This is a genomic window from Burkholderia stagnalis (assembly GCF_902830275.1).
GTDB lineage: Bacteria > Pseudomonadota > Gammaproteobacteria > Burkholderiales > Burkholderiaceae > Burkholderia > Burkholderia stagnalis.
In genome coordinates, this window is the sequence record NZ_CADESW010000004.1 from 1 (window position 1) to 57,671 (window position 57,671).

The following is a 57,671-nucleotide window of genomic DNA, read 5'->3' on the forward strand; positions in this document are numbered from 1 at the left end:
GTGTCACCAGTGCACCTGGATACATGGCCGGCTCCGTGGTCCCGCAAGGAACCGGCCAGCATACCGAGGTCAAAACACGACATTTCTAAATGGCTAGAACACGACATTTCTAAAAAGCTACTACAGCTTTTCTGGTGATAATTCACGTTATGTAAACTCATGTGGAACGTCCACCCAACCATCCAAATCCAACACAAGCCCTCGTCGCCGCGTGCCGACATCACCGACACGCGGCCTCCCCAATTACGCTTGCGAAATCCGCCGCAAGCGCTCGACCGCCGATTCCGTACCAGCAGGCGACGCACCCGCAGCAATACGACGAGCCTCTTCAACCGCAGCTTGCTGGTCGAGCGGCTTTTGCCCAATGGCAGCCACCGTTTGCGCGGCATCCGCTGCAACGCGCGCCTGTGCGGCCGCCGCTTGCAACGCGCCGAGCCCGGTCGAAGCCGACCCGGTGCTCGCACGCAACCGGTTCAATTCCTCCTGCTGCTGTTGCATCAATTGCGCACGCTCGCGATCGGCCTGGGCCTGCGCGAGATCCGCCATCGCCGCGCGCGCTCGCGCGTCGAACTCGTTCACCTGGGTTTCGACGGTCGTCAGGATTTCCTGCAGCGTGTCGACGAGCTGCTGCGCACCGTCCGCCTCGGCCTGACGTCGCGGCAGCTCCTGCTGGCGGCGCTCGAGGTCGTTGGTGAACTGCGTCAGCGTGACCTCGTTGATTTCCTGCTTTTCGAACTTGGCGATCAGCACGACCGACGCCTTCACGTCGCCGTCGATGCTGGCCTTCAATTCCGCCGCCGCCTTCTGCGCGGCGCCGTTCTTCTGCTTGGCCTCGGCCAGCTTGACCGCCACTTCATGCAGCTTCGCTTGAAGGTTGTCGCGGTCGACTTGCGTCGCCGTTTCCGGATCGAATGCGGCGATCTGCTGCGCGAGGCGGTCGCCCACGGTACCAACGTGTTTCGCGAGAAGCGACGAAACGAGTTTCCAGCCAGACATGGTGTGCTCCTTGGTAAATCTTGCGTTGCGAGTTGCGAGTGGATCGAGGCGGCTTCGCCCCTCAGAAAACCTTGACGCGCAGCGGATCGATGGCAAGACCGGCGAAATAGTCGACCCAGACAGCCTCCGCCGGGCGCCCGTCCATCGTTTCGACATGCTCGAAATCGATCCACAAGCGCTCGATCGGGCCGCTTTCCTGCGCCGGGCCGGCCGGCAGGCGCCGCACGTATTGCATGAACGAATGCGTCTTCTCGACGCCCTTCTCGCCGATGCCGTCGTCCAGCCGACGCTCCCGGGCCGTCCACGGCCGGACGTAGTCGCCGCCCGGCGCATCGCGCTCGAACCCGAGCGTCTCGTTGCCGCCAAGCAGCGCATCGACGCGCGCCGGATTCCCTGCGAGGTGCGCGATCTGGGCAAGCTCGTCGCGGTCCATGTCGTAGCGGTCCTGGCCGAGGCCGTAGCCGTTGCCGAGGAAGGCGTCCTGCTCCTCGGCCGTCACCGGATATTCGCGGTACAGGAACTGGTAGTACGCGACTTCGCGCACATCCTGCGGAGCGTCATTGCCCGTCATGATCTGCAGGAACGCGCCCTGCCCGTTCCGATCCGTGCCCGTATCCGTGTACAGCCGGAAGATCGACAGATCCGCATCGGCGTCGATATGCAGGCGACTGACCGCAACGATCGGCATCTGCACAGCCGGCGGCACGACGAGAAGCGACCCTTCGAGCAATGCAAAATCGGCCAGCACCAGCTCGATCATGCCGCCGATACGCGCGCCCAACGGCAGCCCCGTGTCGACCCGCTCCGGTTGATCTGCCTGCGTGCGCGCAAACTCGTCGAGGCGTTTTGCGCCAATACGGCGAGCGAGTTCAAGAATTCCCATGTTCGTTCTCAGAGGCGGTAGTTGGTGCGGGACGCATAGCGTGCCTTCCTGTCCGACCACGCGCGGCGCACCCACGCGAGCAGCTTGAAGACGAGCCAACCGGCCAGCAAGAATCCGCCGATCAGCACGACCGTACCCACGACCCAATGCTTGTTTTCCTTTTTCGGTTGTTTCGCCGTCGTTGCAGGCGGCGAATCGACAGCCGCCGCCCGGGATTCGGATGCGGCGGTGTCGGTATCCGGCGTAGCATCGTCGCTGACGCGCCGATACCCCGGCGCATCGGTTGAGTCGGCCGCGCGCGCCGTCGGCTGCTGGACAACGACCGTTTCGCGCGGCTGGCTGCTGCGCCCGAGCATATAGCCGAGCAGGAGGCCGCTATTGCCACTGGATTGCTGTACCACCACCGGCGGCGGTGGCGCGCTGGGCGCGGGTGAACGGTACGACGGCGGTGGCGGCACGTTGGGAGCGGGCGCACTGTACGACGGTGGCGTATCGCTGCGCGTCCCATACGATCGCGTATAGCCGGAAGTGCCGCGGTCGAGCGAACTGCCGCTCGCGTTGCTGCTACTGCCACTGGTACTGCCGCTGTCACCGCTGCTGCTACGCGACGACTCGCTCGAATTCAGCGTCGCGGCTGCGTCCCGGCTCGACTGAGCGGCATACAGCGCCCCGCCGAGCGCAGTCGCGGCAATCACTTTTTTGGAACCCGAGCTGCTGAACCCAGACTTCTTCGACGTGCCGGACAGGCTGGACGTACCAGCCGACGAACGCGTCGAAGCGTCATCGGAAGCGCTCTTGTAACTCGACGAGCCGTACGAGCGGCTGGCGCTTGGACTTGAGCCGAAGGAAGAACGGCTGGAGCCCGAGTCGGCACTCAAGCCAAAGGAGGAACGGCCGGAGCTGGAACCGGAGCTCAAGCCGAAGGAGGAGCGACTGGAGCTGGAACTGGAGCTCGAGCTGTACGAAGAACGGCTGGAGCTCGAACTCGAACTGGCCGATGAACGGCTGGAGCCGGAACTCGAGCTGGATGACGAGCGGCTGGAGCTGAAGCCGGAACTCTTGGCAAAGGCGACCGGCGCCGCGCAGCCCGTAGCGAGCGCGAATGCGACCAGCGTCGCGGCGACCTGGAGGCGTGTGGCCTTCATGTTGTTGACGTCCTTGTTGTTCAAGATAGATCTGCGCGGGCCGGCCGCCGGCCTCTCAGTTGCCGTTCCAGCCCGTTTCATGCGTTGGTTTTCGTGTCGTCCCTGCGCCATTCGGGCGCGAGTGCCGTGCGATACGCGAGCCGAGAAATTCCCCCCCTTTCGCCGCGCGCACAATCGTAGCAAGTCTGAGGAAAGCTTGCGCGAGCATTTCCACGAAATCGACTTGCGTGACGCATTCCGTCGGCATTTTTTGCCGGCACGCTCGCTGCCTCAAGTCTTTCCCGGTTTTGGGAAACGTTTGCCCGGAACGGTTGACTGCCCTGCTCCAGCCTCTGGACTACGCAAGCCGGCCCGAGTTGACGTCGCAGCCGCGCACGATCCGCCGCCGGCGCCTAGCGGAAATCCCCGTTCACCGCATACGAGCGGAATGCCTGGAGCCGCTGGGCGTTGGTCGGTGCGCCGGGGCCCGATAGTCCGGTCGCGATCCGGTAAAACACGGCTTTCAGCCCGGTGCTCGAATCGATGACCGTCTGGCACGGCGTGTCCTTGATCTGCATCTGCTTGTTTGCGTTGAGGTAATAGTTGTTGATGTCGCACGGCTGCAGTTCGCTCCAGAGCATTTCGACGCTGCCCGGATAGGCACGCAGCAAGCGCGCTTCCGGGTGACCGACGGTCTGGTTGCCGTGCAGCAGCTGCAGGGATCCGTCGTTCAGCCGTGCAACCGCGATATTGTCCCTGCCGCTCGTGACCATGCCCGGATGGCTCTTCAGGAAGTCGACCACCTTGGCCCGCACCTGCGCCTCGACGAGCGGATCCGTGTGCCCGAAATAGCGCGGAACACGCCGGGTCGGCACGCCCGCCAGGCCGAGCGGATCGACCCAGCCGAGCGGGTTCCTGCCGTATCGGTACGGATGGTCGCCGCCGCTCAGGCGGATCGGGTCGATCGAGATGTACCGGGCCGTGTCCGGATCGTAATAGCGATGCCGGTTGTAGAAGAGCCCGGTTTCACGGTCTTCGTATTGGCCGAGAAAGCGCAGCGGTTGTTCGACCCCGGGCGTCGACGCCGGGCGATCGAGCGCCCCCCACGACGCGTAGGCTGCCCGCCACGGCGTGCCGTGCCCGATCGCGTCGCCGCGAATCGGCATGCCGTTCGGGTCCGTGGACAACCAATGAATCGTCGGCCGTGGCGGCGGCATCGGCGCATTGGCGCCGTCGGGCGGCAGCGTAGCACGCAGCCACGCCAGCGGATGCGAGGTTCCGGGATAGCACACCCATTCCTGATGCTCGGCAACGCCGTGCGCCATGGCGGCGGCGCCGTCCCCGGGACGTTCGGAGCGGTCCGCAAGTGGCGCACCGTCGAGCGCGCGCGCCAGCAGCAGGTCGAACTGCGGATCGCGCCGGGTGAGCGCGCCGATCAGCACATCGCCGTCCCAGAAGAACCGCGTCGTGCTGACCGGCGCGCGCGCGTCGGCGCCGCCGGCGCCCGGCCGCAACTGCGTGACCTTCTTCGTGCGCCGACGCAGCGCGTCGTATGAATAGCGCGTCCAGACCTGCAGCGCGCCGCCTTGCGCGCCATCGGCCCGCGCCGGCCGCACGACGCACGTTTCGACCAGCAGGCCGTCACCGTCCCAACGCAGCGTCATGTCGTGCCCGGCATCCTGCTTGCGCACGAGATTGCCGATCCGGTCGAACGCATGGTACGCGTCGTCGCACGCGCCCTCCCGGCACCACGCATCGACGCGCAGCCCGCTTCCGAACGCGTCTCGCGTGGCGTTGCCTTCGCGTATGCGCGTCGCCAGCAAATCGCCGGCCCGGTCGCCGGCAAACCGCCGCAGCCGGCCGGCCGCATCGAGATGTTCCGTCAGCCGGCCGACCGGATCGTATCGGAAGCGGTCTTCGCCGCCGCCCGTATCGCCCGTATCGCCCGTGTCACGCCTGGCGATCATGTCGCCGTTCGCGTCGTACGCATAGTCGCGGGCGAACCGCGGCCCCGCATCGTCCAGCAGCGTCTGGCGCGCAAAGAGCCGGTCGGCCGTATACGACAGCTCGCGGCGCAACGCGTCGCCGAAGCGCTCGGTCCGGATGCGTCCGAGCGCATCGCGCTCGAACACGATCGGCGGCGCATCGTCGATCGTGATCGCCGCGATCCGGTCGAGCGCATCGTATGCGTAGCGCGTCGTGCGTTCGATCGTCGTGGCGGCGTCGCGCAAGCGGGTCGTTCGTGCGATGCGATTGCCGTCGAGGTCGTACACGTTCGCGATCTCGACATCGTCGCCGCCGCGCTCCGCGACGACGCGGCCGGCCGCGTCATACTCGCGTTCGATCCGGCCGTCCGGATTTTCCGCGACGATCAGGTTGCCGCTCCGATCGTACGAGAACGTCTCGGTACGCATGCCGTCGGGCTGCCGCGGATCCGGCACGCGCCTGCGCACGATACGGCCGAGCGCATCCGTTGCGTAGGCGATCGCCTGCCCGTTCGGATCGATGCTGCGCAGCAGCTGGCCACCCGCGCCGTACTCATGGCGCCGCGACTGGCCCCAGTAATCGACCTCTTCGACGATCCGGCCCAATGCGTCGCGCGTCAGGCGATACAGTTCGCCGCGCTCGTTGACCACGCCGATCAGTTGCGCTTCGTTGTCGTAGCGGTATTCGATCACGTTGCCGTCCGGCGTCAGTCGCTTGACGACCTGCCCCAGCGCGGAATACTCGAAGCGCGTGACCTGACCGCCCGGATCGCGATAGCGCAGCAGGTTGCCGTCGGTGTCATAGCTGAACAGGGCTTCGCGCTCCCCCGGCTCGATGGCGCGCGTCAGGTTGCCGTTGCGGTCGTATTCGTAATGGCTCGCCTGCGCCAGCGCGTCGACCACCCGGATCACGTTGGCGCGCGCATCGTGCGTGTACCGGGCGCAGTGGCCGAGCGCATCGGTCACGGCCGCGAGATTGCCGTCGCGATCGTAGTCGAAGCGCGTCACCGCGCCGCGCGGCCCGGTATGCGCGATGAGCTGGCCGTGCCGGTCGTATGCGTAGCGCTCGGTGGAGTGCGTGGGCGTCGACTGCGCGAGCAGCCTGCCGCGATCGTCCCACGCGTAACGCCACTGCCGGTCGCCCGGCGCAGTGACGCACACCGGGCGATGCTGCGTGTCGTACGCCACCTGCACGGCGCTTCCGTCGGGCAGCGTCTGCGCGAGCAGGTTGCCCCAGGGGTCATAGGCCCAGGTGGTGGTGCGGCCCGCGGGATCGGTTTCCGCGCACGTGCGCCCCTGGGCGTCGTACCGGTAAGTCGTCACGCCGCCCAGCGGATCGATGCGCGCCACCGGCATCCCGCGCGCGTCGGACTGGAGGATCGTCGCGTGCTGCAGCGAATCGACGATCCGCGTCTCGCGATGCGCGACATCGTAGGCAAAGTGGTAATCGAACAGGCCGTTGTCGCCCCACGCGCGCTCGACGCGCCACACGCCGTCGTCGTGCTGCCGGTGGCTGTAGTGGAACGCGATCCCCCGCGCGCTCGTGTGGCGCACCATCCGGTGACCGTCGTCGTACGCGAAGCGGCGCGGCAGGCCCATCGCATCGAGCACGGCAACCAGATTCCCGCTCCGGTCGTGCGCGTAGCCGACGAGCGGATGGGCGCGGCCGTCGGCATCGATCAGCGTCAATTGGCCCAGCAGATGCGCACGGGCTTCGCCCGGCCCGACCGCGTCCGCGTCCGCGTCGCATGCGATCGCGCGTCCGGTCGGCGCGTCCTCCTTCATCTCGACCACGCGCACCAGGCCGCGATCCGGGCCGCGCTCGAATACCCACGCATTGCCGCTCAGGTCCGCCATCCGCTCGACGGGCAACGTCAAGGCCGCACCGTCCGCCAGCGGGTCGACGGCGTGTTGCCGATGCGCCGGCCATACAAACACATATTCGATCCCTGCTTGCGTACGCAGGACCAGCAGGCCGCGCTGCCGATACAGCGCATGCCCGTGCTGCCAGTCATATCGGCGCGCCGGCCAGCCGTCCTCGTCGGGTATCGCATCGAAAGCCGTCGCGAGATCGGGCAAATGCGCGACCGCGCCCACCGCGCGCCCGTTTCGCACCAGGTCGAGCCGGATATCGGCCGGCGTCTGCCACGCAGCCCCCACGGCGCCGTGCCGCGCCGCGTGGCCCGCATAACTGCGCACCCACACGAGCGGCAGGCGGCCCGCAACCGTAAAGTCGTGCTGCTGCACGATCACCTCGCCCGTGATCGCGTCCACCGGCTCCGCATGCAGCACCTTGCATCTCAGGAACCCCGATTTCAAATGCAGCTTGTCCGCCAGCGCCCTCGCCCACTTCGCCCCCTGGAACGCCTTGAACAACCCCTTCGCGGCCGCGGCCATGTTCATGACCGGCGGCCCGCCGACGAGCACCGGCCGGCCGGCCGGGATCGGCAGCATCACCGAACTCGGCATCGACGGATAGCTCCGCTCGGTATGCGCGCCATTGTGCGGCGGCGGTTCCAGGCCCACCGACCAGCAACTCATTGCCGGCAGCGCCATGAACGACATCGGATCGTTGTTCGCGAGCACCGTCCTGCTGCCCATGTACGATTCGGCGTCGTCCGACGGCAGCGGATCCTCCGGCGGCGGTGGCGCGAACGCTTCTCCGAGCGGGAAGTGCAGGCCCGGAACGTGAAACGAATGCGTGCCGGCGGTGGCCCGCAGCAGGCCGTTCACGAAGATCGGCCGGCCGGCGCTGCCGCCCGCCCCGACGCTGGCGCCGAGCGCATCGCCGATACGGCGCTTGAGCGACGTGGCCTCGCCCTGGAGCTTCAGCGCTTGCGCGACGATCGGGTCGTCGTTCAGATCCGCCAGCTTCCCGGCCGCAAAACCCGCCGCATCGTCGAGCCGCTTCGCGACATCGGGATGATCGTCGAGATACTCGGCCGCCTTCTCCTGCGCGATCGCCATCGCGATGCTGCCGACCACGCCCTTCGCCGCCTCGACGTACTCCCGCAGATCGAGCATGAAACCGACATGCGGATGCGGCAGGAACACCGGCGTCGGGCTGGGCGCGACCAGCACCGAGTGAACGTCGACCCCGACCACCGGATCCAGGTGCTTGACCGCGAGCAATCCCACGCCGCCCTCCCGCTCACCGTCCGCCGCGCAGCGCGGCGACCTTCTCGCCGAGTTCGCCGCGCCGGCGGTCGAACGCGCCGACCTGCGACACCATCCACTCGACGACGAGCCGCAGGTTGCTGTTCGCACGGATCGATTCGTCGATCATCAGCCCCGCATCGAGCGCATTGAATCCGGCCTCCCGCGCATGCTCGCGCTCCCCGGCCCGCTCCCAGCACACGGCGCTCATGCGCCACGCTTCGACCGTCATCAGCCCGTCCCGCGCGGCCGCGGTCGATGCCGCCGCGCGTTCGTAGCAATACGCCGCGTGCGCGTCATCCTTGTGCGTCAAGTGCACGCTCGCCTCGCCGAACAAGCCGTTCGCGACGAGCGTGTGCCCGGCCGGATGCCCGGCATTCACCGCACGCCTGCCGCTGTCGGCCGCCTGCCGATATGCGTCGATCGCACGTTCGCGATCGCGCCACTTCAGATACGCGGCACCGGCGATCAGGTGCACGACCACGCACTGGTCGAACCATTGCTCGCGCTCCGCCACCTTCAGCGCCGCCGCGCGCAGTGCCTCGAGCCGGGCCGGACTGCCGCTTTCGATCGCCTCGGTCAACGTCACGAACGCGCGCCGGAACTCGCCGCCCGGCCCCCGCTCGCCGGATTCGGCCAGCAGTTCGCGCGGCACGCTCGCCATCGCATAGCGGCCCTGCACGACGCGCACCGCATCGGGATGACGCTGCGGCAGCGTCGCCAATGGCGCGACGTCGGTACGCGGCACGACGAAGCGCACGCGCTCGCCGAGCGCCGGCGCGGCGGCCACGATCATCAGCAGCCCGTCGAGCCAGCGTGACCACGCCGCGTCGTCGCGCACCTGGGCGGGCGCCAGCACGAACACCATCGCGGGAAAAATGTCCGGGTGGTGGTGCATCAGGCTGTCGGCCACCGCGAGCAGATGCAGCACCGGGTTCGCCCCGTCGTCGCGCGGCGCCTGCCAGTCGGCGCGCAGCCCCTGCGCGCTGGAGGCTTCGCGGCGGCTGTCGTAGAACGCGACGAGCTCGTCCGCGAGCGCCTGCGCGTAACGCGATTCATTGACGAACGCCGCGCGCATCGTCCGCACCGCGCACGAGGTTTCGTCCTGCACCTGGAAATACAGCCGCACGAGCTGCGCATCGGTCTCGTCGGTCTGCCAGATCATCAGCCGGGCGGCGCGATCGTCCGCGAAACGCATCCAGTCCGCATGCGCATCCATGAACCTGCGCTCCACGGGGTTGGTCGGTTGCCAGTTCTGCATGCGCACGCCCTCGCGTCACGGATTCAGTTTCAGCACCGTGCCTTCGACGGTGTGCTCGCCGGTCGCCGACGACGTCACCGTCTTGCCTCGCACGCTGTGGCTGTCTGAGCCGCTCGACTCGACCTTGACGCCCTGGATCACGATCGTGCCGTCGCTTTGCATCACGATGCTGGACCGCCCGCAGACGAGCGCGAGCCGGTCGCCGGCATTGACGAGCATCTGGCGCTGCACGTTCGTCGTGTGGTTCGCGCCGACGGTGACGGAATGCTCGCCACCGACGGTGAGCACATGCGCGTTCGAGATCGTCGACGTGCGCGCGCCGATTTCCTCGGTATGCGTCGCCGCGACCGTCGTCCTCATGTCCTGCGACGTCGTGTGATAAAGCTGCCCGACCGTGAGCGTCTTGGCTTCGCCGATCGTTTCGGTCTTGCCCTGCGCAACGGTTTCCTTGTGCGTGCCGCCGATGGTCGCGTCGCGATTCGCGCCGACCGTCACGGTTTCGTTCTGGCCGACCGAGCGCGTCCGGTTCCCGCCCACCCCATGCGTCTCGTTCCCGCCGATCTGCGCGACCCGATGCTGGCCGATGGTCACCGTCTCGTTCTGCCCGACGTTGCGCTGCCGGTTGTTCTTCACCTGCATCGTCTCGTCGTTGCCGACCGTATGCGTATGGTTGTTGCCGACCGACAGCGAATGGTCGAGTTCGGTCTCCGCGTCGAAATTCCGCTCCGCGTGCATCCATAGCTGCTCCGCGCCCTTCTTGTCCTCGAAGCGGAACGCGTTCGCATGCTCGGTCGTCCCGCCGGGCGACGACCGCGACAGCAGCCCGCTTTGCGTCGCGCTGCCCGGCAAGCTCCACGGCGGCATCCGTTCGCCGTTGTACACGCGCCCCGTCACGATCGGCTGGTCCGGATCGCCGTTCAGGAAATCGACGACCACCTCGTCGCCCACGCGCGGAATCTGCACGCCGCCGAAGCCGCCGCCGGCCCACGGGCTCGACACGCGCACCCAGCACGACGAATCCTGGTTGCTCTGCCCGTAGCGGTCCCAGCGGAACTGGAGCTTCACGCGGCCGTATCGGTCGGTCCAGATTTCCTCGCCGGGCGGCCCGACGACGGTGGCCGTCTGCGGCCCGCTGGTGCGCGGCATCGGCGTGTCGCGCGGCGACCGGTAAGGCAGGCTCGACGGCTGCACGAGCAACTGAGATGCATGCACGACCGCTTCGGCGTCGGCGGCGCTCGCGTACGCATTCTCCTGAAACCGGTACTGGCACCGCACGATCAGGTATTCGCGGTTCTGGTCGGCGCGCGGGCAATGCGCGAGCGTGAACAGCCAGCCGGGCGCGACGCCGCGCACGTCGGTGCTGGCGCTCGCGCGCTCGTGCTCCGCCTGCCGCTCCTCGAGACGCACGCGGCTGGTGTGCGCGCCGGGCGCATCGTCGCGATAGCCGCCCGGCCACTCGAACGACGCAAAGCCGTCGTGGTCGTGGCCGCGCGGGTCGACCTTCTGCGCGGACAGGTCGGCGCGCGGCTTCGTGTAGTCATAGTCGCTGGTCTCGTGCTTGCCGACGCTCACCTCCTGCGCCGGCAGCCAGCTGTCGATGTGCTCCTCGTCGGCGATCGCCGTGCGGTCGCGCGCGATGAACGGAATCGTCGCGTAGCCGGGCAGCGCCGCGTGCGACGACATCGCGTCGCCCAGCATCAGCGTGTGCGCCTGCGCCGCATGCCGGAACCAGTAGTAGATCCCTTCGAACTCCATCAGCCGCGACACGAACGCGGCATCCGTCTCGTTGTACTGCACGCAGTAGTCGCGCGGCACGTACGACTCGGTCAGGCGGCTCTCGATCGGAAAGCCATACGGCGCCAGCACCTCCTGCACGATCTCGGGCACGGTGCGGTTCTGGAAGATCCGGCAGTCGGAGCGGCGCGTCGCGAGCCACAGCCACGGGCGCACGGTCAGCACGTAACCGTAGTGCCGTTCGGCGCGCCGCCCGGCGAGCGACACACGCGCGACGATCCCGTTCAGGCAGCGGATCGATCCGTCCTGCTGCTCGATTCGCACCGTCACCGGCTTGCCGAGCAGGTCCTTCAGCGACACGCTGTGGCTGTCGGCGAGCGCCTCGATCCGGAATTCGAACAGGCTGCCGAGCGCTTCGTCGCCGTCGAGCCGATGGAATTTCAGGTCGTCGCCGAGCGGGCTGTCGAGGGTGAATACGCGATTCACGTCGTGGCCTCCTCGTCGAGCCGGTAGACGAATTCGCCGTCGGCCGCGCTCACGTCGATCGACGCGAGCGCGCGGCCTTCGAGCGTCGCCTCGAGGATGGCCCGGCTGATCCGCGGCAGCATGGCGTGCGTGAGGATCGCGTCGACCATCCGGCCGCCGGATTCGATCGTCCGGCAGCGCTCGACGATCAGCGCGGTCGCGCTGTCCGCGCAATGCAGGCGGATGCCGTGGTGCGCGTCGATCCGCCGCGCGATGCGCGCGAGCTGCAGCGCGACGACGCGCGCGAGCGTCGCGTCGGTCAGCGGGTAGTACGGCACGACGGTCAGCCGGCCGAGCAGCGCGGCCGGGAACACGTCGCGCAGCGGCACGCGCAGCGCGTCGGCGAGCGCGTGCGCGCCGGGCAGCCGCTCCGGGTCGCGGCACAGCCGGATCACCTGCTCCGAGCCGACGTTCGACGTGAGCAGGATCACGGTGTGCCGGAAATCGATGTCGCGCCCTTCGCCGTCCTCCATCCAGCCCTTGTCGAACACCTGGAAGAACAGCTCGTGCACGTCGCGGTGCGCCTTCTCGATCTCGTCGAGCAGCACGACGCTGTACGGCCGGCGGCGCACGGCCTCGGTCAGCACCCCGCCCTGCCCGTAGCCGACGTAGCCGGGCGGCGCGCCCTTCAGCGTCGACACGGTGTGCGCTTCCTGGAACTCGCTCATGTTGATCGTGATCGCGTTGTGCTCGCCGCCGTACAGCGTGTCGGCGAGCGCCAGCGCGGTCTCGGTCTTGCCGACGCCCGACGGGCCGCACAGCAGGAACACGCCGTGCGGCTTCGCCGGATCGTCGAGCCGCGCGCGGGCGGTCTGGATCCGTTCGGCGATCAGCTCGACCGCGTGACGCTGGCCGACCACGCGCTCGCCGAGCGTGGCGGCGAGGTTCAGCACCGCCTGCGTCTCGTCGCGCACCATCCGCCCGAGCGGAATCCCGGTCCAGTCGGCGACGACGGCCGCCACCGCGTGCGTGTCGACGGCCGGCAGCACGAGCGGCGCATCGTCCTGGAGGTCGGCCAGCGCCTGCCGGGCGGCGGCGAGACGGCCCTGTGCGGCGGCGCGCGCATCCGCGTCGAGCGCACGCGACGGGTCGTCGTCGAGCAGCGCGGCGCGCGCCGCGACGATCGTCGCCAGCGCATCGCGCTCGGCCTGCCAGCGGGCATCGAGCCGGTCGAGCTCGGCCTGCGCGCCGGCGATCGCCGTGGCGATCGCATCGCGCCGCGCAGCGTCGCCGGTGCCGAGCGCGCACTCGCGCCCGATCCGTTCGTGCTCGACTTGCAGGCTGTCGATGCGGCGGCGCGCGTCCTCGATCGGCGCGGGCACCGCGTGCTGGCTGACGGCGACCCGCGCGCAGACGGTGTCGAGCAGGCTGATCGCCTTGTCGGGCAACTGGCGCGCGGGGATGTAGCGGTGCGACAGCGTCACGGCCGCCTGCAGCGCGTCGTCGAGCACGAGCACGCGGTGATGGGCCTCGAGCTTCGCGGCAAGCCCGCGCAGCATCGCGAGCGCGGCCTCCTCCTCCGGTTCGTGCACGTGGACGAGCTGGAAGCGCCGCGTCAGCGCCGGATCCTTCTCGATGTACTGCTTGTACTCGGACCATGTCGTCGCGCCGATCGTGCGCAGCAGCCCGCGCGCGAGCGCAGGCTTCAGCAGGTTCGCCGCATCGCCGGTGCCGGCCGCGCCGCCCGCGCCGACGAGCGTGTGCACCTCGTCGATGAACAGGATCGCCGGCCGGCCGCCCGACATCGCTTCGTCGATCACGCCGCGCAGGCGGCTCTCGAACTCGCCCTTCACGCCCGCGCCGGCCTGCAGCAGGCCGAGGTCGAGCAGGTACAGCGCGACGTCGCGCAGCGGCGGCGGCACGTCGCCCGCGACGATCCGCAGCGCAAAACCTTCGGCGACGGCGGTCTTGCCGACGCCCGCCTCGCCAACCAGCAGCGGATTGTTCTGCCGGCGCCGCAGCAGAATGTCGACGATCTGGCGGATCTCGGCATCGCGGCCGATCACGGGGTCGATCTCGCCGGCCCGGGCGCGCGCGGTCAGGTCGACGGCGAAACGCGCGAGCGCCGAGCCGTCGCCGGCCGCGGCAGAGGCCGGCGCGACACCCGCCGCCCCGGGCGCGTCGGGCAACGGCGCTTCCGGCGAGCCGTCGACGATCGCGTCGAGCGTGTCGGCCAGCACGTCCGGCACGATGCGCTCGAACTCGCGCGCGATCCCGACCAGCACGCCGCGCAACTGCGGCGTCTTCAGGATCGCGAGCACCAGCGTCGCGCCGCGAATCCGCGTCGCATCGTATTTGAGCGTCGCGTACACCCATGCACGCTCGACCGCGTCGTCGATATGCACGGACAGGTCGGACACCGAGCCGGCGCCGCGCGGCAGCCGGTCGAGCGCCGCGACGAGCCCGCGCTCGAGCGCGGCGGCATCGATCTCGAAGCGGCGCAGGATGCGGTGCAGGTCGCTGTCCGGGCGCTGCAGGATCTGCTTCAGCCAATGCGCGAGCTCGACGTATGGATTGCCGCGCAGCCGGCAGAAGCCGGTCGCCTGCTCCAGCGTCTCGTAGAGGAACGGGTTCAGTTTTCCGAACAGGGTGACGCGGCCGATATCGGACATGATGGTTTCCGTTCAGGCAGGTTCACGATCGGCGGGCGCGGGCGCAGCCTGCGCCGGGGAGCGGCGCAACGTGGATGCGTACGCGCGGCCGTCGATCACGAGATCGCGCGCGGGGCCCGGCTCGATGCGCCGCCCGAGCCACGCGCTGCGGCCGATCCCGTGCGGGCCGCCGAGCGCGGCCGACGGCACCGCGTCGTGCGCCAGTTCGAGCTGCACCTCCCAGTCGAACTCGATGCCGACGTATTCGCGCACCCATTGCGCGAGCGGCCACGCATACGCGCCGCCCGGCAGGCATCGGCGGTACGCGTCGAGCGACAGCGGCCCGAGCACGATCCGGAACCGCGACTGCGCATCGCGCACCGCGATGCCGAGCACCGCGCCGCCAAGCGGCTGCGTCGGCCGCGTCGCGCGGATCGCGCAGCGCTGCGCGCGCTCGATCGTCACCCATTGCGGCACATGCTCGACGATGCGCGCCGCGACGCCGAAATGCCGCCGCAGGATCTGCGCAAGCCCTTCCGGGTTGCGGGTGTGCCGCACCAGATGGCCGGCGTGGAAGCAGCGCGCGTGCGGCGCGAGCGCATCGGCCGGGTCCGGCTGCGCCGCGTCGGGCGCGGCTCGCCCGATCAGGCTCGCGACGTAACCGTCGAACCGTGCGCGCGCGGGCCGGTCGAGGCTCACCGTCGGCTGCGCGTCGGCCCACGCGCGGTAGAACAGCAGGATCAGCCGGTGATGGAACAGGTCCGCGAACGCGGCGAACGCCGGATCGCCGTGCTGCGCCGCGCGCTCGTGCGCGTACTCGGTCAGGTGCGCGGGCAGCGGCCCGTTCGGGCCGAACAGCCCGAAACCGTGGATCGCGATGCGCGGCACCGCGCCGCCGTCGTCGACGCCGGCCAGCATCGCCGCCGCGAACGCGAGCGACGGCGCCTGGCCGAGCCTGACCGGCTCGTCGCGCGGCCGCGCCGCAAGGCCGAGCGGCGCATGGTCCGGCGCCAGCGCGTCGAGCCAGCGCAGCGCGTGGAACAGGTCGTAGCCGTGCGGCGCGGCGCGCAGGCGCGCGCGGAACGCATCGCGGCGCGCGGCGACGGCGGCCGGGTTCGCGGCGGGCGGCCCATCAAGCCTCTCGGGCTTCTCGCGCTTCATATCACGGGCCGCCTGCCGATGCGCGCCGGCCACTGCGCGAGCCGGCCGCGCTGCGCGCTCGTCAGCACGCATTCGGCGAACGCGTTGATCGACACGTGCCGCGCGAAGAACTGCTCGAGCACCGCGCCGAGCAGGAACGGGCTGTCGCCGGAGAACGCGTGGTCGTCGACGGTCACGTTGACCTGCACGCCACGCCCGAACATCAGCGGCGAGGCGGCCGGCAGGCGGCGTAACACGGGCTCGAATGCCACCCGTCGCACGCCATCGATCTGCCGGCGCATCGCCGCGTCGGCCGGGTCCGCGTGCAAGCCGAGCAGCTCGCGCAGCACGCGCGCGCCCGCCTCGTCGTCGAGATCGGTCAGCGTGTGCCGCGCGAGCCCGAGGTGGCGGATCAGGCGCCAGGCCGTCTGCGCGTCGGCGATCGGCGGGCGCGGCCGCGACGGCCCGCGCAGCGCGACGATCCGCTCGACGGGCGCCGACACGCGCAGCGTGAACGTGTGCGCATCGCCGGGCGGCTGCAGCAGCACGAGATCGCGGTTCGTGCACAGCGTGTCGACGGCGAGGTAGCGCATCGCTTCGTCGTACGGCGCGCACGCGCTGTCGACCAGCGACACGTAAGTTTCGCTGCCGACATAGCCGGTGCGCGTGCCGTTCGCGCGCGCCTGCGCGGACACGAGCCGCGGCTCGCGGCGCACCGTGTAGTACGCGCCGTAATTGCCGTCATCTCCCGCGTACGACGCGTGAAATGGCCGGAATTCGCGCGCTTGCCCGTCGTCGCGCTGAGGGTCGCTCGCGAGCCGCTGCACCGCATAGACCTCGTAGTCGAGCGGGCGGCTGCGGTCGACCACGACGTGATGCTCGCGCGCGCCCGGCTGCACCGGAATGCGATCGCCGCGCCGCGCGAACAGGTTCACGGCCGGCGTACAGTTCAGCGCGAGGTGCCGCGCATCGACGGCGGCTTCGAGCGCGGCGTCGTGCCGGTCGAACAGCAGCGTCAGCTCGCAGGTGTCGCCGGTTGCGCGCGCGAGCGCGGGCCGCAGCCCATCGATGCTGAAGAACAGGAAGCGCGCGGGGAACGCGAAATACTCGCGCAGCAGCCGGTAGCCGTGAAAACTGCGGCCGTCGTCGGGCAGGATCGCCTGGACGGGGTCGAAGCCCTGGTGGACGATGGCGTCCGCACCGAGCGCGTGCGCCCAGCGCGGTGGCTGGCCCGGGTCGTGCACGACCACGCCGAGCGTGTGCGCGGCGATCAGCTCGAGCAGGTGCAGCGCGTCCCGCTCCGGCCCGGCGAGATGGAGCATCAGCCGGTCGAGCGGCAGTTCCGCGAGACGCGCGCCGCCGCGCGCGGCGAGCCGGATCCGCAGCGCGCCGCGCACGTCCTGGCGTGCCGCGACGAGGCCATGCGGCAGGTAGGCCGGCGCGCCCGTCACGGCCGCGCCGGTCAATTCGAGTGGCCACAGCGTCAGGTCGTGCGCGGTGCGGAACTCGCACGCGGTCTGCTCCGACACGGCGGGCCGCGCGCGCAGCGCGGTGCCCGCCGGCAGCGGCCAGCCCTGCGCGAGGCTGCCTTCGTTCATCAGCGGCGCGAATTGCACGATCGCCATCGACGGCAGCGGCGCGAGATAGCCCGGATACACCGCGTCCAGCAGCGCCTGCGTGAAGTGCGGAAACTCGGCGTCCATCTTGAGCTGCACGCGCGCGGTGAGGAAGCTGAAGCCTTCGAGCAGCCGTTCGACGTATGGATCGGGCGGCCCCGGTTCGTTCAGCCGCAGCCGCGCGGCGACCTTCGGGAACTGCTGCGCGAACTCGTCGCCCAGCTCGCGCAGGTACGCGAGTTCGCGGTTGTAGTAGTCGAGCAGGCGTGTTTCCATCGCGTCAGCCTCCCGCTGCCGAATGCAGCGACATTGCACCGGTTTCGAGGTCGAGCGCGGAGCGCAGCACGAACGCAATCGGGTGCGGCACCGACCACAACGTGCCGCGGATCTCGAACATCAGTACGTTGTGCCGCTGCTCGCCGGCCGCGCCGCCGGGCACGCCGGGCGTATCGGGCACGCTGCGCACCTCGACGCTCTCGGGTGCGATGCGCGGCTCGAAGCGCACGATCGCGTCGCGGATCGACGCCTCGACCGCCAGCCGCTCGACGCCCGACATCGGCTTGCCGACGAGCGGCCGCATTCCGTAGTTGATCACCGACGCCTGCGCGTGCGGGTACGCGTGCCAGTCGACGAAGCCGTCCTCCGCGTTGCGCGTATTGAGCAGCCACGCAAGATCGCGCAGCACCGCCGCGCGCAGGCGCTCGGCGCCGACCCATTGCGCATCGGGCGGCTCGGTGCGCCGCTGCGGCTCGGCGTCGGTCAGCCGGTCGAGCAGCGCGGGCTGCAGCCGGTCGCGCATGCCGGCCTCGCGGCCGTCACGGGGGCGCGTGTCGTCCATGGTTCGGTTGGCCCGCCGTCACATCTCGGTGTTTTCCTTGATGTTCCAGCCGACCGACACCTCGGCGCCCTTGCCGCCGTTGTCGTTCTGCTGCCAGTACTGCTTCTTGACCTTCGCGGCCTGGAAGCCGTAGTGCATCAGCAGGCGGTCGGCCGCGTCGCCGGCGTCCACGCCGGCCACCTGCGCGGACGTGACGAGCACTTCCTGCAGCGTCACCCGCATGAACTCGACCTGCGTGCCGCCCGTCTTGCACGCCGAGATCTCGACCGTCGACAGGTGCTTGCCGTTCGCGCAGTTCTTGATGATCGCGGGCGCGCCCTTGTCCATGTACGCGGCCACGACGAGATCGTTGAAGCTCGCCTTGCCCGCGTTGCCGCCGCTGCCGCTCGCCATCGCGCCCGGCTGGCTGGCGCCCCACGAGAACGTCTGGATGTCGGTCCAGCCCTTGTGCTGCGCGTCCGCCGATTCGCCGGTCACGCCTTCCACCTTCATGAACATCGCCACGCCCATCGCTGCCTCCGTTCCGGTTGAGATGCGCCGCCGCTCACGCGTTCGCCGCCTTCGCCGACGGCAGCCTCGAGATGAGCCGCAGCGACACGGTGAGCCCTTCGAGCTGGTAATGCGGCCGCAGGAAAAACTTCGACGCGTAGTAGCCGGGGTTGTCCTCGATCTCTTCGACGATCACGTGGGCCGCCGCGAGCGGCTTGCGCGCCTTGGTTTCCTGCGACGAGTTCACCGGGTCGCCGTCGACGTAGTTCATGATCCAGTCGTTCAGCCAGCGCTCCATGTCGTCGCGCTCGCGGAACGAGCCGATCTTGTCGCGCACGATGCACTTCAGGTAATGCGCGAAGCGGCAGCACGCGAACAGGTACGGCAGGCGGCCGGACAGCCGCGCGTTCGCGGTCGCGTCGGGATCGTGGTATTCGGCCGGCTGGTACAGCGACTGCGCGCCGATGAACGCCGCGAAATCCGAGTTCTTCCGGTGCACGAACGGCATGAAGCCGTTCTTCGCGAGCTCGGCCTCGCGGCGGTCGCTGATCGCGATCTCGGTCGGGCATTTCTGGTCGACGCCGCCGTCGTCGGTCGGGAACGTGTGGCACGGCAGCCCCTCGACCGCGCCGCCCGATTCGACGCCGCGGATCGACGAACACCAGCCGTACAGCTTGAACGAGCGGTTGATGTTCGCGGCCATCGCATACGCGGAATTCGCCCACGTGTAGCGCGCGTGGCTGGCCGCGTCGGTGTCCTCCTCGAAGTCGAATTCGTCGACCGGGTTGGTGCGCGCGCCGTACGGCAGCCGCGCGAGGAAGCGCGGCATCGCGAGGCCGACGTAGCGCGCGTCCTCCGATTGGCGCAGGCTGCGCCACGCCGCGTATTCGGTGTTCTGGAAGATCTTCGTCAGGTCGCGCGGGTTCGACAGCTCCTGCCACGAATCCATCTGCATCAGCTCGGGCGAGGCGCCGGCGATGAACGGCGCGTGCGCGGCCGCGGCGATCTTCGACAGCTCGCCGAGCATCTCGACGTCCGGCGCGCCGTGGTTGAAGTGGTAGTCGCCGACGAGGCAGCCGAACGGCTCGCCGCCGAACTGCCCGTATTCCTCCTCGTAGACCTTGCGGAACAGCGGGCTCTGGTCCCACGCGACGCCCTTGTAGCGCTTCAGCGTGCGCGCGAGCTCGCCGCGCGCGACCGGCAGCGCCTTGATCTTCAGCAGCTCGTCGGTCTCGGTGTGCGTGACGAGGTAATGCAGCCCGCGCCACGCGCCTTCGAGCGCCTGGAACTCGCCGTGATGCAGGATCAGGTTGATCTGCTCGGACAGCTTGCGGTCGATCTCCGCGATGATCTGCTTGACGCTGCCGTACGCATCGGTCGTCACGCCGACGGTGTTTTCCAGCGCCTGCTGCGCGAGCGTGCGCACGGCGCGCTCGACCGATTCGCGCGCCTCGGCGGTCTTCGGCTTGAACGCCTTCTGCAGCAGCGCGGCGAATTCGTCGTGCGCGACGAGCGGTTGCGCGGCGCCGCGCGCGGCGGGCCGGGTCTGGGCGGATTCATTCATGGCGCGCCTCCGGGCCGGCCTCGCCGAGCCGGGCGGCCGGTGCGCCGCCGGCCGCGGCCTCCGCCGCCGGCTGCCGCACGAGCGCCTTCAGCAGCTCGGGGTCGTTGATCGCGTTCTCGATCAGTTGCTCCGCGCCGTGCTTGCCGTCCATGTACGACAGCAGGTTCGACAGCTCCGTGCGGGCGTCGAGCAACTGGCGCAGCGCGTCGACGTGGCGCGCGATCGCGGCCGGCGAGAAATCGTCGATCCGCTCGAACGTCATGTCGACGTTCAGCAGCCCGTCGCCGGTCAGCGTGTTCGGCACCTGGAACGCGACGCGCGGCGCGATCGACTTCATCCGCTCGTCGAAGTTGTCGACGTCGATCTCGAGGAACTTGCGTTCCGGCAAATCCGGCAGCGGCTCGGCGCGCTTGCCCGCGAGATCGGCGAGCACCCCCATCACGAACGGCAGCTGGACCTTGCGCTCGGCCCAGTACGTCTCGACGTCGTACTCGATCTGCACGCGCGGCGCCCGATTGCGCGCGATGAATTTCTGCCCGCTGCCTGCTGCCTTGGTCCTGTCCGTCATCGTGTGCTCCTTCGCTTCAAGTTGCGCCGTTCGGTGCCGCCCGCGCGGCCGCGTGTCATTCGCTCCGCTGGCCGCTCAGCAAGTCCAGCTTCGGCAGGCTTTCCGGAGCGAGATCCCGGATGATTTCGTAGAAGTCGAGCGCGAGCAGCCGCTGCGCGCGCCGCAGCAGCAGCGGCGCGGGATGGCTCGGCTCGTGCAGTTCGAAGTAGCGGCAGATCTTGTCGAGGCCGATGCGCACGTCGTCGCGGCTCGTTACTTCGGCGTCGCGCCACGCGCGGCCGTCGGCAGGCGCAGCTGGCGGTGACGGCTCCGCTTGCCCCGGCGCTGCGCCGTCCGCACCGATTTCGGCAGGCGCCGCCGTGTCGCGCGGCGGCGGCGCGCGCTGCACGATCCGGTGCAGCGCCTTCTCGACGTCGCTCGCATCGGGCGCCCATTCGCCGCCGAGCTTCTCGCTCACCTGTGCGCGAATCGATGCGAGCGCCGCCAGCGCGGCGCGCGCCGGCTGCAACGGCGGCGGCCCGTCGCCGCGCACGTCCAGGAGCGCGTCGAGCAGGCGCTCGCGGTCGCCCGGCTGGCGCTCGCCGCCGTCGTCCTGGCCGTCCAGCATGCGCTCGGCGTCGCGCACGCTCGGGCCGCCGTCGAACAGCGGCTGGCGGCGCGCCGCGCGCGCGCAGTCGTGCGCGCCGGCCACCTCGGCCAGCGCGTTGCAGCGCGGCGTCGGGTCCGGTTCGCCGTCCGCGTCGAGGCGCGGGTGCACGTCGTCCCACCAGCGGCCGAGCAGGCCCGCGACCACCGCGAGCCCGTCCGCGTAGCCGGGAATCCCGTGCAGCTCGGTCCAGCTGCGCGTCAGGTACGCGGCGACGCGCAGATCCTTCGTGCGGCCGGACAGCGCGAGCGCCAGCCGCTCGACCGCGCGCCAGTCCGGCGCCTCGGCCGGAATCACCGTGTCGCCGTACTGCTGCTCCGGGCGCGGCGTCGCGTGTTCCCGCAGTTGCAGGAAATCCGGCTCGTACTCGAGATTCGCGCCGCACGGCGCGTCCGGCGCGACGCCGTCGAGCAGGCGGTCGATCAGCTCCGCGCGCGGCGTCGGCGCGCGCGCTTCGGTGGTGGAGGCGGCGGCAGGTGCCGGCGCGCCGAGGTCATTCGAACGCATAGTCGATGCTGATCGGCTTGCTGCCGGGGTCGATCTTCACGGTGCGCCGCAACGGCGGCAGCGTGCCGTTACGGATCTCGATCTGGTACGTGCCGGGCGCCAGCGACACCGTGCGCAGCGGCGGGCTCGCGCCGCGCCGCATGCCGCTCACGTACACGTCGCCCCACGGCCGCACGTGGAAACGCACGGCGACGGGTTCCGGCGTATCGGGCGGGCGTTGCTCGGGTGCGGTAGCGGCGGTGGCGAAGGCGTTGGCGGAATTGCCCGCAGTGGCGACGGCGGCGTCGGGGGACGAGCCAGCCGCCGAAGGCGGCACCGCGACCACCCGCTCCGATACATCGAGGCTCCCGGCCGGCGCGATGCTCGAAACGGGCGCGGCCGGCGACGCGCCTGCAGTGTTCTTCGCGGTCTGCTGCGGGGCGGACGGCGCCTCTGCCGTGTTCTTCGCGATCTGCTGCGGGGTGGCTGGCGCGTCTGCCGTATTCTTCGCGATCTGCTGCGGGGCAGACGGCGCGGCGGGTTCGCTCGCGGCGGTCGTCGCGACCACCTGCGCCGGCGCGGCGGCCGGCATGCTCGCGGGCGGCACGACGATCGGCGTCGGGCCGCGCTGGGCGACCGCGACCCCGGAGCCGCCGCCAGGTTCGGGCGCCGGCGCGGCGGCCTGCGGCACGCCCGCACCCGACGCCGATTCGCCCGCGTTGCGGGCCGGCTGCATCAGATAGGCCGCGCCGATGCCGATCGCCGCCAGCGCGGCAAGCGCGCCGCCGACGTACACGCCGGTGCGGCGGCCACCACGCCACGGCGGGCTCGCGGGGGCGGGCCATGTGCGACCGGCGGCCGGTCGGGCCGAGCCGTCCGTCGGAGTCGGGCTCGGGGTCGACGTCTCGTCGCGGGCCGGTTTCGCGGATGGGTTCGGCGCGTCGGCAGTCGGCGGCACGCCCGGCGTCTGGGTCGCCGACTGCCGCAACGGCGCAGGCTCCGCGCGAGACGAATCGGACGCGCTGTGTTCATCGTGCGCGGGCCAAGCCTGCGTCGAAGCCGCAGGCAACGTTCCCGACGAAACCCTCGCGTCAACCGAAGCACTTTCCGCCTTGCCATCGCCCGCGCGCTTCCCCTCCCCGCCGCCTTCGTTCCCCTGACGCCGCGCCTGCGCGCCGCCATCCTCCCGCGCCCCGGCCTCCGGCCCGTACCCCACCTGACCGAACCCGCTCAACCCCAGCTCCGCCGCAAACGCGGCGACCGATTCCGGCCGGTCGGCGATCCTGAGCTGCAACGCATGATCGACCGCCGCCAGCAACCCCGGGCTGTACAGGTCGCGCACCGGCCGCTCGCGCGCGGCGAGCGGCCGGTACGTGTCCTTGATGCTGCGCACGACCGCGGCCGGCGGCAGCTCGCCCGTGATCATCGCGTGCATCACCGCGCCGAGCGCGTAGAGGTCGGTCCACGGCCCCTGGCTGAACGCGGGGTCGTCGGTGTACTGCTCGATCGGCGCATAACCGGGCTTGATCATCATCGCGCCGTCGTCGACGAGGTCGCCGATCCGCTTTCGCGCGGCGCCGAAGTCGAGCAGGATCGCGTTGCCGTCCGGGCGGATCAGAACGTTGTCCAGCGCGACGTCGCGATGGAAGCACTGCGCGCGATGCAGCGTGTCGAGTGCGCCGAGCAGCGCGGCGACCACGTTGCGCAACTGCGTCTCGCTCATCTGCACGCCGCCGTCGAGCAGCTGCTTCAGCGTGCGCCCTTCGTAGAACGGCATCACCATGTACGCGGTGCCGTGGCTCTCCCAGAAATGCAGGACCTTGACGAGCCCCGGATGATCGAACTGCGCGAGCAGCCGCGCCTCGTTCAGGAACGCGCCGCGGCCCGCGTCGAACGCCGGCGCGAAACGCTCCGAGCGCAGCGACACCGTGTAGTCGCCGCCGCGCGTCGCGAGCATCGACGGCATGTATTCCTTGATCGCCACCGCGCGCCGCAGCGTGCGGTCGAACGCGCGATAGACGATCCCGAAACCGCCGATCCCGAGCACCTCGTCGAGCTGCAATTCGCCGAGCCGATGCCCGAGCGGCAGCGGCCGCACCGCGATGTCGGTCGCGTCGCCGCGCCTTGTCGTCTCCTGCTCGCCGTCTCTCGAAAATGCGTCCTTCATGTCCACCTCGTCCACCTCTCGATGCCGCGCACCGCCGCCGCTACACGCCGCCGCCGAACAGCCGCAGGAACAGCGGGCCGTCCGGCGCGCCGGTGTGCGCGTGCGTGCGCAGCGGCGATCCGTCCGCGCGGTTGGTCCACCAGAAGCTCGTCGCGCCGTGCGGATCGAAATACCCGGACAGCCCCGGCCACGCGGGCGCGGCCGGTTGCTCCGACGGTGCCCGCGATACCTGCGATGCCTGCGATGCCTGCGATGCCTGCGATGCCTGCGATGCCTGCGATGCCTGCGATACCTGCGACACCTGCGACACCTGCGATACCTGCGCCGGCACATCGTCCAGCCCGGCGTCGCCCGGCACGAGCCGCACCTGCGCGAGCGCGGCCTCCAGATCGAGCGGCGCGCGCGCATGCCGGATCGCATCGAGCAGCGCGCTGCCGATCTGCCAGTAGAACGCGTCGGCGGCGTCCGGCAGCCCGCTCCAGTAATCGGCCGCGTGCATCGGCAGCGTGACGAGCACCGGGTAATAGCGCCCCACGCGGTCGCAGCTCGGCGCGACGCAGCCGGGCTGCACGCACGCCGCGCCGGCGCCCGCCGGGATCAGGAAATTCCACACCGGCGCGACCGTGTAGTAGCGCGCGATCTCGTCCGCGCCGCGCTGGCGCATCGCGGCCATCCCCTGCTGCAGCCAGCGCTCCCACCAGCCGGCGAGCGTGTGCGGCAAGCGGCGACTGACGAAATCGCCCGCGCCCGGAATCTTTCCGTACCAGGCCGGCGGTTCGCCGCCGAGCGTGCGCGCCGGCTGCGTGCTCATGGCTTCGGAGGGCATGCGAAGGACTCCATCTGGGCGAGCCTGAACGGGTTGCGGACGCTGCCGGTGCTCACCAGCAGCACGATCGGTTTGCCGTCCACCGAAAAGCGCGCGACCATCTGCTCGGCGCCGCGCCCGGCCGACACGCCCGCGCGATCGAACAGCCGGTGCAGCGCCCACGGCCCGTCGGTCGTGAAGCCGTCCGCCGCGCCCGCCTGCCCGGTGGTCTGCAAGCGCACCTGGTTGCTGCCGCGCGGGCCCGGCCACTGCACCGCGCTCGGCACGAGCGGCCCATGCGCATAGCGGACGATCTGGCCGTCGACGTCGAGCACCATCTCGGAGATCGACGGATCCATTTCGAGCGGCTGGATCTGCACCCGGAGCTGCGCGGCGCGCGCGCCGCCCGGGAAATACGCGTCGCGGATCACCGCGGCCTTCTCGAACGACACGAGCATCGCGGCCGCCGCCGGGTCCGCGTCCGCGTTGCGGTTCGCGAAGCGCCACGGATGCGACGTCGTGTCGACGATCGGCTGCAGGTTCTTCTGGAAGAAGTCGTCCATCAGGCCGCCCGGCGCGAACAGCTGCGCGAAGTCCGCCGGCGCGACGTCGCGCGACGCGCCGCGCGCGAACGGATAGCGGCCGTCGATCGCCTGCCGGCAGAAGTCGCCGACGTTCGTGCCGGCCCGCAGCGTGACGTTGCGCTGCTCGACGGTCGCAACGCTGCCGTTCGCGACGTTCGACAGCTCGTCGAGCACTTCCCGGAACGGCGTCGGCAGCCGCCCGGCCTGCGCGCGCAGCCGGGCCGGCGCATCGGACGGCGGCGGCTGCGCGCCGCTGCGCAATGCGTCGTCGGTCGCCATCAGGTACGTGTACAGCGCGTCGATCGCCTTCAGCACCGCGTCGAACGATGCGGCCTGGTCGCCGCTGCCCGGCGCGAACGCGCGCAGTGCGGCGAAATGGCCGTCGACAACCTGCTCGGGGCTCGCGGGCGCAGCCGCCGCCGCGCCGGTTTCGCCGCCCGGCTGGCCCGCGAAGATCTGCGCGAGCGAGCTGCGCGCCGCGTCGACCTTGTCCTGCGCGCGCGACGCGAGGTTGCGCGCGCCGCCCGGCGCATCGCCGAGCGCGGTGTCGCGCGCGAGCGCGACCATCAGCCGGGTCAGCGGCGAATCGGCCGACGACAGCGCGCGCGCCACCTGGATGCTCTGCGCGAGCGTCGCGGTGCGCTGCAGCCGGAGGTCGGCGAGATAGTCGTCCCAGGTCTTCAGGTAATCGTTCAGGTAAAGCTGGCGGATGTCGCGCACCCACGCGGCCGCCTCGCTCGCGCCCGGGATCTCCGACGCGCCGAGGTTCAGCACCCACACCTCCTCGCGGCCGTACGCGTCGACCGCGCCCGCGACGCGCGGCGCGAACACGTCGCGATAGCCGTTGCGCGTGTAGAGGCCCGGCACGCCTTCCGCGAGCGGCTTGCCGCTCTGGCGCCGGAACACGAGCGACGCGTCCGGGCCGACCGCGCGCGCGACGCTGAAGTCGTACGACGCGGCGTCCGCGCGCAGCGTGCGCGCGAGCTGCCGGTACAGCCGCTGCGAGAACGGCGCCTGCCGCAGCCGCTCGCGCACGTCGGCGACGAGCCGTTCGTTCATCGCGAACGGCGACACCACGACGCGGCTGCCGAACAGCGCGGCGAGATGCGCGCGCAGCGCCGTACGCTGGGCCGCCGAGAAGTCGGCCGGCAGCGCGCGTTCCATCTCCAGGTCGACGACGGCCTGCACGAACGCGGGATCGTAATGCGCGCTGTCGTACAGCATCAGGTATGCCTTCAGCGCCGCATACGCGTATTCGCTGTCGTCGGGCCGCGCGTCGCGCAGCGCCGCTTCCATCCGGCTCGCGGCGATCGGCAGCAGCACGTCGTCGAGCGCGCGCCGGTAGACGGCGTCCACCGCCTCGTCGATCTTCTCGCCCTGGAACAGGCCCCACCGATACGCGAGCGGCGGGTGCGCGAGATCGACGCCGCCCGCGTTCGCGAGGCCGCCGAGCGCATCGAGCACCGGCAGCAGCCGCGCGACGTCGGCGGCGCCCGCGAACGTCGCGCCGCCGATCTGCGCGTCGACGGCCGGCACGCGCGCCGCGACCTGGTCGAGATACGCGCGGTTGTTCGAATAGCTCTTCAGCCAGGCGACCAACATCGCGATGCACAGGAACGCGAGCGCCGCGTAGCCGCCGATCTGCAGCACGCGCCGCCGCTGATGCCAGCGCAGGTTGCTGCCCGCGAGCGCCGCCTCGCGGAAGATGTGATCCTGCAGCAGCGATTTCAGGAAGAAGCTGCGGCCGGTCGCGCCCGTCTGCGCGGTGGGCGGCACGCCCTCGATCTTCAGGAAGCGCTTGATGCCGCTCATCACGCGGTCGAACGCGGTGCCTTCCTGCGTGCCGCTCGTCAGGTACACGCCGCGCAGCATCGGCATCGGCTCGAAGCTCGACACCGAGAACACCTCGGCGACGAACTGGCCGAGCAGGTCCTGCAGGTCGGCGATCTGCTGCGGCAGCAGATAGCTCATCTCGCGCTGGCGCGCGTCCGTCTGCGACGCAAGCAGCTCGGGCAGCGCGTCGTTCAGCCGCCGGTGCAGCAGCGCATACTCGCGGTCGAACGCCGCGCGCAGGTCGAAACCGGACGCCTCGCTCTGCGCGAGCGGGAACGTGAAGCCCCACACCTGCGCGCACTCCGCGCGGCCGAAGCCGCCGAAATACTCGGCGAATCCAGCGAGAAGATCGGCCTTGGTGACGAGCAGGTACACCGGAAAACGGATGCCGAGCTGCGCACGCAATTCGAGCAGGCGCTTGCGCAGCACCATCGCATGCTGCGTGCGCTCGGCCTCCGACGCGCCGAGCAGGTCCGCGACGCTGATCGTCAGCATCGCGCCGTTCAGCGGCTGGCGCGCGCGGTATTTCTTCAGCAGGTCGACGAAGCCTTTCCACTCCGCCTCGTCGAGCGCGCGATTGCCTTCGTGCGTCGTGTAGCGGCCGGCGGTGTCGATCAGCACCGCGTCGTTCGTGAACCACCAGTCGCAATGCCGCGTGCCGCCCACGCCACGGATCGCCGCGCGGCCGAACTGCTCGGCGAGCGGGAAGCTGAGCCCCGAATTGACGAGCGCCGTCGTCTTGCCCGAGCCCGGCGCGCCGATGAACACATACCACGGCAACTGGTACAGGTACTGCCGCGACAGCCGCTCGAGCCAGCGCGACAGCCCCTTGCGCACGCCGTCGGCCTGGCCGAAGCGGACCTTCTTCAGCAGCGTCGCGGCCTCGTCGAAGCGGCTGCGCAATTCGTCGAGCTGCGCCTTCGCCGCATCGTCGGGCCCGGCGGCCGTGCGCGGCGCGGCTTCGCGCAACTGGTTCAGCAGTTGCGCGTTCAGCCGGCCGGCCCGCCAGCCGCGCCACGCGACTCGCGCGCCCCAGGCGGCGAACAGCGCGACGATCGTCAGCGCGCGCGCCCAGCCGCTTTCGAGCGGGCGGAACTCGGCGAACGCGACCAGCGGCCCCGCGAGCCACACGAAGCAGGCGAGCACGGCCAGCCCCGCGAAGGTCCAGATCTCGCGGGACGGCAACGGGCGGACGAAGCGCATCACGGCCTGGTTCATGGTCGGCGAACCTCCTGCGCGGCTGCCGCGGCTGCCGCGGCGTCGCCGCCGGGCGCGGGCATCAGCGTGATCTCGACGCGGCGGTTGCGCGCGCGGTTCGCGGGCGTATCGTTCGGCACGACCGGATCGAGCGTGCCGCGCCCCTCCGCCGCGAGCCGCTCCGGGCGGTCGAGCCGCGCCGCGAGCAGGCCGCGCACCGCTTCCGCGCGCTCGCGCGACAGGTCCCAGTTCGACGCGAAGCGGGCCGTGTGCACCGGCGTGTCGTCGGTGAAGCCGCTCACGCGGACGTTGCCGGGCACCTTGTTCAGCGCGTCCGCGACCCGCGCCAGCACCGGCGCGTAGCGGTCGATCACCGACGTCGAGCCCGACTGGAACAGGCCGTCGCCGCGCAGCACGATCACGCTGCGGTCCGCGTCGTCGCGCACCGACACGAGCCCCGCCGCGATCTCCGGCTCGAGGAACTTCGCGATGCGCGGCGCGGGCGCGGGGCGCGGCGCCGGTTGCGCGGGCTGCAGCTTCGGCAGGTGCAGCGCGTCGATCGACGCGAACAGCCGGTCGGAATGCCCGGCGAGCGCGATCCGCAGGCCCGCGAACACGCCGAAGCCGACCAGCAGCGCGAGCGCCGCGCACACCCACAGCGGCACCGTGAAGCGCCGCGTGACGTCGCGCGTGACGACGTCGCGCCAGTGCGGCGACAGCGCCGCATCGAATTCGCCGCGCACCGAGCGGATCGTCTGCGCGAGCTGGCGCCGCAGCGCGTCGAGCTGCGCATGGCCGTTGTCGAGCACGCGATAGCGGCCTTCGAAGCCGAGCGCGAGGCAGAAGTACAGCAGCTCCAGCAGGTCGAGGTGCTGGCGCGGCTGCTGCGACAGCCGCTCGAGCAGATGGAAGAACTTCTCGCCGCCCCAGGTCTCGTTGTGGAACGACACGAGCAGGCTGTGCGACGACCACACGCTGCCGCCCCATGGCGTGAGCGCGGCGGCCTCGTCGAGCGCCGTGCACAGGCAGTAGCGCGCGCCGATGATCGCCTCGGACGCGACGCCCGCCTCCTGCGCGCGCGCCTCGAACTGGCGGATCTCGACGACGAGATGCTCGCGCAGCCACGCCGGGTTCGGGTGATGGACGGTCGAGCGGATCTGCGGCACGAGGTTGAGCAGCGGGTTCGCGGCGGCGACGAGCGGGTTCGAGCCGCTCGCCGCCCAGCGGCCGGGCCGCGGCTGCGGCTGGGTCGTGGCGGGCCCGGCCGCGCCCGCCGTGGCCGCCGCGTGCATGCCGCCGGGGTTCGGCGGCACGAAGCCGCCCGCGCCGCCGGAAATCGAATCGGGAGAGGTATTCATCGCGCGCGCCCGCCGCTATCCGCGGATCGCCCAGAACTCCATCGAGAGTCCCGGGAATTCGCCGGCCAGATGCAGCGCGAGACCGCCGGAGCGCGCGAGCTGCTTCCACAGCTCGCCGCCCTTGTCGAGCTCGAAGTACGCGTGGCCCGCGTGATACGGAATCTGCCGTGGCGCGACCGGCAACTGGCGCAGCGCGATGCCCGGCAGTTGCAGTTGCACGAGATCGCGGATGCGTTCGACCGGCCCGAGCTTCGCCTGCGCGGGGAACCGCTGGCGCAGGCTGTCGGCCGGCACGTCGGCGCGCACCGCGAGCACGAAGCCCGCCGTGTCGCGCAGCGACGGATCGGCGAGCGTCGCGACCCGCATCCCGTTGCCGGCGTCGCGCAGCTCGATCTGGATCGCGTTCTGTTCGAGCACCGTCGACAGCGAGCGGCGCAGCTCGGCCATCAGTTCGCCGAAACTCGCGCGCAGGTCGTCGTGCCGATAGATCGCGAGCGCCTGCGGGCGCCGGCCCGCCGCGGTGAACGTGCTCAGGTCGCACGCGAGCTTCAGCCAGTCGCGGAACAGCGCCTCCGGGTGCGTGGCGACGTCCTGCTGCGCATGCCAGGTGAGCGCCAGGTAGCGGTTGACGAGTTGCAGCAGCAGGAAATCCGCGACCTCCGACACGCCGCCGCGCCCCGGCTCCGACAGGCGCGCCGCGAGCGCCTCGCTGCGCTGCACGAGCAGCCCGTGCAGCTCGCGCGCGTGCCGCAGCAGCACCGGATCGCGCTGCGCGACGAGCCGCGGCGGGATATAGCCGTCGTCGACGAGCAGCCGCCCGTCGGTGCGGCGCTCGACGATCCGCGCGACGCCGAGCGCGTGCCAGTCGCCCGTCAGTTCCGCGTCGAGCATCAGCCGCACGTTGAGGCGGCCGGTCTGCAGCAGCGCGGGGCCGAGCGCGACCGCGTTGGCGTCGGCGATCTCGTGTTCGCGCACGACGTAGCGCGCGACGTCCGCGTCGCCGTCGCCGCCGAACGACACCTCCTCCGCGCCGCCGCGCCAGTGCGGCAGCGCGAGCACGACGAGCGCGTCCTTAGCGTCGGCGGGCACGTCGAACGGCACCGGCAATGCATCCGGATGCGACAGCTCGAACGGCGTGCCGTCGCGCATCACGCCCGACGCGGCGCGCAGCGCGACCTTGCCGAGCGCGAGCAGTTCGCGGTCGAGCGCCAGCGCGTCGAATCCCCACCAGCACCCTTGCAGCGGCAGGCAGCGCAGCGCGACGTACTGTTCCCAGTGCCGTTCGAGCTGCTGGAAATGCTGCGGCCGCAGGAACATGCCTTCGGTCCACACCACGCGCTGACGCAGGGCCGCGACGGGCGTCGCGGACAACGACGGTTCGTTCATGGGCGCCCCCGCGCATCGCCGTCGAGCCCGAGGCCGCCGTTGCGCACCGCAATCGACAGCTTCAGCTCGCCCGGCGACGTCTGCCAGAACTTGTAGACATTGAGCTGCTTCGCGCGCGGCAGCGGCACCGTGAGCCGCCAGCGATTCTTCTCGAGCACGCGGTATTCGGCGACGACGCCGAGCGCGCCCGCATCGACGTGGCCGCGATAGTGCAGCGTGCGCGCATCGCCGGGCCGCAGGATGATCCGGTCGACGCCGAGCAGGTCCGCGCCGAGCACGCTCTCCGGCTTGTCCTGCAGCGAGAAGAAGTCGGCGCTCTCGAATGCCGCGGCGGACTTGAGCTGGAACACCTTCAGCACGATCGGCGACGGCTTGCGGTTCAGGTCCGGGTTGACGTCCGGCGCGACGTCGACCGTGATCGCATACGGCACCGCGGCGGCACGCTCCGTCGCGCCGCAGCCCGGGAGCAGCAGCGCGCATCCCAGCACGATGAAACCACCGTACCGCCGTCGCATAGTCGATCCTCGCAGCGCAAACGCTCTCCCCGGTTTCCCGAAAGCGGAATCCGGATCGACCGTTGAATCAGGGACGATTATTCATTCGGTAATGATGTAACCCACCACTCCTTTCATTTATTTTTCATCCGGCAATTTATTCGCTAAAAAGCCGGGTCGAATCACGCGTCATTTACCGATCGATTGAATTGGGTAAACAGTCAATGATTCAACGAATGCCGATTTAATTTCGCCAGGGCGCGCGCCATCCCGTCGTCCGAACGGACGCAAACTGCTGCCCGCCGGCCTTGACGCCGGCGGAAGCATGGGACACGGGTGACGTGCCAAGCTGTTCATGCCGCCGGAATAAACGGCCCGCTTTTACGCACCGGAATGAGCGCTGCAAAACAACTGACGAAACCCAAAAGCACACCGAACTATAGGTCGATTTTCCGGATTCACAAGCGCATTCCGGGCGCGGCCCGCCATACATCGAGAATTAATTGTTTCAAGTTGAAACGAAACGTAACAAGCGAAGATCGTCGGATTATTGGCACTAGAATCCAACAGCATCGCACGTCACGCATCCCATTCAACCGAATTCGTCCAATCGAGCATGAAAGGCAGATCGTCGCTGGTTGTTTTCCTCGGCGTCCTGTTGCTGGGGCTGGGCGGCTGCGGCACGCCCCCGGCCCAGTCGGCCGCGCGCGCCACGCTCGACAGCGCGCGCACGGCCTACGATACCGGCGACTACGCGCGCACGATCGCGATCCTCAACCGCGCGCACGACATCGACGGCGCCGACACCGACACGCAGGTCGCCGCGCACAAGCTGCTCGCGTTCAGCTACTGCGTGACGAACCGCGTCGCGACCTGCCGCGCCGAGTTCGTGAAGATCCTCGCGCTCAATCCGCGTTTCGACCTGTCCCCCGCCGAGAAGGGGCATCCGATCTGGGGGCCCGCGTTCGAGGCGGCGCGCCGCAAGCATGCATCGTCATCCTGAACGAACCGGTTTCCCAGCGAACGCACCATCCAAATCGAGCGACGCATGACATGCAATTGATCGTGATCGAACATGCCGGCGAACCGGTCGGCAACGGCCATTTCGACGCCGTGGTGTTTCGCCCGCCGGGCGGCACCATCGGCCGCGACAGCGACAATCACCTCGTGCTGCGCGACGACTCCCGGCAGGTTTCGCGCCTGCAGGCGCTGCTGCAGGTCGGCGACGATGCGTGCCTGCTGAAGAACCTGAGCAGCGTATCGACCATCGAGGTGAACCGCGAACCGATCGGGTATGCGCAGGAACGGCCGTTGCGGGACGGTGACATCGTCCGGATCGGCCCGTACGTGCTGCGCGCGGAACGCGAGGCGGCCGCGCGGCCGACCGTCGACATGCCGTCCGGGCCGCACGCCGACCCGAAAGGTGCCGGCAACCGGCTGTGGGGCCTGCTGCAGGACCGCTTCGCGCGCGGCAAGGCGCCTGGCGATGCCGCGCCGCGTGGCACGCGCGCTGCTGCAGACGCCGAACGGCCCGCGGGCCGCGCCAACGCGCCGCAACACGCGCCCGCGCCGCACGACCTGCATCACCTGTCGACCGATCCGCTCGACCTGTTCGCGCAACCGTCGAGCGATGCGCCCTCGCCGGCCGACGCCGGCCACGACACCGCACGCGATTCGGCCCCGCCCGCCTTCGCGCACGTCACGCAGGCCGACCATGCGCCCGAATGGACGCAGCACATGCGCGTGCAACCGGCATCGACGCGCCCCGACGACGACGCATCGCGCACGGCGGATGCGCCACCCGCCGCGCACGTGCCGCAATCCGCGGCGCCCGATGAACTGTTGCGTGCATTCTTCGAAGGCGCGGGACTCGACGCCGCCGCCGAGCCGCACGAATGGTCGGCCGAGCAGCTATTCATCGCCGGCCAGTTGCTCGCGCTGTTCGCGAACGGCACGGTGGAACTGCTGTCGTCGCGCAGCATCCTGAAGCGCGAGGTGAAGGCGCACATGACGATGCTGCTCGACCGCGAGAACAATCCGCTGAAACTGCTGCCGGACGGCGGCGCGGTGTTGCGGCAGATGTTCGGGCTGCCGCTGCCGGGCTTCATGTCGCCGCAGAGCGCGGTGAGCGATGCGTTCCAGGATCTGCACGCGCACCAGATCGGCATGGTCGCCGGCATGCGCGCTGCGCTGATGGACCTGCTCACGCGCTTCTCGCCGCAGCGCCTGCGCGAACGCGACGACGCGCCGCCGTGGTATGCGAAGCGCGTGCCGGTGCTGTACAAGGCGCGGCTGTGGGATCGCTACGCGGCGACGCATCGCGACACGGTGTTCGCGATCGAAGACGATTTCGCATCGGTGTTCGGCAAGGCGTTCCTCGCCGCCTACGACGCGGAAGTGGAAAGTTATCGCGGGCGCAGCCGGCATTGAGCGGCCGCGCGACGCATGCGCGTCCTGTCACATGCCGACGGTATGCTGGACGTCATGCATCGACTCATGTGAATGATTGCCCCATTCAGGAGCCCATCGGACATGGCGGGAAAAAAACGAATGCATGCCGTGCTGCTCGCCGCAGCGCTCGCGACGATCATGCCCGCGAGCCATGCGGCGCCCAACACCACCGACTGGATCGCGAACACCTACGGCACGCTCGACGCGCACGTCGGCAACACCGCGCGCGCGATGTGGGTCGCGCCCGAAGGCGTGATCTATACGGCGTCGATGTGGGATGAATACGAGGGCGGCGTCGCGATCTACCAGAACCGCAAGAGCCTCGGCTCGATCGGCACGCATGCGGAATTCCAGGGCAGCGCGATCACGGGCAACGCCGCGTCGATCTTCGTCGCGCTGCAAGCCGGCAAGGGCTACGGCACCGGCGCGGTGGGACGCTACAACCGCGCCACCAGGGCGCGCGACCTGCTCATTCAGGTCAGCGCGTCGACCAACCAGCCGCGGGTGGACGTCGTCACCGGGCTCGCCACGGCAGGCGCGTTGCTCTATGCGAGCGATTTCTACGGCAACCGCGTGCGGGTCTTCACCACCGCCGGCGTATGGCAGCGGGACCTTGGCGTGTCGAGCCCCGGCGCGCTCGCCGTGGACGGCGCAGGCAACGTGTGGGTCGCGCAGAAAAGCGCGGGCACGATCGTCGGCTTCGGCCCGTCCGGCACGCCGCTGAACACGATCCGGATGCCCGCCGGGTCGCAGCCGTCGGCGCTCTATTTCGAGGCGTCGTCGCAGCAGTTGCTGGTCGGCGACGAAGGCCCCGACATGAACATCAAGCGCTACACGGTATCGGGCACGCCGGCGCTGGCCGGCACCTTCGGCGTACGGGGCGGTTATCTCGACGCCACGACGGGCATCAAAGGCCAGGTCGGCGCGCAGCGCTTCACCCGCGTCGCCGGCATCGGCAAGGACGCGGCCGGCAACCTCTACGTGCTCAACAACCCGTGGGGCGGCAGCTGGGATCTCGGCCGCAACGGCGCCACCGACATTCACGCGTACAACAGCGCCGGCAACCTGCAGTGGACGCTGCAGTCGCTCAACTTCGAGGGCATCGCCGCGCCGGACCCGGTCACGGACGGCGCGCTGTTCTATGGCGGCACGCACATCTACGGCGGCACCGCGGGCGGCACCTTCGTCGCGAACACCGTCGACCCGTTCACATACCCGTCGGACCCGCGCATCGACATGAACGACGTGCAGCGCGACGAGCATTTCGGGCTGCTCACGTCGGTCGGCGCGCACCGGATTCTCGTGGCGGCCGGCCAGAACCCGCCGATCTACTACTTTTTCCATTTCAACGCGGCGAACGGCTACATCGCCATTCCGGATGCGTCGATTCCGGGGCCTGCGTTCAATACGAACCTGCGCGTCTCGAGCGGATTCAGCCTCGACAGCAAGGGGGACGTTTGGGCCGGCCTCGACAAGACCGGTTCGATCTATCACTACCCGTTGACCGGTTTCGACGCGAACGGCAAGCCGTCATGGGAGCCTGGCGTGCCGACGCCCGTTCCCGCGAGCGTCCAGCCGCTGACGCGCATCATCTACCTCGCGGACAGCGACACGATGGTGCTCGGCCAGGGCATCGTCGGCAGCAACGACTGGACTGCGATCGGCACGCGGATCGAGGTGTATCACGGCTGGCGCGCGGGCAACACCACCGCGCCCGATCCGGTGATCACGCTGCCCGCGACCGGCGCGAAGTCGATCGACGCGGCCGGCAACCATCTGTTCGTCGGCTACTGGTTCGGCGGCAACGTGCCCGCCCGGCCGAACGTCGACGCATTCAACCTCACCACCGGCAACCTCGACGCCACGCTGGTCAACACCAGCAGCAGCACCGTGGATACCAGCAGCGCGATCGATGCGATGTACAGCATCCGGGCCTACCGACGGTCGACGGGCGAGTACGTGGTGACGAAGAACCACGTGAAGGGCAACAGCATCAACGTTTATCGCTGGACGCCGTGAACGATGGGTCGAAATAGGACGTGATCGGAGAGACGCCGGAAAGCGAAGAAGACGCGGCGATGTACGAATCAGGGCGAACCAGGATCATTTGATTCGCATACGGGTTCGTCTCGTCGCGAATCCGGATCACTTTGAAGAATGCCGGCAGATCCGTTGTCGCGTGACGGTCGCTGAAGACGAGTTCTGCAGTGCGGTACCGGGCGGCCCGGTACATCGTTAGCTGTCGATGCCGTTGATCTGCTCGGTGTAAAAAAGGTCCGTGCGCAGCACATACTTCTCGCCTGAATTGACCGACCTGCCTTCGTGCCATACGCGATGCTCGAAAAGGAGCGCATCCCCCGCGCGTGGCGAAATCGGTTGATAGGCCCACTGCTCACGCGGACCATAGGGCATCAGTACCGTTTCCCCGCCATCGGCGTCATTGAGATAGAAAAGCACGGTAACGAGACTTTCGTTCTGCTCGCCCTGGTGTGACCCGTCCCGATGGGGCTTGAAATACTGCCCCACCCGATAGCGGTAAAAGCGAAAATGGCTGCCCGTCGCCACATAGCGCATCCCGTCCAGCAGACGAGGAAAGCCATTTCCCATCGCTTTAAGAAGATGGGCTTCGAGTCGTGTCGCGAGTTCAGGATTGTCCCATTCGAGCCGATCGTTGTTGCGCACGGACTCCCGGCGCTGTATCTCGCCATAGAGGTTGACCGGCGCCGCTTCGAAAGCCCGCTGGCGCGCGTACTCGAGCAACTCGGCACACAGATTGGTTGGAAGTGCTTCAGGCAGGTGTTGGATGAACATTGGGAACTGGAATCCACTATTGGAGGGCAGTCGCCCCCATTTCACGAAAGCCGTATCAGCCTCAAACTGCGCGCCCCAAGGAAGCTGAAAGCGCGCCCGGCTGTCCTTGACCCTCGTGCGGAGCAGGACAGGCAGACGCGGCAGATCGGGAAGCCCGAGACTCGAGCCTATGTCGATGACGCCAGTTGGCAGTATCCGCGGCAATCGGCAGAGGCTCGTCTGCTCGATACTGCCAGCATGTGCAAGAAGTAGGTGCGAATGTCGCGGGCCCCCGAGTGCCGGCAGACAAGCACTATACCCGCACGATAGCCGTAACCTGTCGTGACCTCCCGAGACGCTATGCGATCGGCACCCGGCGGCGCTGAGCCACGACGCCGGCCCGCCTGCCTACGAGTTCGAGCATCCTGCCGGCCGTCGGGCGAACGATCTTCAAGACCCCGTCCACGATCGGGCGCACCGCTTCAACCGGCCTGCCGTCGACGTATACCTCGAGCTCGTCGAGTCCGGCCGTCGTCACGATCACGTCGGACTTCGCGAGCGCCACCTGCAGCCTGGTTCGCGGTGCGCCCGCCAGCACCTGCGCGCAGTAGTCGATCAGGTCCGCATTGCCCTCCAGGACATCGCGCTTCGTCATCGCATACGGAATGCCGGCGACGCCCAGATCCTCGATGGGCACGCCGGCGGCATCGCCGCAGCGCACCGCCCGGCGAAACGCCATCGTGAAGCTCACGCCGTCGGGGAGCCGGGGAAGCTCGAACTCCGTGCCTTCCAGCGCGTCGGCCAGATCCTGGCTCGTCCAGACGTTCGCGCCGCCTGCGCCCGTCGCCTGGCCGACGCACACGAGCGCCCCGATCTCGTTGTCCACGAAGCCGGCGCAAAACAGATCGCCCGACGAATACGTATTCGCATCGGCCACGCAAACGACCGGGCCGCCATAGCGCTGCCCCACGTCGTCGCACCACGACGGATCGGTGATGGGCAGCGCTTGCGAATACGCCTCCCCCGTCGAGATGGCCGACTCGAGCGACGCGATCCACGGCTCGAGCTCCATCCGGTTGAAGGCGCTCCTCGCCATCGCGCGGGTCAGCGGCGTGGCCGCGAGGCTGAACCGCGTCGGCGACACCTTGTTCGGCGTGAACAGCTGCAGCACGCGCTCCGCCGCCCAGATGAGGCCGCCGGGGTTGCCGCGGACGTCGACGACGAGGCCGACGTCGGGCAATTGCTCCAGCAGGCGCGTCACTTCGGCGATGAACGCCTCGTGGTCTTCGACATCGAATGTCCAGATGCGCAGGTAGCCGATGTCGCCCAGCGCCTTCGTCCGGACCAGCCTCGCGGACAGCGCGTCGGGAAAACGCGTCCTGAGCCAGCCGGCCTCCCGCGCCATCTCCCGACGCTGGTTCTCGGCCCGCCACTGCCTGCCGGAGAACATCAGCTTCTTGGCCCGCCGAACCTGCTCGGCGGCGGGACTCACGGCGACGCGGAGCGCCGCGTGCGCGCCCGGGCGCACACCGCCGGCGGCCCGGCCGGGCCAGACGATGCGCCACGGTATGCGCACCTCTCGCAGCGGCTTGCCGGCGCGCTCCCGGTAGCCGATGTCCACCCACATCTCGTCCGGAGGCGGGCCGTACTGCAGCGAGCGGAACGTCAGCGACTCGAGCGCGCGGGCGAGCCTGGCGTCCGGCCGCCCGCCCGTTTCCCGATCGGCATGGATGGCAACGGCGCGCTCGAACGGCACGCCGTTCCAGGTCTCGAGGCACACGCCGGGCCTGAACCCGGGGTCCTTGACGAGCGCGGTGCGTCCGACTTTCGTGACGAGAAACGACGGCGCATCGCTCCGGCCGCACTGCTCGACCAGGAAGGGAAGCCGCGCGACGGCGTCCGCGAGCGACTTCGGCCCCGCGTAGACGGTGTGGGCGTCACGCAGGTCGACGATGATGCCGGTCACGATCATGTGGAATTCCGCCTCGCTCATGTCCGCGGCATGCGTGCGCAGCAACTGGAGCGCCTGCACCGGATCGTTCGCGTAGCCGGCGCGTTTTTGCAGCAGGTGGCAATACGCGCCGCCGATGGCGGTCAGCAGGACGTCGACCACGACTTCCCGGTCGGAGGCGTCCAGGTGCCCGTCGGCCGCCGACGGCACCTTTGCGTGGCTCACTTTCAGCAGGCTGGCCCGCTCGCTCAGCAGTTCGCCCGTCTGCGCCTTCAGTAACGACGGTGTCTTGATTGCCATGGTTGTCCTGTATGGGCGGTTGGGCATATCGGCGCCGCGCCGCTCGCGACGAACGCGTCGACGTGATCGACTCACGAATAGAACTTGCCCAGCCCGTCGAGCAGTCCGCCGTGGAAACCCCTGCCCTTGATGGACGCGAAGAAAGCCGCGTCGTGTTCGAGCGGCTGAATCGGCGGAACGACGATTTCGCCGAGATCCTTGGGCAGGCCGCCGATGGGCACCTTCCCCGTCGGCATGTCGAGGGCCAGCCGCAAACGCGGCGCGTCATTCGTCGTACGGCTCGCAGCGAACGCGTTCCTGGCGGCGTCGATCGCCTTCTTCGGGTCGGCCCGCACCTGCTCCATCCGGGCCAGCACATCCTGGAAGGCCCAGGGCTGAGACGCGTTCTCCGACTTCGCCATCGACAGGGTTCGCTTCGTTCCGGCAATGTCCAGGCGCGACGGGAACGTTGCCTTCGCCGCCTTCATGAGATCCGGGTTTCCGTACAGCGGACGGCCGCCGACCACAACCAGCCGGATGTCTTTCTCGGTGGCCGCGAGCACCGTCGAAAACGGCTCCGCCGCCTGGCCGGCCTGGATGATCACGACATCGCCGAGCGCTTCCGGCTGCAGGCGCCCGGCCTGGACGGACCAGGGGCCGACGAGCGCGTCCCCGGGCACGCAGGTGATCATCCGCACGAGGTCGAACGGCGCGAGCTTCCATCCGTTGCGCTTGCTCACCAGCGCCGCGACCTTGACCTCCCCGAGCACGTTGCGGGTTCCCGACGGCCCCCAGTCGGAGCCGATGCACACCGGGATCTTCCGCGCCAGCGCGGACGGAACGTCGGTCGTGCTGCCATAGAGCCAGAGGTTCGAGAACGGCGACCAGACGATCGTGCCGGGCTCGGTCCACGCGTCGTAGTCGCCCGGGTTGACGGCGTTCGTGTGGATCGCGACCAGCCCCGGTTGCAGGCAGCCGCACTTGCGTGCGCTTTGGTACTCGCTTTCGACGATGGAGTTCACCTGGCCTTCCGCGCAGTGGTAGATGAAGCTGGCGCCCGCCTTCATCTGCGCGGACCGCTTCGCCAGCATCTCCGGCTTGAGCGTGAGCGTCGATGCCAGTACCCGGTTCGACGAGACATTCCCGCCGAAGGTCTCGTCCTCGACATTGCGCACCAGCCAGCCGCCCAGCGGACGATTCTTCGGCGGCGAGCCCTGAATGCTGGTCGTACCGCCAATCAGCGCCCGCACCTCGGCATAGGCCAGGAGCTCGCGGGGCGCCGCTTCGATGAACGCATACGCCGGCCAGGTGATGTCGCCGGCGTAGGTCCTGGCCGACGGCCAGGCGTCGTGATGCAGGAACGGCTGCGTGCGGCCGGGCTCGGTCCAGAGCGGCAAGGTCGCGTACGCAAGGTGGCTGTGCAGGTCGATGAAGCCCGGCAGAACCAGACTGCTTCCCACGTCGACCACGGCCGCCCTGTCGAAGCCGTTCCCGGGGCCGGGCGCATTGCCGCGCGTGACGCGCTCGATTCGTCCGTCGTCGCCGATCCACACCTTGCCCTGGAAGGCGTCCTTCTCGGATGATGCGACGTGGCCGTCGCGCGTGAGGGGAACGATGCGACCGGAGATCACGAGACTCACGACTCCTCCTTGGCGCCAGGCGCCCCGGTTGAACGAAGTGTGCGAAATCTTGTTGCGTCGGCATCCAACCGTGCGGCCGGTCTGGAACCACGACCTCAATTGTCAGTGTTGTAGTGGATTCCGAATGGAACATCAACTTCGTCCGGGCCATTCGATCGGACCGGACATGAACGCCTCGCCACGAGGATCTTCGCCGGGCGGGCCGACGGCAACAGCACGCACGGGCCCGCGACAAGCGGGCCCGTGCGAATCGCCTTCCCCCGGATTCACAGCGAAACGAACGGCCGAATTGATGACTGCGACGATGCATCCTTCGTTGCGCCCGCCGTCTCCTCGCTGTGTGGCTGAGGCGCTGTCGATGTCTGGACCGTCCGGACAGTCCGGACCACCAGCACGGGGATGCTGCAATGCGTGAGCACTTTCTGGGTCTCGCTGCCGATCAGCAGGCCACGTACCCCGCTGCGGCCGTGGGACGCCATGACGACGAGGTCGCACCCCCGCTGCGCGGCAATGTTGATGATGGCTTCATAGGGGCGGTCGTGCGTGACCGCCACGGTCTCGCAGGCGACGCCCGCCTCTGCGGCGGCGACGCTCACTGTCGCGAGATAGGCTTCGGCATGTTGCCGGACGACCTGAATGAACCGCTCTTTCGAGTCGCCGAGCATTTCCGATTCGTATGTGAGAACGTGAAATTCCGGCATCACGTGCACTGCGGTGACAGCAGCTTGATGCTCCTTGGCGAGGGCGACCGCCATCTGGATCGCCGCAACGGAAAGATCCGATCCGTCGGTCGGTACGAGCAGGTGCTTGAACATGGACTTCTCCACCGGGCAGGCTCGCCCCAACTGCTGTCCCGCGTAAAGCCCGCCGCCTGAGCCGGGACGACTGCTTCAAGTATAGTCAGCCGAATGTAATGCGGCGGTGCATCCGGCGCCCGGAGGCGGCCGTTCGCACGCAGAAGAACGCCGCCGCCCCGGTGGTCGCGGGCGGCGGCGCACTCTCGCTGCGGGTCAGCTTCGATGCTTTCCGTGTTTTTAGGGAATCAGCTACGCGGCTCACGTGCCCGAAGCAGGTCATCAAGCTTTCGTTCGACGCGCAAGTTGGTGCAGCCGACCACGGCCGTCTCGCGCCGCAGGCCGCACGCCAAACGAGGCGTGACTCACGCACGGCGCCCCTCCATTCCTCGGGCAGGTCACAACAGCTCACCCCGAGCGTCCCTTCCTCCTGTGTCCTTCATCCCATGACGTCAAGCAGCGCTTTCGGCCCATAGGCCGTCTGCGTGCGCCTGCTTATCGTCGACACATGCCCACTCGCGGGCCCTCTCCCATCCACGAAATCACTGGAGCGCGTTCATGGATATCGATCGTCACCGTATCGGCGGCACCCTGGGGATCGCCGCATGTTCGTTTGCCGCCGCACTTTCCTTTGCCACGCACGCGCAGGGGGCGACCGCCTGCTATGCCGTCGACATGCGCGGAGCGCCGCTCTACGTGACGTCGGATGTGTTGCGCGAAGGCGCGCTCAGGGTCGCAAACGCGCGCGTCCTCGCCGCCGGGAATACGCCGTTGACGCCGGTAACGCCCCCGCCCGACCCGAAACGTTGCGACGGGGCGAACGATCACCTTCCTGCGGCGGGTCCCGGCACCCTCAACTACTTCGGCAATGTCGTGGGTCCGTTGAAGTTCCTGCGGCTCGCGGCCTATCAATGCGCGGGAGCGGGAAACCAGAGTCAGTTCTTCTCGATGAACCAGGCCATTTATTATCGCCAGTGCGGGGGCGGGCAATACTCGAACTACATTCACTTCTGGGGACGCTCGAACGGGAACCCGAGCACGTGTTTCGCCAGCGACTACCCGACGATGTTCGCCAAGGCCGCCAAAGACAGGAAGCCGGCGGACCTGCTCAAGGCGATGAAGACGGTTTACTCGGGCGGCCTGAGCGGAATCGCCGCGAACGATCAGGCGCTCGGCAACGCGATGGCGGCGATCCTGATCGCCGAAAGCAATCGCGACTATCTCGTCAATCTCGAGAACTACATGCTGATGGACCTGGCCGACTTGAAGAAGGCCACGCCGGAGGAAATCATCGGGGGCCACTGCGTGCCGAATGCCGGCTCCTGCCAGAACCGCCGCGAGTCGCAGAACGGCAAGCACCCGATCGCGTGGGGCGGCGCACAGGAAACCATGATGGTGAACGGTTGGGGCCAGGCGGCAGGTGCCAATAGCCCCTTCGGCATGGCATTCGAAGGCAATCTGTCGGCCGAATGGGCAGTCGCGAAAGGAAAGGTCGCAAACGCGAAGATCGCCCAATGTGGCGCTGTTCCGCCAGCCTACGGAAATCTGCCTCCCGACCAGCAGCGCGCGGTGAGAGGCGTCTTTGAGGGCATTTTGCCGACCCGCTGAGGTTCGCCACAGGTCAACGCGCCCCCCAAAAAAACCGCCGCCCCGGTACGCGGAAGCGGCGGCCTCACTGCGCTCAACCCGTCGTCAAACCGCCATCACCGTCACCGACTTCGTCACGAGATACGGCTCGAGCGCCTCCGGCCCGCCTTCCGACCCATAGCCCGAATCCTTCACGCCGCCGAACGGCATTTCCGGCCACGGCGTTGCCGGCTGGTTGATCCACAGCATCCCCACTTCCAGGCGCTGCGTGAGCAGGTGGACGTTCGCGAACGCGCGCGTGAACGCATAGCCCGCGAGACCGTACGGCAGGCGGTTCGCTTCCGCGATCGCGTCCTCGAGACGGTCGAAGCCGCGGATCGCCGCGACCGGGCCGAACGGTTCATTGTTGAACACGTCCGCCTCGAGCGGCACGTCGGCCAGCACGGTCGGCGCGAAGAAGTTGCCTTCCGTGCCGATCCGCTCGCCGCCCGTCTCCACCCGTGCGCCCACCGCGCGCGCGTTCTCGACGACCGACGTCATCGCGGCGATCCGGCGCGTGTTCGCGAGCGCGCCGAGCGTCGTGCCTTCTTCCAGCCCGTTGCCGACCTTCAGCCCTTCGGCATGCTTGACCAGCGCGCGCGTGAATTCGTCGCGGATGCTGTTGTGCACGAGGAAGCGCGTCGGCGAAATGCACACCTGCCCCGCGTTGCGGAATTTCGCGCCGCCGGCGGCCTTCACCGCGAGCGCGACGTCCGCGTCCTCGGCGACGATCACCGGCGCATGGCCGCCGAGCTCCATCGTCGCGCGCTTCATGTGCAGGCCCGCGAGCGCGGCGAGCTGCTTGCCGACCGGCGTCGAGCCCGTGAACGTCACCTTGCGGATCACCGGATGCGGGATCAGGTAGCCGGAAATCTCGGCCGGATCGCCGAATACGAGGCCGATCACACCGGCCGGCACGCCCGCGTCGACGAACGCGCGCAGCAGCGCGGCCGGCGACGCCGGGGTTTCCTCCGGTGCCTTCACGAGGAACGAGCAGCCGGTCGCGAGCGCGGCGCTCAGCTTGCGCACCACCTGGTTGACCGGGAAATTCCACGGCGTGAACGCGGCGACCGGGCCGACCGGCTCCTTCACGACCGTCTGCTGCGCGCCGAGGTTGCGCGGCGGCACGATCCGGCCGTACACGCGCCGGCCTTCGTCGGCGAACCATTCGATGATGTCCGCCGCCGACAGCACTTCGGCGCGCGCCTCGACGAGCGGCTTGCCCTGCTCCTGCGTCATCAGCTGCGCGATCGCGTCCGCGCGTTCGCGCACCAGCGCGGCCGCCTTGCGCATCGTCGCCGCGCGCTCGTGCGCGGGCACCCGGCGCCATTGCTCGAAGCCGCGCTGCGCAGCGGCCAGCGCGCGGTCGAGATCGGCGATGCCCGCATGGGCCACCTTGCCGATCACCTTGCCGGTCGCCGGGTTGACGACGTCGATCGTCTTGCCGCTCGCCGCGTCGCGCCACTCGCCGTCGATCAGGAGCTGCGTATCCGTATAAGTCACGTTAGCCATCCAGACACCTCTGCTTTGCGTCAAAAATGCGCGCCGGCTCGCGAACGAGGGCGCACCGGTGAACCGGGCCGCCGCCGGCGCGCGATGCGCGCCGCGGCAGCCTCGTCGGCAGGCAGCATACCCGCCTTTCGACTTTCATGCGCGACCCGCGGCCGCGCTCAGCGCGCCGCCTGGGTCGCCCGGCGCAGCTTCGCGACCGCCTCCGCCTGCACGGCCGGCGCGCCGTTGTTCCAGCCGGCGCGCATGAACGTCAGCACGTCGGCGATCTGCCGGTCGTTCAGCTGGTTCGCGAACGCCGGCATCGGGTACGCGGACGGCACGCCGCCGATCACCAGCGTCTCGCTGCCGTTCAGCGTCACGTTGATCAGCGACGTCGCGTCGTGCTCCAGCACGTTCGGATTGCCCGCGAGCGGCGCGAGCAGCGGCGCGAACGCCTTGCCGTCCGTGCCGTGGCAGTGCATGCAGTACGCGGTGTACACCTTCGCGCCCGGGTCGTTCGCCGGCCGCAGCAGCACCGCCTGCGTCGCCTTCGGATCGTCGCGGTAAGGCGGCGCGCCCGTGCCGCCCGCCGCCGGCAGCGACTTCAGATAGCGGGACATCGCCGTCAGGTCGTCGTCGGTGAGCGCCTGCGTGCTGTGATTGATCACGCTCACCATCGAGCCGAACGCCGTTGCATGCCGGTTCGCGCCCGTCTTCAGGAACTGCGCGATGTCGGCCTCGCTCCAGCGGCCGAGCCCCGTGTTGTGCTCGCCGGTCAGGTTCGACGCGAACCAGTTGTCGATCGGCGCGCCGGACAGGAACGCCGCGCCGCCCTCGTCGAGCGCCTTCTCCTGGAAGCCGACGCCGCGCGGCGTGTGGCACGACCCGCAGTGCCCGAGCCCCTGCACGAGGTACGCGCCGCGATTCCACGCCGCATCCTTGCCGGGTTTGTCCACGTAGGCCGTCGTATCGAGGAACACCGCGTTCCACAGCTTCAGCGGCCAGCGCATGTTCAGCGGCCACGGAATGTCGGACGCGCGATTCGGCTGCTTCACCGGCTCGACGCCGTGCATGAAATACGCGTACAGCGCCTTCACGTCGTCGTCCTTCAGCTTCGCGTACGACGGATACGGCATCGCCGGGTACAGGTTGTGGCCGTCCTGCGCGACGCCCGCGCGCAGCGCACGCGCGAAGTCGCCTTCCGTGTAGCGGCCGATGCCGGTATCCGGGTCGGGCGTGATGTTGGTCGTGTAGATCGCGCCCATCGGCGTGTCCATCTTCAGGCCGCCCGCGAACGGCGTGCCGCGCGGCGCCGTGTGGCACGCGACGCAATCGCCGGCCTTCGCGAGATACGCGCCGCGCGCGACGAGCGCCGCGTCGGGCGCGGCGGCCTGCGCGGCCGTGCCGGCCGCCAGCGTGACGGCGGCGGCCGCGCCGAGCGCCTGCGCGGCGCGCGCCAGAGTCATGTTTCGAATCATCCGTAACCTCGATGTCAGGCGGTTTTGAGCTGGTTGCCGACCGGCAGCTTGCGCAGGCGCTTGCCGGTCGCCGCGAAGATCGCGTTCGACAGCGCGGCCGCGGTCGCGGCCGTGCCCGGTTCGCCGATCCCGCCCGGCGCTTCCGCGCTCTTCACGATATGCACGTCGATCGGCGGCGTTTCGTCGATCCGCAGCATCCGGTAGTCGGTGAAGTTGCTCTGCGCCACGCGGCCGTTCTCGATCGTGATCTCGCCGTACAGCGCGCCCGTGATCCCGAAGATGATGCCGCCCTGCACCTGCGCCTCGATCGTGTCCGGGTTGACGGCCATCCCGCAGTCGACCGCGCATACGACGCGCTTGACCTGCACGTCGCCGCCGTCCACCGCGACGTCGACGACGATCGAGAAGAAGCTGCCGAACGCATGCATCACCGACACGCCGCGCCCCTGCCCCTTCGGCAGCGGCGCGCCCCAGCCGGCCGCCTTCGTCGCCACGTCGAGCACGTTGCGCGCACGCGGCGTCTTGCCGAGCAGCGCACGGCGGTACTGCACGGGGTCGGTCTTGGTCTGCGCGGCCAGCTCGTCGATGAAGCTTTCGACGACGAACGTGCCGCGCGTCGGCCCGACGCCGCGCCAGAACGCGGTCGGCACGTGGCGAGGCTCCTGCCGCACGTAGTCGACGAGCTGGTTCGGCAGGTCGTACGGCAGTTCGGCGGACACCTCGACCGCGTCCGGATCGACGCCGTCCTTGACGGCCGGCGGCGCGAAGCGCGCGAGGATCGACGAGCCGACGATCCGGTGCCGCCACGCCACCGGCTTGCCGTTCGCGTCGAGCCCGGCCGAGATCCGGTCGTAGTAGTACGGCCGGTACATGTCGTGCTGGATGTCTTCCTCGCGCGTCCAGATCACCTTGACGGGCGCGTTGACCTGCTTCGCGATCTTCACCGCCTGCTCGACCATGTCGACTTCGAGCCGGCGGCCGAAGCCGCCGCCGAGCAGGTGGTTGTTCACGACGATCTTCTCGCGCGGGAAACCCGTGATGCGCTGCACCGCGTCGAGCGCGCGCGTCGGCACCTGGGTGCCGAGCCAGATCTCGCAGCCGTCGGGCCGCACGTGCACCGTGCAGTTGACCGGCTCCATCGTCGCGTGCGCGAGCAGCGGCTGCTCGTACACCGCATCGACGCGCGTTTTCGCATTCGCGAACGCCTTGTCGACGTCGCCGTCCTTGCGCGCGACCGCGCCCTTGGCGCTATCCGCCGCGCGTGCGTGATCCGCGGCGATGTCCTTGGTCGACACCTTCGCGCCCGCGCCTTCGTTCCACTTCACGACCAGCGCCGACGCGCCGCGCTTGGCCGCCCACGTGTGATCGCCGACCACCGCGACCGCGTTGTCCGCGCGCACGACCTGGCGCACGCCGCCGATCCGCTTCGCGGCCGTATCGTCGATGCTCGCGACCGTGCCGCCGAACACCGGACTGTTGACGATCACCGCGTACAGCATGCCGGGCAGCCGCACGTCGAGCCCGAACTGCGCGGTGCCGTCGACTTTCTCGGGCGAATCGAGGCGCTTGACCGGCTTGCCGACCAGCTTGAAATCGGCCGGCTTCTTCAGCGCGACGTCCTTCGGCACCGGCAGCTTCGCCGCGGCATTCGCGAGCTGGCCGTACGACGCGCGGCGCCCGCTCGGCGGATGCAGCACTTCGCCGTTTTCCGCGCGGCAGGCCGCCGGATCGACGTTCCACTGCTTCGCCGCCGCGCCGACGAGCAGCGTGCGCGCGGTCGCGCCCGCGCGGCGCATCGGCTCCCACGCGTAACGGATCGACGTCGAGCCGCCGGTGAGCTGGCCGCCGAGCAGCGGATCGGCAAACAGCTTCTCGTTCGGCGGCGCATGGTCGAGCGTCACGTTCGACAGCGGCACCTCGAGCTCCTCGGCGATCAGCATCGGCAACGACGTATAGACGCCTTGCCCCATCTCGACCTTCGGCATCACGAGCGTGACCTGCCCGTTGCGATCGATCTGCACGAACGCGTTCGGCGCGAACACGCCGGCGCGCGGGGTTTCATCGGCATCGCCGCCGATCACCGAGCGCCGCGCATCGCCGCCCGCCGCCGGCACGCTGAAGCCGAGCAGCAGGCCGCCGCCCGCCGCCGCGCCGAGCGACATGCCGAACTTGAGGAACCTGCGGCGCGACACGCCCGCGCCGGCCTGGCCTGCCTGGATCAATCCGCGCGACATGTCAGGCCTCCTTCGCGGCCTGCTTGATCGCCGCGCGTACCCGGTTGTAGGTGCCGCAGCGGCAGATGTTGCCCGCCATGGCCGCGTCGATGTCGGCGTCGTTCGGGTGCGGATTCGCCGCGATCAGCGCGGTGGCCGCCATCACCTGCCCCGACTGGCAATAGCCGCACTGCACCACGTCCAGCTCGCGCCATGCCTGCTGGACCTTCCGGCCCGCCGGCGTCGCGCCGACCGCCTCGATCGTCGTGATCTTGCGGCCGGCGACCGCCGCGACCGGCAGCACGCACGAGCGCGCCGCGACACCGTCGAGATGCACGGTGCACGCGCCGCACTGCGCGATGCCGCAGCCGAACTTGGTGCCGGTCAGGCCGACGAGGTCGCGCAGCGCCCAGAGGAGCGGCATGTCGGCGGGCGCGTCCACCGCGTGGTCCGCGCCGTTGATGTTCAGTGTGATCATTCAGCCTCCGGGGCTGGCTGGTGGGGGGACGGCGCGCGCGACGCGCGCCGGGATTCGCGATACGCCGCGCTTGTCTCGCGCGGGCGGGTTGCTGCGGGTTACTGCGGGGCCGTGTCGACGGCCGTCAGCACCTTGACGACCGGCGGCTGCGCGAGCCATTCGCCGGCCTTGGCACGATACGCGACATAGTGCGCGCTTGCGCGATGCGCCTCCAGCGCCTGCTCATCGTCGTAAATCTCGAACACATGGAAGCCGGGCGTGCCGTCGGCCTCGCGGAACAGGTCGTAGCGGCGGTTGCCGGGCTCGGTGCGGGTCGCGGCAACGAGGTGCCGCAGTTCGGCCTCGACCGTCGCGACGTGCTCGGGTTTCGGGATCAGGGTGGCGAATACGTAGACGGACATGATGTTTCCTTGGGCGAATCGGGATATCGGGATGAGCGATGGCGCGCCGCGCGCGCCATCCAATGATGGTTCAGGCCAGTTCGTCGGGACCGACGCGCACGACGACCTTGCCGAAGTTCTTGCCGGCGAGCAGCCCGATCAGCGCATCCGGCGCGCCGGACAGGCCGTCGACGACGTCCTCGCGCGCCTTCACCTTGCCTTGCGCGACCCACTCGCCCATTTCCTTCAGGAACGTGGCGTAACCCTGCGCATAGTGATCGAGGATGATGAAGCCCTGCATCCGGATGCGCTTGCGCAGCAGGATCGACGTCAGCAGCGGCAGGCGGTCCGGGCCGGCCGGCAGCGCGGTGTCGTTGTAATGCGCGATCAGCCCGCACACCGGCACGCGCGCGCCGATGTTCAGCAGCGGCAGCACCGCGTCGAACACCGCCCCGCCGACGTTCTCGAAATAGACGTCGATGCCGTTCGGGCACGCGGCCGCGAGTTGGCTCGCGAAGCCGGGGTCGCGGTGGTCGATGCACGCGTCGAAGCCGAGCGTGCCGGTCACATAGGCGACCTTGTCCGCGCCGCCGGCGATGCCGACCACGCGGCAGCCCTTCAGCTTCGCGATCTGCCCGACCACCGCGCCGACCGCGCCGCTCGCCGCCGCGACGACCACCGTCTCGCCGGCCTTCGGCTCGCCGATCTCGAGCAGGCCCGTGTACGCGGTGAAGCCCGGCATGCCGAGCACGCCGAGCGCGTATGACGGGTGCGCGAAATCGCGGCCGAGCGGAATCAGGTCGCTGCCGTCCGACAGCGCGTAGTCCTGCCAGCCGCCCGACGCGACGACGAGATCGCCTTCGCGAAACGCCGGCAGGCTCGACGCAACGACGCGGCTGACCGTGCCGCCGACCATCACGTCGCCCAGTTCCACCGGCGGCGCATAGGACGGCGCGTCGCTCATCCGGCCGCGCATGTACGGGTCGAGCGACAGCCAGACCGTGCGCAGCAGCACCTGGCCCGGCCCCGGCGCCGGCACCGCGCCCGTTTCGGCGCGGAAATCGTTCGGCGTGGGTGCACCCGCCGGGCGCGCGTTCAGGACGATCCTGCGGTTTTCGGTCTTGCTTTGCGACATGTGAACCTCCGTCAATAAGGATGCGTGCGATCGCACGATCCGGTCAGGAAAGGAAATCGGCAACCTGGCCGCCGGCACCCGGTATCGGATGGCCAGCGCGCCGGCTCATGATAAGTAGACCAGTCGTCTAATATCGGGACATAAAATAAGGCGCGCATGTGCGCGCCTCGCTTACTCCTGGGCTCCGTGCTCGCCGGCGGCGGCCGGCAGGTTCAGCATCCGCAGCGTCGCAGCCATCGCGTTTTCGATGGCCTTGCGGTCGCGGTGGATCTTCTCCAGCAGCGTCGCCCCGAGCCACAGCTCGTACAGCACCGCGGCGGTCTGGCGCGAATCGTCGATCCCATGCAGCGAACCGTCGGCCAGCCCCGCTTCGATGCCGGCCGCGAGCCGCTCGATGATCGCGGCGGTGCCGCGCCGCAGGACCGAGCGCATCGCCTCGGACAGATCGGACACCTCGGCGCCGAGCTTCACCGCGAGGCACTTGCCCTGCGGATCGTCGTTGCACTGCGTGAGCTGCCAGTTGGTCCAGTAGCTCATCAGGCGCTCGGCGCCCGTGCCGCACTGGCGGAGCAGCAGATTGTCGAGATGCTCGAGATAGCCGTCGAAATACGATTCGAGCAGCGCTTCCCCGAACGCCTCCTTCGAGCCGAAGTAATGGTAGAACGAGCCCTTCGGGATGCCCGCCGCGGCGAGAATCTCGTTCAGACCGACCGCCGAAAACCCCTTGTGGAGCATGATCGGCTTCGCGATGTTCAGGATGTGCTGGCGGACTTCCGCGCCTGAAGATGCATTCATGATGTGGCGTATGGTAGCAACGATTAGACCGGTCGTCTAGTAATGTTCAGCCGGTATTTTGAGTCGCACTTTACCCGATTCCGTCAGCGGGGCCGTATCGCGCCCGCGCGCCGGCATGCGCGCGCCGAGGGCATGCCGTGTGACCTGCTCCGGCTGCCGATCGAATAATCAGGACTGCCATCGCCCTGCCTGAGCACGACCGCTGCCCGATGCCGTTCAAATACAGGCTTCACGGTCCGGCTTCCCCGTCGACGAAACAGCGCAGCATCGCGTAGATGCAGTCGGTGAATTTCACCGGGTTTTAATGCACGCCGACTACGATCCCGCGTCATCAATCCACAGGCTGATGATCTTCCATTCTCATCTCATGAAAACGCATTCACCCAACCTGTCGCGCAGAAGCATGCTGGCGGCGGGATCGACGCTCGCCGCGACATCCATATTGAGCGCATGCGGCGGCGACGACATCTCGTCCCGCCCGGTGAACGACGCCGAACTGCAGGCACAGATCGTCGCCAGGCTCAATGCCCAGCTCGGCGATCCGGCCACCGTCGACGCCATGCTGCCGGCGCTGCTGGACGTCGGCTTCACGTGGAGCCTGCCGACGATTCCGGCCGGTCAGGTCGGTGCGATCGTCGCGTACAGCTTCGGCAATCGCCCGAACGCGGCGAGCGGCAACACGTCGAGCACGGGCGGCAACCAGGCCGCGCTGCCTGACCCGGGGCCCGTCAACGAAGCGCTCGCCGATGCCGTCCACCGGATCTACGCACTCAAGCCGGTGAAGGTGTATGCGCAATGGGAGATTGCGCGCTTCCTCGCGTCGAAGTACGGCATGGGCGCCGACGTGCTGACGTCGATCGAACCCGTGATCGCCAGCGACGGCACGATCGTGTATCTCAGCACGGCCGGCGTGGCCGCCGCCGCCGTGTCACGGGCGGGCGGCGCCGCCGCGATGGGCAACGTTGCCGTGGTCGGCCACCGCGACCACGCGAAGCGCTGCATCCAGACGTCGCAGCAAGCGGGCATGAAGGCGTACGCGGCGGCCGACGTGCCGCTGCCGGTCGCCTACGACCCGCAATCCGGCCAGCCCTGGACGCGCAACCGAAGCCTCTACCTCGTCCACGACATGCTGTCGCAGATGGCCACCCGGTCGATCGTCGCGACGGCCCACGCCTTTCCGAAAGGTTGACCGTGCCAACCGTCCTCATGCATTCGACGCACATGAAAAATCGCCGCCATTTCCTTGCATCCGTGCCCGCGCTCGCCGGCCTGTGCGCCGCCACGCCCGGCTTCGCTGCCGATGTTCCCGCCACCGATGCCGAGCTGCAGCGCCAGATGGCCGGCAAGCTGACGGCCGAACTGAACGATGCCGCGGTAGCCGCCGACGAGACCGGCTACCTGCTCGATACGTTCTTCGCATGGACGCCGCCGACGGTCGACGCCGGCCAGATCGACACGATCGTCGCGTACAGCTTCGGCAACCGCGCGGCGGCCTCCGGCAGCGCGCCGGTGCCGGGCCCCGTGAACGAGGCGACCGCCGATGCCGTGTTCCAGCTGCGCCGGAAAGTCGCGGCGCCGATCGTCGCGCAACAGGAAGTGGCCAGCGTGCTCGCGTCGAAGTACGGGTTGTCGGCAAGCGTGACGTCGGTCCCGCTGCCCGCCGCGCCGGCCAGCGCCGGCAACGTCGTGCCGACGCCCGACGGCGTGGCCGCTGCGATCGTCAAGCAGGCCGGCGCGGCCGCGGCGCTCGGCAAAGTCGGCATCGTCACGCATCAGGACCAGGCATCGATCGCCGTGCAGATGTCGAATGCGGCAGGCATGCAGGCTGCGGTGCCCGCGGGCGTATCGCTGCCGTCCGCCTACGACGCGTCGGCACAGCAGCCGGTGCAGCGCAGACGCGATCTCTATCTGCTCGGCATCGTGGCTACGCGGCTCGGCTTGCTGCGGCTCGCGTTGATCAAGCAGGAATATCCGAACGGATGATGGGCGCCCGGGCCGCTGGCGCCCGTCGCGTTGCTCGTCGCCATCGATTCGATCCGGCGACAGGTTCGACCGACAACCGCGAAACATGCTTCGCCGTCGGATCGTCGAATCAGGCCAGTCGGGCCTCCGTCATTCGCTCGACGCACCGGGCGGCGGCTATGCCGCGCGCCGCTTCCTGACGGCCTGCGCCGAAGCCGCCGCCTTCGCCGGACGTGCCGGCGCCCGGCGAGGCGCCGCAAGCGCCGCCATTTCACGCCGCAGCGTGTCGAGTTCGTTCCCGTACGCGGCGCTGGCCGCGCTCGCTCCGTCGAGCTGCCCCTGAATGCAGCGAGTCGCCCAGTTGCGCCTGCAACGCGGCGACGTCGCCGCGATGTTGTGCATCGCGCTTTTCGGCGCGCGCCGCCATCGCGTCGAGTTCCTTCTGCAATCGCGCCGCGGCCGTGCGTTCGCGATCGATCTCCTGAAGCGCCCGTTTCTCCGACGCGCGCAACCGCTCCTCGGCCCGGTTTGCGTCGTCGCGCAAGCGGTCGAGTTGCGCGGTGAAATCCGCGCGCGCCAGCGCCAGCGCGCGATTGCCTTCCGTGTTGTCCGTTTGCAGCCGCTCGATGTCCGCCTCGAGCGCACGCCGTTGATACAGCCGGTTGGCGGTCGGCGTGATGCCGAACCGGAAGAACAGCAGCGCGCAGGCTTCGCGGTACAGCTCGCGGGTTTTCGGGAAGTCGGCCTTCAGGCGCTCAATTTCGGCCGCGAGGCGGGTTTCGTCGGGAGCGATGTCGGACATGATCCCTCGCTCTCGACTGCCCGCGCAGCAACCGCTGCCGACGGGAGCGGCGATTATGACAGCGGCGCCGGAACGGTGTCGCGGAGCGCGAATTCCGGACGGGCCGGTTTGCATTTGCGCGTTGAAGTCAGGATAAGTTTTCTTATCTTAACGGCTGCATTGCGTGGCAAAACTGATGACCGGCAAAACGCGCCGGCCTGCTCGCCGCACGATTGACAACCGCGAATCGCTCGCCTACCCGCGCTGCTGCGCGAGCCATTGCGTCGGCGTTACCCCGACGCCCTGCGCGAAGGCGCGCGCCAGCGCGCTGGCGCTGCCGTAGCCGACTTCCGCCGCGATCTGCTTGACCGGCCGGCCACGGCGCAGCAGCGCCTTCGCGAGCCCGATCCGCCATTGCAGCAGGTATTCGCCAGGCGGCACGCCGACGACATCCGCGAAATGCGCGGCGAACCGCGAGCGGGACATGCCCGCCGTGCCGGCCATCTCCTCGAGCGTCCAGCCGTGCGACGGGTCCGAATGGACGGCCGTGAGCACCTTGCCGAGCCGTTGATCCGACAGGCCCGCGAGCGAGCCGGTGTCGACGAGCTGGCGCTGCATCGCATACCGCAGCAACTGCACCATCAGCACCTCGACGAGCCGGTTGGTCACCGCATCGTGGCCGCACGCCGGTTCGAGCGCTTCGGCGAACAGCAGCTGCTGGACCGCGTCGAGCGACGGCACACAGGTCAGCGGCGCGGCCAGCAGATCCGGCAGGTTGCGCAGCAGCGGATTCTCGTCGCGCGAGCCGAACGCGATGCTCGCGGACACGAGATCGGCCGGTTCGCGCGCGCCCGTATCGACCCGGCACGCATGCGGCCGCGGCAGGAACAGCACGCTCGGCCCGTCGAACTCGCGGCGCCCGATCGCGCCGCCGGTCACGACGATCCGCCCGGCGCGCAACAGGTGCAGGTGGCCGGCGCCGTCGGTGCCGCCCGCATCGCCGATGCCACCGTCGGGAAATACGCGGGCCTGCAGGTCGAAGCGGCTGATGAGGTTGGAGAGTCGATCGGGCATGGGACGATTGGTAGATTTTTGCGGACTTATTGTAACTTGTCGTCCCGTTCGTTCCGGTAGATTGGAGCACCTCGGCTCAACGCCGATTCAACCCTGTTTCAATCACCGAGGCATGCTCATGATCCAGTTCTACTACCACCCTTCCCCGAATCCCGCCAAAGTCGCCCTGTTCCTCGAGGAAAGCGGGTTGCCGTACGAACTGGTGCCGGTCGATACGCGCAAGGGCGAACAGCACGCGGACGCCTTCACGGCGATCAACCCGAACGCGAAGACGCCGGCGATCGTCGACGGCGACGCGACGGTGTTCGACAGCAACGCGATCCTGCTGTATCTCGCGGAAAAGAGCGGCCGCTTTCTCCCCGCGAACACGCCGGCCGCGCGCGGCGAGATGCTGTCGTGGCTGATGTTCGTCGCGACCGGCATCGGCCCGTATGCGGGGCAAGCGGTGCACTTCAAGCATTTCGCGCCGGAACCGAAGGCCTACGCGGTCAACCGCTACGACTTCGAGGCGTGGCGTCACTGGCGCATCGTCGACGCGCGTCTCGCGGCGTCGCGCTACATGCTCGGCGGCACGTACACGCTGGTCGACATGGCCGTCTGGGGCTGGGCGCGCGCGATCCCGTTCGTGCTCGGCGAAGGCGCGTGGGAGCAGCTGCCGAACGTGAAGCGCCTGGTCGACGAAATCAACGCCCGGCCCGCCGCGCAGCGCGCCGAGGCGCTGGCGGCGCGCCACGCGTTCAAGACCGAGATGGACGCCGCCGCCCGCCGCGCGATGTTCCCGCAGAACGCCCGGCTCGAGGCCGGCGCCACGGCGGGAGCGTGACATGCTCGATCTCTACTACTGGACGACGCCCAACGGTCACAAGATCACGATGTTCCTGGAGGAGACCGGGCTGCCGTACCGGATCGTCCCGGTGAACATCGGCCGCGGCGCGCAGTTCGAGCCTGAATTCCTGCGCATTGCGCCGAACAACCGGATTCCGGCGCTCGTCGACCCGGCCCCGGCCGACGGCGGCGAACCGCTGTCGATCTTCGAATCGGGCGCGATCCTGCTGTATCTCGCCGACAAGACCGGGCACTTCATTCCGCAGGACCTGCGCGGCCGCCATCTCGCGCTGCAATGGCTGTTCTGGCAGATGGCCGGGCTCGGGCCGATGGCCGGGCAGAACCACCATTTCGCGCAGTACGCGCCGGAGCCGCTGCCGTATGCGATCGATCGCTACGTGAACGAGACGTCGCGGCTGTACGGCGTGCTCGACAAGCATCTGGCGGACGGCCGCGACTACATCGCGGGCGACTACTCGATCGCCGACATGGCCTGTTATCCGTGGATCGTGCCGCACGCGCGCCAACGCCAGCGTCTCGAGGATTTCCCGCACCTGGCGCGCTGGTTCGAACGCACCGGCGCCCGCCCGGGGACGGTCCGTGCGTATGCGCGCGCGCAGGAAATCAACGTGGCGCCGACCGTCGACGAGGCGTCGCGCAAGATCCTGTTCGGGCAATCGGCCGCGACGGTGCGCTGACGCGCGGCTGAGTGGCCGCCATGGGCGGGCTTCGGTGTCATGCGTGCACCGGAGCCCGCTTCGCCCGTCACGACATCCCCATCCCGCAGTTTCCCCTTTCCGCCCCGCCGACAGTCACGCCTGCTCCGCCGTCATTTGTTACCGCGACGCAAGACTGTTGCTCCATGGCGGGTGTTCGAAGCCGGCGCGGATGCGCCTACAGTCCGTATCCATCGGATCCGTCGATCCGGTCGGCACTGAAGCCGAAACCCCATCGCACTTCGAGGCACATCATGAGCGCATCCAGAGTCATCATCGTTACCGGCGCGTCGCAAGGCATCGGCGCGGAAACCGTCAAGGCGTTCCGCGCACGCGGCCATCGCGTCGTCGCCACGTCCCGTTCGATCGCGCCTTCGCACGATCCGGACCTCGTCACCGTCGCGGGCGACATCGGCGACGCGGACACCGCGCGACGCGTGGTCGATACCGCGATCGAGCGCTTCGGCCGGGTCGACACGCTCGTCAACAACGCCGGCATCTTCATCGCGAAGCCGTTCACGCAGTACACGCCGGAAGACTATGCGGCGGTCAACCGCGTGAACCTGGACGGCTTCTTCCATGTCACGCAGCGCGCGATCGGCGCGATGCTGAAAGCCGGCGGCGGCCACGTGGTCAGCATCACGACGAGCCTCGTCGACCACGCGAACAGCAACGTGCCGTCGGTGCTCGCGTCGTTGACGAAGGGCGGCCTGAACGCGGCGACGCGATCGCTCGCGATCGAGTATGCGAAGGCCGGCATACGCGTCAACGCGGTGTCGCCGGGCATCATCAAGTCGCCGATGCACGCGGCCGATACGCATGAAACGCTCGCGTCGCTGCATCCGGTCGGCCGCATGGGCGAGATGAGCGATATCGTCGACGCGATCCTCTACCTCGATGCCGCGCCGTTCGTGACCGGCGAGATACTGCACGTCGACGGCGGCCAGAGCGCGGGGCACTGAGTGTGCCGCGGCGCGACGTCTAGCGCGTCCGCTTTTTCGGCGCGTGCGCCAGCTGCTCGACGAGATAGTCGACGAACACGCGCACGCGCGACGCCAGGTAGCGTCCGTGCGGATAGATCAGGAGAAACGGCCGCGAACGGCCGCCCTGCGCGGCCAGCACCTCGACGAGCCGGCCTTCGCGAAGATCCTGCTCGACGATGAAGCGGTAGGTCTGGAACAGCCCCGCGCCGTGGCGCGCGAGCGTCACGCCGGCGAGCACGTCGCCGGAGGTGCCGTAGCCGCCCGCCGTCGCGACGTCGCGTTCCTCGCCGGACGCGTGATGAAACAGCCACGGGATATGGCGCCCGCTGCTCGGCAATTCGAACTGGATGCATTCGTGCGCGTGCAGGTCGTCGACGGACGTCGGAACGCCCGCGCGCTTCAG

At 69.2% G+C, this 57,671-nt stretch carries 43 protein-coding genes and 1 pseudogene (1 of these 44 running past the window's edge); 9 read left to right on the plus strand and 35 right to left on the minus strand.

Annotated elements, in window-relative coordinates; translation table 11 throughout:
• Positions 1-243: 243 nt before the first annotated feature.
• The 20 genes from HWY45_RS09170 to tssJ form a co-directional block, all read right to left on the minus strand.
• Positions 244-1,092: a hypothetical protein gene (locus tag HWY45_RS09170; RefSeq protein WP_230947003.1), complete on the minus strand. Its 849-nt coding sequence runs from the start codon at positions 1,090-1,092 to the stop codon at positions 244-246.
• Positions 1,058-1,939, minus strand: a complete 882-nt coding sequence (locus HWY45_RS09175; RefSeq protein ID WP_230947004.1) for a DUF2491 family protein — start codon at positions 1,937-1,939, stop codon at positions 1,058-1,060. Before HWY45_RS09175 ends, HWY45_RS09170 begins: the two co-directional genes overlap by 35 nt.
• On the minus strand, positions 1,888-3,048 hold the full coding sequence (locus tag HWY45_RS09180) for a hypothetical protein (protein ID WP_150999204.1): 1,161 nt from the start codon (positions 3,046-3,048) through the stop codon (positions 1,888-1,890). The genes HWY45_RS09175 and HWY45_RS09180 overlap by 52 nt, the downstream gene beginning before the upstream one ends.
• A 368-nt stretch (positions 3,049-3,416) precedes the next feature.
• Positions 3,417-8,126, minus strand: coding sequence for an RHS repeat-associated core domain-containing protein (locus tag HWY45_RS09185; protein WP_081069938.1), 4,710 nt, complete (start codon positions 8,124-8,126; stop codon positions 3,417-3,419).
• A 13-nt stretch (positions 8,127-8,139) separates the two neighbouring features.
• The gene (locus tag HWY45_RS09190) at positions 8,140-9,405 is read right to left on the minus strand and encodes a hypothetical protein (protein WP_059885880.1); all 1,266 of its coding nucleotides are present in this window, start codon (positions 9,403-9,405) and stop codon (positions 8,140-8,142) included.
• A 15-nt stretch (positions 9,406-9,420) separates the two neighbouring features.
• Positions 9,421-11,625, minus strand: a complete 2,205-nt coding sequence (locus HWY45_RS09195; RefSeq protein ID WP_059885882.1) for a type VI secretion system Vgr family protein — start codon at positions 11,623-11,625, stop codon at positions 9,421-9,423.
• Positions 11,622-14,276 (minus strand): type VI secretion system ATPase TssH, encoded by a 2,655-nt coding sequence (tssH, locus tag HWY45_RS09200; RefSeq protein WP_059885884.1) that lies wholly within the window; start codon positions 14,274-14,276, stop codon positions 11,622-11,624. The genes HWY45_RS09195 and tssH overlap by 4 nt, the downstream gene beginning before the upstream one ends.
• Before the next feature lie 12 nt (positions 14,277-14,288).
• A complete protein-coding gene (tssG, locus tag HWY45_RS09205; RefSeq protein ID WP_059885886.1) occupies positions 14,289-15,416 on the minus strand; it encodes a type VI secretion system baseplate subunit TssG in 1,128 nt (375 codons plus the stop codon).
• Positions 15,413-17,287 (minus strand): type VI secretion system baseplate subunit TssF, encoded by a 1,875-nt coding sequence (tssF, locus tag HWY45_RS09210; RefSeq protein WP_059885888.1) that lies wholly within the window; start codon positions 17,285-17,287, stop codon positions 15,413-15,415. The genes tssG and tssF overlap by 4 nt, the downstream gene beginning before the upstream one ends.
• 4 nt (positions 17,288-17,291) lie before the next feature.
• On the minus strand, positions 17,292-17,849 hold the full coding sequence (tssE, locus tag HWY45_RS09215; protein WP_059564032.1) for a type VI secretion system baseplate subunit TssE: 558 nt from the start codon (positions 17,847-17,849) through the stop codon (positions 17,292-17,294).
• An 18-nt stretch (positions 17,850-17,867) separates the two neighbouring features.
• Positions 17,868-18,359 carry an Hcp family type VI secretion system effector gene (locus HWY45_RS09220; RefSeq protein ID WP_059805324.1) on the minus strand — a complete coding sequence of 164 codons (492 nt, stop codon included), beginning with the start codon at positions 18,357-18,359 and terminating at the stop codon, positions 17,868-17,870.
• Between the two features lie 34 nt (positions 18,360-18,393).
• Positions 18,394-19,902, minus strand: a complete 1,509-nt coding sequence (gene tssC / locus HWY45_RS09225) for a type VI secretion system contractile sheath large subunit (RefSeq protein ID WP_059805321.1) — start codon at positions 19,900-19,902, stop codon at positions 18,394-18,396.
• Complete coding sequence (gene tssB, locus HWY45_RS09230) at positions 19,895-20,470, minus strand: type VI secretion system contractile sheath small subunit (protein WP_059885890.1); 576 nt, start codon at positions 20,468-20,470, stop codon at positions 19,895-19,897. Before tssB ends, tssC begins: the two co-directional genes overlap by 8 nt.
• Positions 20,471-20,525: 55 nt before the next feature.
• Positions 20,526-21,623, minus strand: a complete 1,098-nt coding sequence (gene tssA / locus HWY45_RS09235; protein ID WP_150999207.1) for a type VI secretion system protein TssA — start codon at positions 21,621-21,623, stop codon at positions 20,526-20,528.
• A complete protein-coding gene (locus HWY45_RS09240; protein WP_059886199.1) occupies positions 21,610-23,769 on the minus strand; it encodes a serine/threonine protein kinase in 2,160 nt (719 codons plus the stop codon). The genes tssA and HWY45_RS09240 overlap by 14 nt, the downstream gene beginning before the upstream one ends.
• Positions 23,770-23,809: 40 nt before the next feature.
• Positions 23,810-24,595 (minus strand): type VI secretion system-associated protein TagF, encoded by a 786-nt coding sequence (gene tagF, locus HWY45_RS09245; RefSeq protein WP_230947005.1) that lies wholly within the window; start codon positions 24,593-24,595, stop codon positions 23,810-23,812.
• On the minus strand, positions 24,577-28,209 hold the full coding sequence (gene tssM, locus HWY45_RS09250) for a type VI secretion system membrane subunit TssM (protein WP_059885892.1): 3,633 nt from the start codon (positions 28,207-28,209) through the stop codon (positions 24,577-24,579). Before tssM ends, tagF begins: the two co-directional genes overlap by 19 nt.
• Positions 28,206-29,546, minus strand: coding sequence for a DotU family type VI secretion system protein (locus HWY45_RS09255; RefSeq protein WP_059885894.1), 1,341 nt, complete (start codon positions 29,544-29,546; stop codon positions 28,206-28,208). The genes tssM and HWY45_RS09255 overlap by 4 nt, the downstream gene beginning before the upstream one ends.
• A gap of 15 nt (positions 29,547-29,561) precedes the next feature.
• Positions 29,562-30,932 carry a type VI secretion system baseplate subunit TssK gene (gene tssK / locus HWY45_RS09260; protein WP_059885896.1) on the minus strand — a complete coding sequence of 457 codons (1,371 nt, stop codon included), beginning with the start codon at positions 30,930-30,932 and terminating at the stop codon, positions 29,562-29,564.
• Entirely contained in the window at positions 30,929-31,447 is a 519-nt protein-coding gene (gene tssJ, locus HWY45_RS09265) for a type VI secretion system lipoprotein TssJ (protein ID WP_059885898.1), read from the minus strand. Before tssJ ends, tssK begins: the two co-directional genes overlap by 4 nt.
• A 595-nt stretch (positions 31,448-32,042) precedes the next feature.
• On the opposite strand from tssJ, the gene HWY45_RS09270 reads away from it, so the two are divergent.
• The 3 genes from HWY45_RS09270 (at position 32,043) to HWY45_RS09280 (ending at position 35,896) form a co-directional block, all read left to right on the plus strand.
• A complete protein-coding gene (locus HWY45_RS09270) occupies positions 32,043-32,429 on the plus strand; it encodes a TssQ family T6SS-associated lipoprotein (protein WP_059885900.1) in 387 nt (128 codons plus the stop codon).
• Positions 32,430-32,479: 50 nt separating this feature from the next.
• Entirely contained in the window at positions 32,480-33,856 is a 1,377-nt protein-coding gene (gene tagH, locus HWY45_RS09275) for a type VI secretion system-associated FHA domain protein TagH (protein WP_059885902.1), read from the plus strand.
• A 102-nt stretch (positions 33,857-33,958) separates the two neighbouring features.
• Positions 33,959-35,896: an SMP-30/gluconolactonase/LRE family protein gene (locus tag HWY45_RS09280; protein ID WP_059885904.1), complete on the plus strand. Its 1,938-nt coding sequence runs from the start codon at positions 33,959-33,961 to the stop codon at positions 35,894-35,896.
• Here HWY45_RS09280 and HWY45_RS09285 read toward each other — a convergent pair.
• The 5 genes from HWY45_RS09285 to HWY45_RS09305 form a co-directional block, all read right to left on the minus strand.
• Complete coding sequence (locus tag HWY45_RS09285) at positions 35,871-36,110, minus strand: hypothetical protein (protein WP_059885906.1); 240 nt, start codon at positions 36,108-36,110, stop codon at positions 35,871-35,873. The genes HWY45_RS09280 and HWY45_RS09285 overlap by 26 nt on opposite strands.
• Positions 36,111-36,112: 2 nt before the next feature.
• Positions 36,113-36,688: a prolyl hydroxylase family protein gene (locus HWY45_RS09290; RefSeq protein ID WP_155631915.1), complete on the minus strand. Its 576-nt coding sequence runs from the start codon at positions 36,686-36,688 to the stop codon at positions 36,113-36,115.
• A 337-nt stretch (positions 36,689-37,025) separates the two neighbouring features.
• Entirely contained in the window at positions 37,026-38,918 is a 1,893-nt protein-coding gene (locus HWY45_RS09295) for a S41 family peptidase (protein ID WP_059885912.1), read from the minus strand.
• Between the two features lie 71 nt (positions 38,919-38,989).
• Positions 38,990-40,537, minus strand: coding sequence for an amidohydrolase family protein (locus HWY45_RS09300; protein WP_150999209.1), 1,548 nt, complete (start codon positions 40,535-40,537; stop codon positions 38,990-38,992).
• A 266-nt stretch (positions 40,538-40,803) separates the two neighbouring features.
• On the minus strand, positions 40,804-41,352 hold the full coding sequence (locus tag HWY45_RS09305; RefSeq protein WP_059886203.1) for a universal stress protein: 549 nt from the start codon (positions 41,350-41,352) through the stop codon (positions 40,804-40,806).
• 537 nt (positions 41,353-41,889) lie between these two features.
• Between HWY45_RS09305 and HWY45_RS09310 the strand changes: the two genes are divergently transcribed.
• Positions 41,890-42,939, plus strand: a complete 1,050-nt coding sequence (locus HWY45_RS09310; RefSeq protein WP_059885914.1) for a hypothetical protein — start codon at positions 41,890-41,892, stop codon at positions 42,937-42,939.
• Positions 42,940-43,023: 84 nt separating this feature from the next.
• Here HWY45_RS09310 and HWY45_RS09315 read toward each other — a convergent pair whose 3' ends face one another.
• The 7 genes from HWY45_RS09315 to HWY45_RS09345 all read right to left on the minus strand — a co-directional run bounded on the left by HWY45_RS09315 (position 43,024) and on the right by HWY45_RS09345 (position 50,927).
• A complete protein-coding gene (locus HWY45_RS09315; protein WP_059564046.1) occupies positions 43,024-44,469 on the minus strand; it encodes an NAD-dependent succinate-semialdehyde dehydrogenase in 1,446 nt (481 codons plus the stop codon).
• A gap of 158 nt (positions 44,470-44,627) precedes the next feature.
• The gene (locus tag HWY45_RS09320; protein ID WP_230947006.1) at positions 44,628-45,914 is read right to left on the minus strand and encodes a c-type cytochrome; all 1,287 of its coding nucleotides are present in this window, start codon (positions 45,912-45,914) and stop codon (positions 44,628-44,630) included.
• A gap of 26 nt (positions 45,915-45,940) precedes the next feature.
• Positions 45,941-48,160, minus strand: a complete 2,220-nt coding sequence (locus tag HWY45_RS09325; protein ID WP_059885916.1) for a xanthine dehydrogenase family protein molybdopterin-binding subunit — start codon at positions 48,158-48,160, stop codon at positions 45,941-45,943.
• A 1-nt stretch (position 48,161) separates the two neighbouring features.
• Positions 48,162-48,617, minus strand: coding sequence for a (2Fe-2S)-binding protein (locus tag HWY45_RS09330; protein WP_059805275.1), 456 nt, complete (start codon positions 48,615-48,617; stop codon positions 48,162-48,164).
• Positions 48,618-48,715: 98 nt separating this feature from the next.
• A complete protein-coding gene (locus HWY45_RS09335) occupies positions 48,716-49,018 on the minus strand; it encodes a putative quinol monooxygenase (protein WP_059885918.1) in 303 nt (100 codons plus the stop codon).
• 70 nt (positions 49,019-49,088) lie between these two features.
• Positions 49,089-50,132, minus strand: coding sequence for an NADP-dependent oxidoreductase (locus HWY45_RS09340; protein WP_059885920.1), 1,044 nt, complete (start codon positions 50,130-50,132; stop codon positions 49,089-49,091).
• A 171-nt stretch (positions 50,133-50,303) separates the two neighbouring features.
• Positions 50,304-50,927, minus strand: coding sequence for a TetR/AcrR family transcriptional regulator (locus tag HWY45_RS09345; RefSeq protein ID WP_059885923.1), 624 nt, complete (start codon positions 50,925-50,927; stop codon positions 50,304-50,306).
• A gap of 367 nt (positions 50,928-51,294) precedes the next feature.
• Here HWY45_RS09345 and HWY45_RS09350 point away from each other — a divergent pair, with 367 nt between their 5' ends.
• Both HWY45_RS09350 and HWY45_RS09355 read left to right on the plus strand, forming a co-directional pair.
• Positions 51,295-52,116, plus strand: coding sequence for a hypothetical protein (locus HWY45_RS09350; RefSeq protein ID WP_059885924.1), 822 nt, complete (start codon positions 51,295-51,297; stop codon positions 52,114-52,116).
• Positions 52,117-52,148: 32 nt separating this feature from the next.
• Positions 52,149-52,910 carry a hypothetical protein gene (locus tag HWY45_RS09355; protein ID WP_059886206.1) on the plus strand — a complete coding sequence of 254 codons (762 nt, stop codon included), beginning with the start codon at positions 52,149-52,151 and terminating at the stop codon, positions 52,908-52,910.
• A 156-nt stretch (positions 52,911-53,066) separates the two neighbouring features.
• Here HWY45_RS09355 and HWY45_RS09360 read toward each other — a convergent pair.
• Positions 53,067-53,691: pseudogene (locus HWY45_RS09360) on the minus strand (hypothetical protein).
• A 234-nt stretch (positions 53,692-53,925) separates the two neighbouring features.
• Positions 53,926-54,744, minus strand: coding sequence for a helix-turn-helix transcriptional regulator (locus HWY45_RS09365; protein WP_059560803.1), 819 nt, complete (start codon positions 54,742-54,744; stop codon positions 53,926-53,928).
• A 118-nt stretch (positions 54,745-54,862) separates the two neighbouring features.
• On the opposite strand from HWY45_RS09365, the gene HWY45_RS09370 reads away from it, so the two are divergent.
• The 3 genes from HWY45_RS09370 (at position 54,863) to HWY45_RS09380 (ending at position 57,247) form a co-directional block, all read left to right on the plus strand.
• Positions 54,863-55,567: a glutathione S-transferase family protein gene (locus HWY45_RS09370; protein ID WP_059886208.1), complete on the plus strand. Its 705-nt coding sequence runs from the start codon at positions 54,863-54,865 to the stop codon at positions 55,565-55,567.
• 1 nt (position 55,568) lies between these two features.
• Positions 55,569-56,267: a glutathione S-transferase N-terminal domain-containing protein gene (locus tag HWY45_RS09375; RefSeq protein WP_059885926.1), complete on the plus strand. Its 699-nt coding sequence runs from the start codon at positions 55,569-55,571 to the stop codon at positions 56,265-56,267.
• 272 nt (positions 56,268-56,539) lie between these two features.
• Positions 56,540-57,247: an SDR family NAD(P)-dependent oxidoreductase gene (locus tag HWY45_RS09380; RefSeq protein ID WP_059885928.1), complete on the plus strand. Its 708-nt coding sequence runs from the start codon at positions 56,540-56,542 to the stop codon at positions 57,245-57,247.
• 19 nt (positions 57,248-57,266) lie between these two features.
• Here HWY45_RS09380 and HWY45_RS09385 read toward each other — a convergent pair whose 3' ends face one another.
• Positions 57,267-57,671, minus strand: partial view of a LysR family transcriptional regulator gene (locus HWY45_RS09385; protein WP_059885930.1) — the final stretch only. It continues 531 nt past the right edge of the window; only the last 405 of its 936 coding nucleotides appear in the window; its start codon lies off the right edge, out of view; its stop codon occupies positions 57,267-57,269.

Bases quoted from the DNA above. Each gene is read 5' to 3' on its own strand.
- HWY45_RS09190 (WP_059885880.1), bottom strand. From the start codon at position 9,405: ATGCAGAACTGGCAACCGACCAACCCCGTGGAGCGCAGGTTCATGGAT.
- tssH (WP_059885884.1), bottom strand. From the start codon at position 14,276: ATGTCCGATATCGGCCGCGTCACCCTGTTCGGAAAACTGAACCCGTTC.
- tssG (WP_059885886.1), bottom strand. From the start codon at position 15,416: ATGAAGCGCGAGAAGCCCGAGAGGCTTGATGGGCCGCCCGCCGCGAAC.
- tssF (WP_059885888.1), bottom strand. From the start codon at position 17,287: ATGGAAACACGCCTGCTCGACTACTACAACCGCGAACTCGCGTACCTG.
- tssE (WP_059564032.1), bottom strand. From the start codon at position 17,849: ATGGACGACACGCGCCCCCGTGACGGCCGCGAGGCCGGCATGCGCGAC.
- HWY45_RS09220 (WP_059805324.1), bottom strand. From the start codon at position 18,359: ATGGGCGTGGCGATGTTCATGAAGGTGGAAGGCGTGACCGGCGAATCG.
- tssC (WP_059805321.1), bottom strand. From the start codon at position 19,902: ATGAATGAATCCGCCCAGACCCGGCCCGCCGCGCGCGGCGCCGCGCAA.
- tssB (WP_059885890.1), bottom strand. From the start codon at position 20,470: ATGACGGACAGGACCAAGGCAGCAGGCAGCGGGCAGAAATTCATCGCG.
- tssA (WP_150999207.1), bottom strand. From the start codon at position 21,623: ATGCGTTCGAATGACCTCGGCGCGCCGGCACCTGCCGCCGCCTCCACC.
- HWY45_RS09240 (WP_059886199.1), bottom strand. From the start codon at position 23,769: ATGAAGGACGCATTTTCGAGAGACGGCGAGCAGGAGACGACAAGGCGC.
- tagF (WP_230947005.1), bottom strand. From the start codon at position 24,595: ATGCCCTCCGAAGCCATGAGCACGCAGCCGGCGCGCACGCTCGGCGGC.
- tssM (WP_059885892.1), bottom strand. From the start codon at position 28,209: ATGAACCAGGCCGTGATGCGCTTCGTCCGCCCGTTGCCGTCCCGCGAG.
- HWY45_RS09255 (WP_059885894.1), bottom strand. From the start codon at position 29,546: ATGAATACCTCTCCCGATTCGATTTCCGGCGGCGCGGGCGGCTTCGTG.
- tssK (WP_059885896.1), bottom strand. From the start codon at position 30,932: ATGAACGAACCGTCGTTGTCCGCGACGCCCGTCGCGGCCCTGCGTCAG.
- tssJ (WP_059885898.1), bottom strand. From the start codon at position 31,447: ATGCGACGGCGGTACGGTGGTTTCATCGTGCTGGGATGCGCGCTGCTG.
- HWY45_RS09270 (WP_059885900.1), top strand. From the start codon at position 32,043: ATGAAAGGCAGATCGTCGCTGGTTGTTTTCCTCGGCGTCCTGTTGCTG.
- tagH (WP_059885902.1), top strand. From the start codon at position 32,480: ATGCAATTGATCGTGATCGAACATGCCGGCGAACCGGTCGGCAACGGC.
- HWY45_RS09280 (WP_059885904.1), top strand. From the start codon at position 33,959: ATGGCGGGAAAAAAACGAATGCATGCCGTGCTGCTCGCCGCAGCGCTC.
- HWY45_RS09285 (WP_059885906.1), bottom strand. From the start codon at position 36,110: ATGTACCGGGCCGCCCGGTACCGCACTGCAGAACTCGTCTTCAGCGAC.
- HWY45_RS09290 (WP_155631915.1), bottom strand. From the start codon at position 36,688: ATGTTCATCCAACACCTGCCTGAAGCACTTCCAACCAATCTGTGTGCC.
- HWY45_RS09295 (WP_059885912.1), bottom strand. From the start codon at position 38,918: ATGGCAATCAAGACACCGTCGTTACTGAAGGCGCAGACGGGCGAACTG.
- HWY45_RS09305 (WP_059886203.1), bottom strand. From the start codon at position 41,352: ATGTTCAAGCACCTGCTCGTACCGACCGACGGATCGGATCTTTCCGTT.
- HWY45_RS09310 (WP_059885914.1), top strand. From the start codon at position 41,890: ATGGATATCGATCGTCACCGTATCGGCGGCACCCTGGGGATCGCCGCA.
- HWY45_RS09315 (WP_059564046.1), bottom strand. From the start codon at position 44,469: ATGGCTAACGTGACTTATACGGATACGCAGCTCCTGATCGACGGCGAG.
- HWY45_RS09320 (WP_230947006.1), bottom strand. From the start codon at position 45,914: ATGACTCTGGCGCGCGCCGCGCAGGCGCTCGGCGCGGCCGCCGCCGTC.
- HWY45_RS09325 (WP_059885916.1), bottom strand. From the start codon at position 48,160: ATGTCGCGCGGATTGATCCAGGCAGGCCAGGCCGGCGCGGGCGTGTCG.
- HWY45_RS09330 (WP_059805275.1), bottom strand. From the start codon at position 48,617: ATGATCACACTGAACATCAACGGCGCGGACCACGCGGTGGACGCGCCC.
- HWY45_RS09335 (WP_059885918.1), bottom strand. From the start codon at position 49,018: ATGTCCGTCTACGTATTCGCCACCCTGATCCCGAAACCCGAGCACGTC.
- HWY45_RS09340 (WP_059885920.1), bottom strand. From the start codon at position 50,132: ATGTCGCAAAGCAAGACCGAAAACCGCAGGATCGTCCTGAACGCGCGC.
- HWY45_RS09345 (WP_059885923.1), bottom strand. From the start codon at position 50,927: ATGAATGCATCTTCAGGCGCGGAAGTCCGCCAGCACATCCTGAACATC.
- HWY45_RS09350 (WP_059885924.1), top strand. From the start codon at position 51,295: ATGAAAACGCATTCACCCAACCTGTCGCGCAGAAGCATGCTGGCGGCG.
- HWY45_RS09355 (WP_059886206.1), top strand. From the start codon at position 52,149: ATGAAAAATCGCCGCCATTTCCTTGCATCCGTGCCCGCGCTCGCCGGC.
- HWY45_RS09365 (WP_059560803.1), bottom strand. From the start codon at position 54,744: ATGCCCGATCGACTCTCCAACCTCATCAGCCGCTTCGACCTGCAGGCC.
- HWY45_RS09370 (WP_059886208.1), top strand. From the start codon at position 54,863: ATGATCCAGTTCTACTACCACCCTTCCCCGAATCCCGCCAAAGTCGCC.
- HWY45_RS09375 (WP_059885926.1), top strand. From the start codon at position 55,569: ATGCTCGATCTCTACTACTGGACGACGCCCAACGGTCACAAGATCACG.
- HWY45_RS09380 (WP_059885928.1), top strand. From the start codon at position 56,540: ATGAGCGCATCCAGAGTCATCATCGTTACCGGCGCGTCGCAAGGCATC.